Origin of the sequence: Brevundimonas sp., from assembly GCF_036402095.1 — a bacterium.
In the GTDB taxonomy this organism is placed as follows: domain Bacteria; phylum Pseudomonadota; class Alphaproteobacteria; order Caulobacterales; family Caulobacteraceae; genus Brevundimonas.
This window is the reverse complement of record NZ_DASWTO010000036.1, coordinates 1-44,044: the sequence shown is the minus strand read 5'-3', so window position 1 is coordinate 44,044 and position 44,044 is coordinate 1. Positions and strand designations below refer to the sequence as shown.

Here is a 44,044-nt window from a genome sequence, read left to right as displayed (position 1 = left end):
CGACCTGCATCGCAAATCCCCCGCCGAGCTGGCCGAGGCCTTCGAGGCCGAGGGCTGGGACGTCACCGACAGGCGCCGCAAGCCCCTGCGCCTGCTGCCCCTGTTCGCCCTGCCGCTGGCCCTCGCCGCGCGGGGCGTGGCGGGGGCCTTGCCGTTCGTCCCCGAGCCGGATCACCCGACGACGGACTGGGGCGCGAGCCTGAAGGCCGAGGCGGGGCGGTTCAGGAAGCGGTGAGGGCTGGAGCATTTGCCAGAGGCCAGCTTATTTCGCCTGCGCACATTCACACCGCTCGGCACCCCAGGCGAAGGGGCCAGGTCAGGCGCTACTAGGCAAGCTCATCCAGAGAACTTCCGCGATCTGCTTCGCTAGGAATGGGGGCACAGCGTTACCGACTTGGACGTACTGCTCGGTCCGATTGCCCAAGAAAAGATAATTGTCGGGGAACGTCTGAAGCCTCGCGGCTTCTCTGACGGTCAACGAGCGACACTGGCTCGGATCGGGATGAATGAAATAGTGACCGTCCTTCGAAATGTGGCTGGTGACGGTGGTTGATGGCTGATCCCATCGCTGTGTCCTGAAACGATCAGCAAACTTGCCGGATGCCCAGTTCGCGTGGGCAGGCGCCAAGGCACTTGGAAAATCCTCCGCCTTGGGCGCACGTCCACGCACGTTGGTAAAAATGGCGCTGAAGAAATATCGGCCGAGATCCTCGATCATGTGACCCCGCGTCGAATGATTGAGTGTGACTTCGAGGCGACTGTCACTCAACCAGTCGAGGAGCGGTTTAGGGCACTCCGCGGACACCGGCGCGGGGGCGGTCGACGACCGCGGAGGAATAGAGTTCAACGCCATGAAGTGGGCCCGCGCTTTCAAGGCGGCCGAAGCCACATCACCCATCTGAGGCATCTTCGCCAAGGCGGAGATGGCATCGTCCATCTGCTGGATGATGACATTGCGCCAGGTTGTGTCGCCGTCATCGACCTTGCTCAGACCGCTGCGGAGCGCAGGCAGCCCGGAGATCGCATTTCGGACAGACGCTGGCTCCCCTGCGAGAGAGGCATGTCGTTCCACAAGCGATCGCATCTGAACCGCAACGTCCCGCCGAAGGCCAATGACAATGACCCGGTGACGCGCTTGAGGAACGCCGAACTCCTCACTCCGAACAACGAAATCCCCATGACGAGTGGACGGTTTCAGCACGATCCGGCCTTCACGGTCCCGACCGATAGCGAACAGTTGGTATGAACCTTCGGATCCGTCCGCCGCTCGAAGATCGTCAAGCACTCGGTCGAATATGCGTCGACCATCAATGGACGACGACAGGATGCCCTTTACATTTTCCATCACGAACGCTGCTGGCCTAAGGCCGTGCAGGATCCGGATGTACTCACGATAGAGAAAGTGGCGACTGTCCTGCTCGGGAACATAGCCGTGAATGCCTTGGTTTCGGGAACGACCGACCAAGGAGTATGCTTGGCAGGGAGGGCCTCCGATAACGACCGTCGGACTTCCCTCTCGGACGAGCGAGGCGATGCGCCTGTCTAGAACTTCTGCTGCTTCCTCGGTACCGAGTTCAAGCTGGAGCGCTTCATCGAGAGCCGCCCTCCACTCCCTCTCGTGAGTCTTGGCCCAGTCGGGCAAGGATCGGCCGCCGTTGAGGGCGGCGTAATATTCGACGGGCAGTTCCTTGAACTGGCGGAGGAACGCCCTGAGCTGAAGCGTCTTGTGAGCGGACGCCTCCTTCTCCACCGAAAGGGCGACTTCAAAAGGATGATGACCGTCGGGATCGGAGAATGCCGAGAAGCCTTCAGCAAGGCCACCCGGTCCGGCGAACAGATCGACGACCTGGTACGTTGAAGGCATGCCCCTGGAATCTCGCTCCCAATTCACCCGCTATGTACCAGGGTCCATCGAAAGCTCCAGGGAAAAGGGCCGACATGGCTGATGTTGTTGACCGGGTAACCCGAGCCCGGATGATGTCGGGCATAAAGGGGACAAACACCCGCCCAGAGCTGGCGGTTCGCCGAGCTCTACATGCAGCCGGCTTCCGCTATCGACTGCACGCGGCAGAACTTCCCGGGCGACCGGATATCGTCCTTCCGAAGCACCGGGCCGTCATCCTGGTACATGGATGCTTCTGGCACCGCCACGCAGGATGCCGATTCACCACGACCCCAGCGACCCGGCCCGAGTTTTGGGCAGAGAAGTTTCAACGTAACATAGATCGGGATGCGCGAAACCGACACATGCTCAAGGCGGCCGGGTGGCGGATCGCAACTCTATGGGAGTGCGATCTCCGTCAATTGGAGCAGGACAAGGTCAAACTGCTGACCGAATGGATCCGCTCGGTCGAGCCGGAGTACGCATCTGACGATCCGAGCATGCCCAAAGCTTCTCGATCTCCGGCGGGTTAAATGAAGGCCAGCCGCTTCCGCCGCCACCTCCCGCTAGAGTCCCAGACAATACCCCGGAGTGAGGGCGACATCTTTCAAGGCAACTTCGACGTTCTGGTTCTTAGTTAATGCCTCGTGCACCGCTCTCATCTTCTGAGAACTCTCGAAGTCTCGGTCCACACGGAGTGGCTGGCCAGACGTTCGACCGCTTGGGCCACCGCAGCCCACTGCTCTTCGGACGGCACTTTTTCGATAAACGTCAAATCTTCCGCAGTGGGCACAACGCGGCTCGCGATAATTTTTCGGAGCAGCTTCGCGACGTAGAGCAGCGAACCCTGATACGACATGCGCCTAGCGCGCTCGGTTTGAGTGGCGGACGATGTGTCGTCGAGTCCGGCGTAAATTTTCTCGTATAACAAGTTGAGCGAACGCACGATGATTTGCCGCTCTCGAAGGCGTGCCGCTTGCATTTGAGAACCGCGGTATGGGTGAGCCGGTATTGAAATCCCCGTCGCAAAGCCAGCACTTCCCCCCGCTCCGGGTGAGGAGAGTGCTCTCGACGTCCGCGCGGTCAATCGCGTTCTGTTCGGCGATTGCGGAGCGCAGTCTGGCTGAAATTTTTATGGGCACCCAAGAACTCCCGATCCGCGTGTTGTCTGACTTGACCGAGGAACTGAGCGCCACCAACCAGCATCAGAGATGCACCTCTCCCCCTACGCCCTATCCCTCACCCGCATCGCTCCCCCCGTCCCCGTCTGCACGTCGAACCGGCCCGTCGCGCGGATCAGGTCCGAGAGCTTGGGGCAGCCGTAGCTGCGCTGGTCGAAGTCGGGGTAGGCGTTGCGGAGGCGGTTGGCGATGCCGCCGGCGTTGACCCAGCCGTCGCCGTCCTCGTCCATGTCGGCGATGACGCTGGCGATCAGGCGGGCGGCCTCGGACGGGGGGCGTTTGCCGGGGGCCGGGGCGGCGCCGGCCGGGCCTGCGTCGGAAGATGCGGCGGCGGCGGCCGGGGCGGAGCGGCGGCCGCGCGTGGGGGCGGCGGGGGCCTCGTCCTCCGGGGCCGCGGGGGCGCTGAGGTTCTCGGTGTAGATGAAACGGGTGCAGGCCTGGCGGAAGCTCTCGGGCGTCTTGCGCTCGCCGAAGCCGTAGACGTCGACGCCCTCTTCCCGGATGCGCGAGGCGAGGCGGGTGAAGTCGGCGTCGGAGGAGACGAGGCAGAAGCCGTCGAAGCGGCCCGAGTGGAGCAGGTCCATGGCGTCGATGACGAGGGCGATGTCGCCGGAGTTCTTGCCCTTGGTGTTGGCGAAATTCTGCTGCGGCTGGATGGCGAAGCGGGCGAGGACGCGGGTCCAGCCCTGGATCTGGGCGGAGGCGAAATCGCCGTAGATGCGCCGGGCGGAGGCCTCGCCCAAGGTGGCGATCTCGGTGAACAGGGCCTCGGCGATGCGCGGCGAGGCGTTCTCGGCGTCGATCAGCACGGCGAGGCGGGGGGCGCGGTCGGCGCCTTTGAAGATATCGGTCGCCATGGGGTCGGTGTTCTCCGGGTCGGGTCCGGTGTGGCGCGGCGGCGGGGGCGGGTCAACCGTAACCGGGGCCGGAGCGGAGCCATTAACGCCGCCGTTCGTTGTCCGGGCGACAGGAACAGCGATGGCCTTCGACAACCATTTTCTCGACCGTATGGAGCCCGCCGATCTGGAGGCGCTGCGTCCGCACCTGCGCCGCATGGAGGTGAGCGCCGGCCAGATCCTGATCGAGCAGGACACGGTGGCGGCCGAGGTGCATTTCCCCGCCGACGCCCAGCTGGCCAATCTGGTGCGGTTCTCCGACGGCTGGGCCATCGAGACGGCGGTGATCGGGCGCGAGGGGCTGTCGGGACTGGCCCCGTTCATGGCCGAGGTTCCCTGCGGCTGGGAGGTGGCGGCGCGGACCCCCGGCGCCGTGCACGCGCTGCCGGCCCGGGTGCTGCGCGACCGTTTCCGCGTCAGCGGGCCGCTGCTGAACCAGCTGCTGCGGCTGTCGTACGTCTACCAGATGCAGGCGGTGCAGCACGCGGCCTGCAATGCGGTGCACACGGTCCTGCCGCGGGTGGCGCGCTGGCTGCTGACGGCCTCGGACCTGACGCCGGGCGAGGACATCCGCTTCACCCAGGAGGAGCTGGCCGGGATGCTGGGGGCGCAGCGCACCACGGTCAACGAGGCGGCCAACCAGCTGAAGGACCGCGGCGCGATCCGCTACAGCCGGGGGGTGGTGCGGGTGCTGGACCGGCCGCTGCTCGAGCGGCTGGCGTGCGAATGCTACCGGATGGAGCGGGGGCGGATCGAGGACGCGGGGGTGATGCCCGAGGCGGGCTGATCAGGGGCGCGGGGCCACGATCTCCAGCCCGGCCCCGGGGGCCTCGCCCGGCGCGCCGACGACGACGTCGAGGCGGGCGTCCAGGGTCACCCCGGCGAGGGCGCGGTTGATCGGCGCCGGAATCGCCGCCTCGCCCGCCGCGGCGCGGACGTCGAGCAGGAAGCCTTCCTCGCCGTCGCTCCAGCGGGCCAGGGCCAGCCACGCCGCCTTGACCGCCGGCTCGGCCGCCAGCTCGCGCGACAGGGCCTCGACGAGGCCGGGCGGGGTCGAGGCGGGCCGGGCGACGTGGGTCGGGGCGCGGTCGCGCGGGGCCGGATTGGGCTGGCCGATCAGGGCGGCCATGGCGTCGGGCGACCAGCGCGCGCCATAGCCGTGGCCGGGGTTCAGCACCGCCGGGTTCTCGCGGATGGTCTGCAGCAGGACGCGGCCGTTGAAGGCCAGCGGCGTGGCCCCGGGCCCCATGACCTGCAGGGCCCGCTCGCGTGCGGTGAAGACGGCGGTGGCCGGGCGGCCGTCGGGCCCGGCGGCGGTGCGCAGGCGCAGAACGTCGGCGGCGGGCTCGCCCGCTCCGTCCTGGGCGGCCGGCACCACCCACAGCTCGGCGCCGGCCACCGCGGCCTCGAAGGCGGCGCGGTCGGCGGGCCCGCCGGACCCGGCGGCCATCAGCAGCCGCTCGAGGTCGTTGAGCGGCTGGAACGCGGGGCGGGCGGCGTCAGTCATGATCAATCCTCGTCCATCTTCAGGGCCGCGATGAAGGCCTCCTGCGGGATCTCCACCTTGCCGAACTGGCGCATGCGCTTCGTGCCGGCCTTCTGCTTCTCGAGCAGCTTCTTCTTGCGGGTGGCGTCGCCGCCGTAGCATTTCGAGGTGACGTCCTTGCGCAGGGCGCGGACGGTCTCGCGGGCGATGATCTTGCCGCCGATGGCGGCCTGGATGGGGATCTGGAAGAGGTGGGGCGGGATCAGCTCCTTCATCTTCTCGACCATGCCGCGGCCGCGGGTCTCGGCGCGGGCGCGGTGGACCAGCATGGAGAGGGCGTCGACCGGCTCGGCGTTGACGAGGATCGACATCTTGACCAGGTCGCCGGGCTTGTAGTCGGTCAGCTCGTAGTCGAAGGACGCATAGCCTTTCGAGATGGATTTCAGGCGGTCGTAGAAGTCGAAGACGACCTCGTTGAGCGGGAGCTCGTAGACGACGAGGGCGCGGGAGCCGACGTAGGACAGTTCGACCTGGGAGCCGCGGCGGTCCTGGCACAGCTTGATGACGCCGCCGAGGTATTCGTCGGGGGTCAGGATCGTCGCCTTGATCCACGGCTCGCTGATTTCCATGATCTGCATCACGTCGGGCAGGTCGGCCGGGTTGTGCAGGTCGATCTCGGAGCCGTCGCGCAGCTTGATCTTGTAGACCACCGAGGGGGCGGTCGCGATCAGGTCCAGATTGAACTCGCGGCTGAGGCGCTCCTGGATGATCTCGAGGTGGAGCAGGCCGAGGAAGCCGCAGCGGAAGCCGAAGCCGAGGGCGGCGCTGGACTCCATCTCGTAGGTGAAGCTGGCGTCGTTGAGGCGCAGGCGGCCGATGGCGGCGCGCAGGTCTTCGAAGTCGGCGGCGTCGACCGGGAAGAGGCCGCAGAAGACCACCGACTGGACTTCCTTGAAGCCCTTGAGCGGTTCGGCGGTGGGCTTCTTCTCGTCGGTGATGGTGTCGCCGACGGCGGCGTGGGCGACCTCCTTGATCTGGGCGGTGATGAAGCCGACCTCGCCCGGGCCGAGGCTTTCGACCGGGGTGTTCTTGGGCAGGAAGACGCCGACGCGATCGATCAGGTGGGTCGAGCCGTTCTGCATCATCTTGACCCGCTGGCCGGCGCGCAGCGTGCCGTCGAAGACGCGGACCAGCACGACGACGCCGAGGTAGGGGTCGTACCAGGCGTCGACCAGCAGGGCCTTGAGCGGGGCGTTGGGGTCGCCCTTCGGCGCGGGCAGGCGGGTGACGATGGCCTCCAGCACGTCCTCGATGCCGAGGCCGGACTTGGCGCTGCACAGCACGGCGTCGGAGGCGTCGATGCCGATGACGTCCTCGATCTGCTCGCGCACGCGGTCGGGCTCGGCGGCGGGCAGGTCGATCTTGTTGAGGACCGGGACGATCTCGTGGTTGTTATCGATCGCCTGGTAGACGTTGGCGAGGGTCTGGGCTTCCACGCCCTGGGAGGCGTCCACGACCAGCAGCGAGCCCTCGCAGGCGGCCAGGGAGCGGCTGACCTCATAGGCGAAGTCCACGTGCCCCGGGGTGTCCATCAGGTTGAGGACGTAGTCGAGCCCGTCCTTCGCCTTGTAGTGCAGGCGCACGGTCTGCGCTTTGATGGTGATGCCCCGCTCCTTCTCGATGTCCATATTATCAAGGACTTGAGCCGACATCTCGCGCGCCGTCAGCCCGCCGGTGTGCTGAATCAGCCGGTCCGACAGGGTCGACTTGCCGTGGTCGATGTGGGCGACCACGCTGAAATTGCGGATGCGTTCGATGGGAGGGGTCGTCATGGCCGCGCCGGTAGCACGGCGGGGCCGGATCGCCAACGCGGACGGCCGCCGCAGGCGCTCAGCCACCGGTTTTGTGGCGGATTACATCGGCGTAAGGGGGCGGATTGGCGTTTGAGAATAGCTCGCGGAGCGGCTATTCAACGGCCGATGACAAGGATCGCCACGACCGGCGGCCCTGCACAGGCGCGCGGCTCCCCTCCGCGCTGCATGGGGATCAGACGTGGCGAACATGATGCGGAACAGCCGGACCGGCGCGACGGTCCTGACCCTGGCCCTGACGCTGGCGCTCGCCGCCTGCGGCGGCGGCGGCGAGGAGGCGGCCAAGAAGGACGAGACCAAGGCGGGCGCCACCGGCGGCAGCAGCCTGACGGTGACGGTCGCGACGGCCACGCTGCAGAACCTGCCGCGCACGGTCACCGCCTCGGGCAGCGTCTCGGCCTGGGAAGAGGTGCCGGTGGGCGCCGAGACCGGCGGCCTGACCGCCACCGGCGTCTTCGTCGACGAGGGTCGCTACGTCCGTCAGGGCCAGCCGCTGGTCCAGCTCAACGACGCCCTGCTGCGGGCCCAGCTGCGCCAGCAGCAGGCCGGGGTGCAGACCGCCCAGGCCAATGCGGCGCGCGACGACGCGGCGCTGGCGCGGGCCCAGGAGCTTAAGGAGCGCGGCTTCCTGAGCCAGGCCGGGCTGGATACGGCCCTGGCCAACCAGCGGGCGTCGCAGGCCAATCTGGCGGCCGCCCAGGCGTCGCTGTCGGAGACCCGCACCCGTCTGGCCCAGGCCACCATCCGGGCGCCCGTGTCGGGTCTGGTGATCAGCCGCAGCGTCACCCGCGGCCAGATCGTCGGCGCCGGGACCGAGCTGTTCCGCATCGTCCGCGACGGCCGGCTGGAGCTCGACGCCCAGGTGCCGGAGACCGACCTGGCGCTGGTCCGCGCGGGCCAGAGCGCCGTGATCTCGTCCGACCAGATCGCCGGCGCCGCCGGCACGGTCCGCATCGTTACGCCGGAGGTCGACCCGCAGACCCGGCTGGGCGTGGCGCGCATCGCCCTGTCCGGCGGCGGCTTCCGGCCCGGCATGTTCGCCCGCGCCCGTATCGAGGTCGGGGCCCAGCCGGCCGTGACCGTGCCGACCGCGGCGGTGCTGTATCGCGAGAACCGCGCCGGCGGGTTCGTGATGGGCGGCGACGGGCGCGCCCGCTTCCGCCCCGTCACGGTCCTGTCGCGGGCCACCGACCGCACCGCCGTCAGCGGCATCGAGGCGGGGGTCCGCGTCGTGGTCGAAGGGGCCGGCTTCCTCGGCGACGGGGACCGCGTCACCGTTGCGGCCGCCCGCCCCGCCGCCGCGCCCGCCGCCCGGGCGCCCGCCGCCGCGGCGAAGAAATAGGCCGCGGCGATGAAGAACATCTCGTCCTGGTCGATCAAGAATCCGATCCCGATCATCCTCATGTTCGTGCTGCTGACGCTGGCGGGCGTCAACGGCTTCATGGGGATGCGGATCAACAACAACCCCGACATCGACTTCCCGCTGGTGCTGGTCGCCGCGGGCCGTCCGGGGGCCGCGCCGAGCGAGATGGAGGTCCAGGTCACGCGGCTGATCGAGGACTCCCTGTCGGGCCTGTCCGGCGTGCGCCACATCAATTCGCAGATCACCGACGGCTCGTCCGTGACGACGATCGAGTTCGAGCTGGGCACCGACACCGAGCGGGCCACCAACGACGTGCGCAACGCCATGAGCGGCCTGCGCGCCGACCTGCCGCAGGACATGCAGGAGCCCAGCGTCCAGCGCATCGACATCACCGGCGACGCCCTGATCACCTGGGTCGTGCGCTCGTCGACGATGACGCCGGAACAGCTGAGCTGGTTCATCGACAACGAGGTCAGCCGGTCGCTGCTGGCGATCAGCGGCGTCGGCGAGGTCAACCGGTCCGGCGGCGTCGACCGCGAGATCCGGGTCGAGCTCGATCCCGACCGCCTCGCCTCCTACGGGCTGACGGCGGCGTCGGTCAGCCAGGCCCTGACCTCGGTGAACAGCGACCTGCCCGGCGGACGGGTGACCATCTCGGGCGCCGAGCGCTCGATCCGCACCCTCGGTTCGGCGGGCTCGATCGAGGAGTTGCGCGAAACCCTGGTGCCGCTGGGCGGCGGGCGCGCCGTGCGCCTCGGCGATCTCGGCACGGTCGAGGATCACTGGAGCGAACCGCGCCGTCTGGCGCGCTACAACGGTCAGGAAGCGGTCACCTTCAACTTCCTGCGCTCGCGCACGGCCAGCGAGGTCAAGGTCGCCGAGCGCGACCGCGAACGCGTGGCCGAGATCGACGAGGCCCACCCCGAACTGACCATCGAACAGGTCACGGCCGGGGTCGAATACATCGAGGAGAGCTACATCGCCTCGCTGGAGGCGCTGCTGCTGGGCGCGGCCCTGGCGGTCGTGGTGGTGTTCATCTTCCTGCGCGACTGGCGGGCGACCTTCATCACCGCCATGGCCATGCCGCTGTCGCTGATACCGGCCTTCGCCATCCTCGGGCCGCTGAACCAGTCGCTGAACGTCGTCACCCTGCTGGCGCTGTCGCTGACGGTCGGCATCCTCGTCGACGACGCCATCGTCGAGATCGAGAACATCGTCCGGCACATGCGCAACGGCAAGTCGCCGTACAACGCCTCGATGGAGGCCGCCGACGAGATCGGCCTGGCGGTGGTCGCCACCACCGCGACCATCCTCGCGGTGTTCGCGCCGGTCGGCTTCATGCCCGGCATCATCGGCCAATTCTTCAAGGCCTTCGCCCTGGCCGCCTGCGTCTCGGTGGCCTTCTCGCTGGTCGTGGCGCGAACGCTGACGCCGCTGATGGCCGCCTATCTGCTGAAGCACACCAAACACGAGGACGCCGATCCGTTCTGGATGGGCGGCTATCTGAAGGCGCTGCGCTGGTCATTGGGCAACCGCTGGAAGGTGTTCGGCATCGGCACGGCGCTGTTCATCGGCTGCGGCTTCCTCGCCACCCAGGTGCCGTTCGAATTTTCCCCCTCGGGCGACGAATCCCGCGCCGCCTTCTCGGCCGAACTGCCGCCGGGCGCGACGCTGCGGCAGACCGACGCCATCGTCCAGCGCCTGACCCGCGACCTGCAGGCCCGGCCGGAGGTCACCTCGGTCTACGCCCAGATCGGCGGGCAGGAGGTCAACCAGGCCAACATCTACGCCGACATGGTCGACAAGGGCGAGCGGGCGCTGAGCCAGCAGGAATTCGCCCGCGAGATGGTCGACGGCTGGAAGCTGTCCGTTCCCGGCGCCCGCATCGGCGCCGGAACCGGCAACCAGGGCGGCGGGCCGTCGGACGGCACCAGCTACACCTTCGCCATCCTGAGCGACAATCCGGAGGCCCTGCAGGCCGCGGCGCGCAAGATCGAGGCGGAGATGCGGACCGTCCCGGGCCTGGCCAACGTCGTCAACACGGCCTCGATCGCCCGGCCGGAGATCCTCGTCACGCCGCGGCCGGACCAGGCCGCGCTGATGGGCGTCTCGACCCGCGACATCTCGCAGACCATCCGCGTGGCGACGCTCGGCGACATCGCGCAGAACCTGCCGAAATATAATCTCGGCGACCGGCAGGTGCCGATCCGGCTGCAGCTCACCTCCGACGCGCGCGAGGACCTGTCGGTGCTGGAGAACCTGCGCGTGCCGACCGAGACCGGCGGGGCGGTGCCGCTGAGCGCCGTGGCCGACATCCAGTTCGGCGCCGGGCCGTCGCAGGTGCTGCGCCAGGACCGGGCCCGCATCGCCTCGATCACGGCCGAGCTCGACGGAATCCGCTCGGGCGAGGCGGCCGCCGCGGTGCAGAAGCTGCCGTCGGTCAAGGACCTGCCGCCCGGCGTGCGCCAGGTGCCGGCCGGGGACGCCGAGTTCATCCAGGAGATGATCACCGGCTTCGCCATCGCCTTCGCCACCGGCGTGCTGCTGATGTATGCGGTGCTGGTGCTGCTGTTCCGCAGCTTCGCCTATCCGGTGACCATCATGGCCTCGCTGCCTCTGGCCATCGGCGGCGCCTTCGTGGCGCTGATGATCGGCGGCTCCAGCTTCTCGATCTCGTCGCTGATCGGGGTGCTGATGCTGATGGGCATCGCGGCCAAGAACTCCATCCTGCTGGTCGACTATATCGTCATGGCCGAGAAGGACGGGATGAAGCGGTTCGACGCCATCATGGACGCGGCCCACAAGCGGGCGCGGCCGATCCTGATGACCACCTTCGCCATGGGCGCCGGCATGATGCCGGTCGCGGTGGGCTGGGGCGCGGACGTCGAGTTCCGCCAGCCGATGGCCATCGCCGTGGTCGGGGGGCTGATCTCGTCGACCTTCCTGTCGCTGCTGTTCATTCCGCCGATCTTCACCATCGTCGACGACATCGCCGGCTTCTTCGCCCGGCGCATGAGCAAGGTGTTCGCCAGCCAGCGGCACGAGCCGAACCGGGGCGAGCCGGCCCCGGCCGAGTAGGCGAGCAGCCGGCCGGAACCGGCGCGACCGCGGCGGGCCGCCCCCGCCGGACCCGGTCGGCGGTTCCGGACGTGGCCGGTTGGGGAAGCGGCCGGTCTCCACAGGCGAGCGGGGCGACGACCGCGGCGGCCCCTTCAACCGGCCGCATCGGGCCGGGGTCCGGATGCAGTTCCGCGCCCATCACCCACATCCGCGCGAGGGTCCCGCCCCTCGGATGGCGGCGGCGTCCCGGGCGTGGACCGCGCCGACGTCGTAGCCGGGGAAGCGCCAGTCGCCGATCCGGCTCCGGTCGACCCCGGCCTGCGGAAGTCCCGCCGGCAGCAGGGCCGCGATCGCCGCCTGAGAAAGGATAATCCGCCCGGGTCCGGATCGGCGTCTTCCCCAAAACAAAACCGGCCGGGGTCGCCCCCGGCCGGCTCGGTCGTCCGCCTTGCGGCGAAGCGATCAGTACTTGAAGCGCAGGGTGGCGCCGTAGGTCCGCGGCGCGCCGAGGAAGGCGTCGTAGGTCTGCGAGTCCAGCGCCGGGTTGTAGTAGGTGCCGTTCGGCTGGACCGTGCTCTGGAAGGCGGAGCCCTGCAGGAAGGCGTTGTACGCCACCTGGATGTACTCCTCGTCGGTCAGGTTCTGGACCCAGAACTCGGCCGTCCAGCGCTCATCCGCGCTGCCCAGCAGGAAGCGGCCGTTCAGCGTGGTGAAGGCGTCCTGCTGCTTGAACGGCAGCAGGTCGGAGCCGGTGTTGTAGTCGCTCATGTATTTGCCGGCGAGGCTGAAGCCGACGCGCAGGTCGTCGCCGATGTTGCGGTCGAAGTTGATCGACAGCGTGCCCGACCATTCCGGCGCGAACGACGCCGTGGCGCCCGGCAGCAGCGACAGCTGCGGGAAGTTGCCCGGGTTGGCCAGGTCGGCGGCGGTGAAGTTGCCGTACTCGGCCTCGGTCCAGGTGACGCCGCCCTGGAAGCTCAGGCCCTCGATGGGCGAGAACCACAGGAAGTCGGCGTCGACGCCGCGCGAGGTCAGCTCGGGGATCGATTCCACGACGAAGGAGGTGCCGAGGAAGGTGTTGAGCTGGAAGTTCTCGAACCGCTGGTCGAAGTAGGTGGCGTTCAGCAGCAGGGTGCGGTCCAGCAGGGTCAGCTTGGCGCCCAGCTCGTAGCTGTCCACGACTTCCGAGGGGAACAGCAGCGAAGCGTTCGGCGTGATGCCGGTCTGCACGCGGTCCAGGTTGTAGCCGAAGCTCTTGTAGCCGCGGGCGTACGAGCCGTAGATCATGGCCTCGGGCGTGAACCGGAACGAGCCCTTGACCGTCCCCGACAGCTCGCCGTCGCTCTCGCTCTCGGAGATGGTGCGGCCGTTGTAGAAGGGGTTGGACCAGGGCAGGCACAGGCGGCCGAGGATCAGCGGGGTGTTGGCGGCGCCGATGGCCCCGGCGATGGCGGCCTGGTTGCCCAGACCGGCGGCGCAGGTGCCCGCCGCGGCGCCCGTGCCGTTGCTCTGCTCACCCTGCAGCCGCTTGTCGTCCATCGTGTAGCGGAGGCCGACGGTGATATCGAACTGATCGGTCAGCGAGTAGGTGTTGTTGGTGAAGACGGCGAACGATTCCGACCGCTGGGTGTAGACGTCCTCGAGCGACTGGCCGGCCGGGAAGGCCGGTCCGGTCGGAGCCAGGGGGCTGGGCGACGGCATGGCGCCGCCGGTGCCGAGGCAGCCCTGGATCTGGGGCGAGGTCGTGCCCGGGCGGGTGAAGCAGCCGATGATGTTCGGGCTGATCGGGATCAGCGGGTTGGCCGCGTTCAGGGCGGCGCTGAGCTGGAACGACAGCAGCGGGGCGTAGTCGGCGCCGATGTAGAAGCTGTCGGCGCGGTCGATGTCCTCGGTGGTGACGAACAGGCCGAACAGCCAGTCCAGACGGTCGGTCTGGCCGGCCAGGCGGAATTCCTGGGTCAGGTTCTCGACGCCGAAGCCGAAGTCGCCGTCCTGCAGGCGGTAGGCCACGTCGGCGCCGGTGAAGTCGGCGTCCTGACCGTTGACGAACTCCCAGTCACGCCACGAGGTGATCGAGGTCAGGGTCGCGCCGCCGAACAGCGACGGCATGTCGACGTTGGCCTCGATCGACCACCCCATGTCCTCGACGTCCTGGCCGGTCGAGCGGTTGGCGTAGGCCGTGCGCGAGAAGGGCAGCAGGCCGAAGCCGGCGGCCGGCGGGCGCTGGCCGGTGCCGGTCGAGAGCGCGTCGACGAAGGGATAGGTCGGACCGGTGCGGATCTGGGTGCCGACGCAGCAGTATTCGTCGCGCGACGAGTAGTCGGCGATGAAGCGGACCGAGGTGTTGTCGTTCGGCAGCCACAGCAGCTGGCCACGGACGGTGCCGAAGTCCTGGTTGTTGTCGTCGGTTTCCGGACGCGGGCCGTCGCCGACGTCGATGTCCATGAACCCGTCGCGCAGGCGGCGGCCGGCGTAGAGGCGGAAGGCCAGGGTGTCGGTGATCGGGCCGCTGACGGAGCCCGACACCGCCATGGCGCCGTAGTTGCCGACGGTGGCCTCGGCGTTGAAGGTCGGGGTGAAGGACGGCGCCTCGGTGATGATGTTGATGACGCCGGCCGAGGTGTTCTTGCCGAACAGCGTGCCTTGCGGGCCCTTCAGGACCTCGATGCGCTGCAGCTCGCCCAGGTCGCCGAAGCCGACCGAGTTGCGCGAGCGGTAGACGCCGTCGATGACGACGCCGACCGAGCTCTCGAGGCCGGGGTTGTCGCCGACCGTGCCGACGCCGCGGATGCGGGCGGTGGTCGAGGCTTCCGACGCCGTCGAGGTGACGGTCAGGCCCGGGGTCAGGACCTGCAGGTCCTTGATGTCGCGAACGCCGGCGTCCTGCAGCACTTCCTGCGACAGGCTGGTGACCACGATCGGCACGTCCTGGAGGTTCTGCTCGCGCTTCTGGGCGGTGACGATGATGTCGTCGACGGTGGTGGCCCGCTCCTGCCCGGTGTCCTGGGCGGCGGCGACCCCGGCGAAGCCGAAGGCGACGGCGCCGACGACGGCCGCGGACGCAGTGGTGCGAAGAAGGTTGGTAAGGCGCATGGTCGCTCCCCGACATGGGCCGGGGGCCCGCATGGAACGGGTTGCCGCGGCGTTTCCTGATCCCTGGCCCGCGCCCTTCTTGCGGAGCGCGGACACTCCAGCATTCGGGGTAATCCAAGCCGGACTCCGCCACAAGCATCCGGGGCCGGAGCGGCCTCATTTCGGCCGTGGCGCAAGCCAGACTGTGACGCAAAAGCGACAGAAACCGATGACGTTAGGTCAATATTCGCCCCGCCGACGTGAGTATCCGCGGCCGTGACGGCCAAATTCGTGCGCGCCGGCGAGGGCCGTGGACACATCCCGGTCAGGGCCTCCGGAGCGGGCCCGGGCCAGCCGATTTGCCTTCCCGCTGGCGCCGCGGCGCCGCTAGACTGGGACATCAGCACGTCCGCCGGGGATCCATGACCTTTCCGATCGAATTCGTCATCTTCGCTCTCACCCTCGCGGGCGTGGCCGTATTCCACCGGCGGGCGCTCGTCGTCACCTCGGCGGGCCTGATCGCGACCCTCGCCTACGAGGGACTGGTGACGACGTTTCCCGGCGGCGAGGGACTGGCGGGGCTGACCGGCCACTTCGCCCATGAATGGGTGATCCTCGCCAATCTGTTCCTGTTGCTGACCGGCTTCGAAACGCTGTCCAGCCACTTCGAGAAGAGCGGACTTCCCGATTTCGCGCCGCGAATTCTTCCCGACAACTGGACGGCGGGCTGGGTCCTGCTGGGGATCATCTTCCTGTCGTCGGCGGTGATCGACAACATCGCCGCGGCCGTGATCGGCGCGGTCGTGGCCCGCCACGTGTTCCAGGGCCGCGTCAGCATAGCCTATCTGGCGGCCATCGTCGGCTGCGCCAACGCCGGCGGGGCGGGCAGCGTCATCGGCGACACCACCACCACGATGATGTGGCTGGGCGGCGTGTCGCCGCTCCATGTGCTGGGCGCCTTCCTCGGGGCCGGCGTCGCTTTCACGATCATGGGATATTTCGCCTCGCGGGCGCAGGCCCGGTTTTCGCCGCCGCTGCTGCATTCTCCGCCGGACCTGAAGATCGACTGGACCCGGCTGGCGATCGTCGTCTTCGCGCTGGTCTCCCTCGTCACCGCCAATGTGGTCGTCAACAGCGTCTTCGCCGGCGTCGAGGAATCCGTTCCCGTGCTGGGCCTGGCGATGTGGGCCGCCCTGCTGGCGGCGGCCCTGTTCCGGCAGCCGGACTGGTCGGCGACCTGGCACGCCGCCAAGGGCGCCCTGTTCCTTGTGATGCTGGTGGCCACCGCCTCGCTGATGCCGCTGGAGGCCCTGCCGGAGCCGACCTGGGTCACCACCCTGGGGCTGGGATTCCTGTCGGCGGTGTTCGACAACATCCCGCTGACCGCCCTGGCCCTGCAGCAGGGGGGCTACGACTGGGCCATCCTGGCGTTCGCGGTCGGCTTCGGCGGCACCATGACATGGTTCGGCTCGTCGGCGGGGGTCGCGGTCTCGAACCTGTTCCCCGAGTCGCGCTCGCTGGTGCAGTGGGTGCGGCAGGCATGGTTCGTGCCCGTCGCCTACCTCGCCGGCTTCTTCGTCATGCTGGCCGTGTTCGGCTGGGTCGTGCAGCCGGGCGGAGGCGGCTAGGAACCCGCCGCCGCCGCCGCCGCGCGTCGGCGCCGGGTCGCCAGTCCGAGCGCGATCCAGCCCGCCGCCGCCGAGAGCGCGGAGCCGCCGATGACCCCCAGCCTGATCTGGATCTGCTCGGGGGAATCACTCGCTCCGGGGAAGGCCAGGACGCCGATGAACAGGCTGATGGTGAAGCCGACGCCGCAGAGGACGCTGACGCCGTAGACCTCGAGCCAGGTCGCGCCGGCGGGCTTGCGGCCGATCTTAAGCGTCGAGGCTAGCCAGGTGGCGCCGAACACCCCGGCCTGCTTGCCCAGGAACAGGCCCAGGGCCACGCCCAGCACAAGCGGCGCCATGACCATCTCCAGCGACAGGCCGGAGAAGGAGACGCCCGCCTTGGCGAAGGCGAACAGCGGCAGGACCAGCCAGGCCACATAGGGGTGCAGGTCGTGCATCGCCTCCTTGAGCGGGCTCTGGCCGTCGGCGCGGCGCTGGCCCACGGGCACGATGGCGGCGAAGGCGACTGCGGTGAGCGCCGTCGACAGGCCGGACAGCACGGTCAGATACCAGACCAGCCCGAAGCCCAGCACCCAGAACGGGGCGGCGATCCTCCGCCGCGCGAGGCCGGCGCCCACGGCGAGCAGGCCGGCGACCCAGAACAGCGGAGCCCAGTCGACGCCGCCCGAGAACAGCACCGCGATGAGGGCGATGGCGCCGAGGTCGTCGACGATGGCGAGCGTCAGCAGGAAGACCCGGAGCGAGGACGGCAGTCCCTTGGCCGCGACGCCGAAGATGGCCAGGGCGAAGGCGATGTCGGTGGCCAGCGGGATGGGCCAGCCTCCGAGCGGTCCGCCGGTGGCGCCCGCCACCATCAGATAGACGAGCGCCGGACCGATCATGCCCCCGAGCGCCGCCAGCACGGGGGTCGCCAGCTTGCGTGGATTTCTCAGATCGCCCTTCAGGATCTCGTATTTGATCTCCAGACCGATCACGAGGAAGAAGACCGCCATCAGGCCTTCCTTGATCCATTCGGTGATCGTCAGCTGCAGGACCAGCGGTCCGACCTGGAGCACGTGTTCGCTCTTCAGCCAGGCGAAATAGGTCCCGGCCCACGGCGAATTGGCCACGAGCAGGGCGGCCAGGACGGCGAAGCCCAGCGCCGCCCCCGACGCGGCTTCGGTCTTGAGAAAATCGAGCGTGATCTTGCGCGCCACGGCGGCCTCCGGATTGGAAAGGTCTGTCGTGGCGCCCGGTTATCGACAGGCGCCGGACCGGGTTCGCCGCAATGCGGGCGCCGGCCTGGCCCTGCCGCGCCGCGAACAGCGGGCGGGCCTGATCTCTGCCGGAGAGAATACGGCCCCTGCCCGGGGGTTCAATCCCCAGGCAAACGGAATCGGAACGGTTGCCCCCGATCGCGGCAGACCGCATCTGGCGTCCATGCCCGTTTCCCCAGCCTATCGCCCCGAGCCCCGCTTCTTCGATCTGGGAGAGGCCTATGGCGACGCGGTCCGCGCGGCCAACTTCCCGCAGACGACGCTGCGCTTCCGCAACGACCGGGCGGCGGCTTCGGTCGGGCTGGAAACGCTGACGGACGCGGAATGGATCGCCCGGTTCGGCCGGTTCGAGCCCCTGCCGGGCCAGCCGGGGCCAGTGGCCATGCGTTATCACGGGCACCAGTTCCGCACCTACAATCCCGATCTCGGCGACGGGCGCGGCTTCCTCGCGGCGCAGCTGCGGTCGGAGGACGGACGTCTGCTGGACCTCGGCACCAAGGGATCGGGTCAGACGCCATGGTCGCGGGGCGGCGACGGGCGGCTGACCCTCAAGGGCGGGGTGCGAGAGGTGCTGGCGGCGGAGATGCTGGAGGCGCTGGGGGTTCCGACCAGCCGCGCCTTCAGTCTGATCGAGACCGGCGAGGCGCTGGAGCGCGGCGACGAGCCCTCCCCCACCCGCTCCGCCGTGCTGGTGCGGCTGTCGCACAGCCATGTGCGCTTCGGAACGTTCCAGCGCGCCGCCTATATCGGGCGGCCGGACATGATCGAGGCGCTGGTCGAGCACGCGCGCGCGCTCTACCACCCGGCGGTGGCGGAGGGGGACGTTCCCGGCTTCCTGCGGGCGGTGGTCGAGGCTTCGGCGCGGCTGACGGCGCGGTGGATCGCGGCGGGCTTCGTGCATGGGGTGCTGAACACCGACAATCTCAATGTCACCGGCGAGAGCTTCGACTACGGTCCCTGGCGGTTCCTGCCGCATTACGAGCCCGGCTTCACAGCGGCCTATTTCGACCAGTTCGGACTCTACGCCTTCGCCCGTCAGCCGGAGGCGGTGTTCTGGGCGCTGACCCAGCTGGGCGGGGCGCTGAAGCTGGTCGCGGACGCGGAGCCGCTGACGGACGCGCTGAACGGCTTCGGCCCGGCCTATATCCACGAACTGCGCGCGGCGTTCCTGGCCCGGCTCGGCGTCGCCAGCCTCGGCGAGGCGGCGGACCAGAGGCTGCTGGATACGACGCTGGCGCTGTTGCGCGAGGGCGGCGAGGCGTTGCGCTGGGAGCCGCTGTTCTTCGACTGGTTCGGAGGTTTCGCCTCGTCGGCGCGGGCGCTGGGCGGGCCGCGCGGCAAACTGTACCAGGGCGAGGCCTTCGACGCCTTCCGCTTCGCCCTGTTCGAGCATGAGCCCGACCGGCCGGAGCGGCTGGAGCATCCGGTGTTCGCCGCGCCGGAACCGGAGGAGATGCTGATCGACGAGGTCGAGGCGATCTGGGCGGCCATCGACGCCGGCGACGACTGGGGGCCGTTCGAGGCCAAGGTCGCGCGGGTGAGGGCGGCGGGCGAGGCCCGGGGCCCGACCGACTGCTGACAGCAGGGTGGCGGCAGCATGGCGCCAGGAAGGATGGACCGGCCGCCTCCCCGCTGTCGCAGGACCGCTCCCCGTGACCCATCCAGATCAGCCCCTCCAGCGTAGCTGTCTTAAGCGTCCCGAAACCGACGCCGCATTACAGAGATTTATGAATACGGCCACGCTTTGGCCGTGGGGCGTTCGCAGAAGGCGGTCACGGATGGTTACGGTCTCGCTTCGCGTCCTTGCGGAACGGTTCGGGCGATCCGACATCGCCACTGTTGCCAATCAAAAGAGCGCTCCTCCCCGGGCGTCGCATAAAATGACCTCTCAGGTTCTCACCCCCGCCCGCTCGCGCCTCGCCGCGAGCTACCGCAATCTGACGCTCTGGACGCTGCAGGGCTGGCTGGCGATGTTCTTCATCGCCGCCGGCTACGCCAAGCTGAGCGAGCCGATGGCCAACCTTGTCGACCTGATGCGCTGGCCGGCGCTGGCCCCGGAAAACATGGTCCGCGGCCTCGGCCTCGCGGAGATCGCGCTCGCCGTCCTGTTGCTGGCGCCGCTGGTGTCGTGGAAGCACGGGCGCCCGCTGCTGGTCACCGCCGCCGCCGGCCTGCTGGCGCTGGAGACGATCATGCTGGCCGTGCACGCCGTCGGCCTCGAGGGCGGCCTGGCCCTGACCAACCTGATCCTGATCGCCATGACCGCGCCGGTGCTGTGGTGGCGGGCGCGGGAAGTGCGTTAGCCTTCGGGCACGCCGACCCACTGGCCGAAGGTGATCCAGAAGCCGTTCAGATCGCGGACGATGAACTCGCGCATGCCGTGGTAGGCCAGATGGAGATCCTGAATGATCTCGATGTCGGCCGGCATCCGCGCCCGCCAGTCCTCCAGGGCGTCAACGACGACGTATAGATCAACGTCCCGACGGTCATGCTCCGCGGGGCGGCCGCCGCAGTTCAGCATGACGGCGTTTTCACCGAGCGTCAGCCTGGCCCAGACCGTCTCGCAGCCGTCGGACGCAGTCTCCTCGACCTTGAAGCCAAGGCGGGCGTACCAGGCGGCCGTCGCGTCGATGTCGGGGACGTGGATCATGGGTGTGACGGTGGTCATGGCGTCCTCTGACCAAGAGAGCGCCTATCATGCCCACCCCGGGCGACCGCAGGCAAACCTTCCCTTTACGTGCACGTAAAGATCGGGTTATCTGGCGGCATGGCGACCGCCGACGATCATCGCACCTATTCGATCCGCCAGCTGTGCCGCGAGTTCGGGGCCACGGCGCGGGCGCTGCGCTTCTACGAGGACAAGGGCCTGCTGACGCCGGCGCGCAAGGGTCAGACGCGGGTCTATGACGCGCGCGACCGGGCCCGGCTGAAGCTGATCCTGCGGGGACGCCGCATCGGCTTCTCGCTGCAGGAGATCCAGGAGATGCTGGATCTCTACGATCACGACAATCACAACGCCCATCAGATGGCCGTCGCCCTGCGCCGCCACCGGGCGCAGATCGCCGCGCTGAAGCAGCAGCGCGAGGATCTCGACGCGGCCATCGAGACGGCCGAGGAAGCCTGCGCCGTGATGGAGCGCAAGCTGGCCGAACACCGGCCCGACCTGCTGCCCGGGGCCGAGGAATACGCCTCGCTGCTGCGCGAGCGCCTGAACCCCGACCATCACCACCAGCCCTTCAAAGCGAGAGCGTAACTCCATGGCCTACAAGGCGCCTGTCCGCGACCTGACGTTCATCCTGAACGAGGTGCTGGAGATCGACCGCTATTCGAACCAGCCCGGCTTTACCGACGTGTCGTCGGACCTGGTCGGCCAGATTCTCGAGGAAGGCGCGAAATTCGCCGAGGAGGTCATCGCCCCGCTGAACCGCGTCGGCGATCAGGAAGGCTGCCGGTGGGACAACGGCAAGGTCACCGGCCCGACCGGCTGGAAGGAGGCCTACAAGGCCATGGTCGAGGCCGGATGGCCCGCCCTGTCGGCCCTGCCCGAGCACGGGGGCCAGGGCATGCCGTCGGTGGTGGCCATGGCCTTCGGCCAGTTCACCGCCGCCGCCAGCGCCGCCTTCTCGATGTATCCGGGCCTGACCGCCGGCGCCTATTGGGGCCTGAACGCCAACGGCTCGGACGAGCAGAAGGCGATGTACCTGCCCAGGATGGCGACCGGCGAGTGGGGCGGGACGATGAACCTGACCGAGCCGCAGTGCGGCACGGACCTGGGCCTGATCCGGACCAAGGCCGTTCCGAACGGCGACGGCAGCTACAACATCACCGGCCAGAAGATCTGGATCTCGTCGGGCGAGCACGACTTCACCGACAACATCATCCATCTGGTGCTGGCCCGCATCGAGGGCGCGCCGGCGGGGATCAAGGGCATCAGCCTGTTCGTGGTGCCGAAATTCTTCGTCAACGAGGACGGGTCGCTGGGCGAGCGCAACGAAGGCGTCGGCTGCGCCGGCCTCGAGCACAAGATGGGCATCCACGGCAACGCCACCTGCGTCATGGCCTATGAGAACGCCAGGGGCTGGCTGGTCGGGACCGAGAACAAGGGCATGGCGGCGATGTTCGTCATGATGAACGAGGCCCGGCTCGGCACCGGCCTGCAGGGCCTGTCGATCGGCTCGGCGGCGTATCAGGCCGCGGTCGAGTTCGCGAAGGACCGCCTGCAGGGCCGCAGCCTGACCGGGCCGAAGAACCCGGACGGCCCGGCCGACTCGATCATGGTCCACCCGGACGTGCGGCGCATGCTGATGGAGGCCAGGGCCTTCGTCGAAGGCGGCCAGGCCTTCATCCTGTGGACCGCGCTGCAGGCCGACCTGCAGCACTCCGCCGACGAGGCCGAGGCCCAGAAGGCCCGCGACTACATGGGCCTGATCACCCCGGTGCTGAAGGCCTATCTGACCGACAAGGGCTTCCACGCCGCCTCGCTGGCCATGCAGGTGCACGGCGGCAGCGGCTACACCGAGCATTTCCCGGCCAGCCAGTATCTGCGCGATGCGCGGATCACCATGATCTACGAGGGCGCCAACGGCATCCAGGCGCTGGATCTGGTGGGCCGCAAGCTGCCGGCCAACGGCGGTCGGGCGATCATGACCTGGTTCGCCGAGATCGACGCCTTCACCGGCGAGCACGGGGCGAACGAGGCGGTGAAGCCGTTCATCGACGGCCTGACCGACGCCAAGAAGAAGCTGCAGGAGGCCACCATGTGGCTGATGCAGAACGGCATGCAGAACCCGGACAACGCCGGGGCTGCGTCGACCGACTATCTGCACATCTTCGGCCTGACGGCGCTGGCCTATGTCTGGGCGCAGATGGCGCTGGCGGCGCAGAAGCAGATCGACGCGGGTTCGACCGACCCGTTCTACGCCCACAAGCTGGCCACCGGCCGCTATTTCGTCGAGCGCATCCTGCCGGACGCGGGCGCGCACCTGGCCAAGGTGAAGTCGGGCGCCGAGGTGCTGATGGCCATGCCGGCTGAGGCGTTCTGAGCGTGAACGTCCTCAACGTCCCCGAACCGGCCTTCATGCAGGAAGAGGAGATCAGCCTCTTCTCGGACAGCGTCGGCAAATGGATCGACGAGCACGCGCCGCCGGAGGCCGTGCAGTCGTGGATCGCCAATTCGAGCGTCCCGCGCGAGCTGTGGACCGCCTCGGGCGAGGCCGGCCTGCTGGGCCTGTCGATGCCCGAGGAGGACGGCGGCATGGGCGGGGACTACCGGCACGAGGTGGTGCTGATGCGCCAGCTGGGCTGGAAGGGCGCGGACCACTTCGGCATCTCGCTGCACAATGCGATCGTGATGCCCTACATCTGGCACTACGGCACCGCCGAGCAGAAGGCGCGCTGGCTGCCGCGGCTGCAGTCGGGCGAACTGGTCGGGGCCATCGCCATGACCGAGCCGGGCGCCGGGTCCGACCTGCAGGGGGTCAAGACCACCGCCATCAAACAGGGCAACCAGTATGTGGTGAACGGGTCGAAGACCTTCATCACCAACGGCCAGCTGGCCAATTTCATCATCGTCGTGGCCAAGACCGACCCGTCAGAAGGGGCGAAGGGCACGTCGCTGATCGTGGTCGAGACCGACGGGGCCGAGGGCTTCGAGCGCGGCCGCAACCTGCACAAGATCGGCATGGAGGGGAACGACACCTCCGAGCTGTTCTTCAACGATGTGAAGGTCCCGGGCGAGAACATCATCGGCGGCGGCGAGGGCCAGGGCTTCATCCAGCTGATGCAGCAGCTGCCGCAGGAGCGGCTGAACATCGCGGTGCAGGGCGTGGCGGCGGCGGAGCGCGGGCTTCAGGAGACGCTGGCCTACGTCAAGGAGCGCAAGGCATTCGGCAAGCGGGTGATCGACTTCCAGAACACCCAGTTCAAGCTGGCCGAGGTGAAGACCAAGCTGACGGTCGCCAAGGTGTTCGTCGACCACTGCATGGGGCTGCATCTGCAGGGCAAGCTCGACGCCGCGACCGCCTCGATGGCCAAATACTGGGTCACCGACATCCAGGGCGAGGTCATCGACGAGATGCTGCAGCTGCACGGCGGCTACGGCTACATGAACGAATATCCGATCGCCCAGCTGTACAAGGACGCGCGGGTGCAACGCATCTACGGCGGGACCAACGAGATCATGAAGCTCTTGATCGCGCGGACGCTCTGACCCCACACAGGGGCATGATCCGCCTGCACGTTCCCCAGCCCCTGTCCGCCGGTTCGGCGGTCCTGCCGACGCTCGACCAGTCGCGCTATCTGACGCAGGTGATGCGGCTGAAGGCCGGCGACGCGCTGCTGGTGTTCAACGGCGTTGACGGGGAGTGGCACTGCATCATCGCCGAGGTGCTCAAGAAGGGCGTGGTGCTGCGGGCCGAGGAACAGGCGCGGGCGCAGACCACCGTGCCGGACGTGCATCTGCTGATCGCGGTGGTGAAGAAGGCGGCGCTGGAGTTCGCGGTCGAGAAGGCCACGGAGCTGGGCGCGGCGCGGATCGGGCTGGTGACCACGCGGCGGACGCAGGGCGACCGGGTGCGGATGGACCGGCTGGAGGCCATCGCGGTGGAGAGCGCGGAGCAGACGGGCCGGCTGGACGTCCCGCAGATCGATCTGCCGGTGAAGCTGGAGGCGCTGCTGGACGGCTGGGACGGATCGCGGCGGCTGATGTTCTGCGACGAGACCGGCGGGGCGCCGGCGATGGCGGCCCTGGCGGATGCGGGCGGGGAGTCGTGGGCTATCCTGATCGGACCGGAGGGCGGGTTCGCGCCGGAGGAAAGAGCGCGGCTGAGGGCCCTGCCCTTCACCACCGCGGTGTCTCTGGGGCCGCGGGTGCTGCGGGCCGACACGGCGGCGACGGCGGCGCTGACGCTGTGGCAGGCGGCGGTCGGAGACTGGGACCGCTAGCGGGGCGGACGGCTTCGGGGCAGGATGCGGAATGTTCAACGAACTGGCCCTGTCGACGGTGATGGCCCTGCTGGCCGTGAGCATCCACGGCTTCGGCCTGCTCAGCCTCGGCCGCGGTCTGGAGCTGTATGAAACCCGGGCGGGCCGGTCCTACGTGGAAGGGCCGCTGTGGCGCCATGCGTTGCTGACCATCGCGGTCGCCCTCGGCCTGTTCATGGTCCACGGGGTGGAGATCTGGATGTACGCCGCCCTCTACACCCTGATCGGGGCGGTGCCCGACCTGCGCGAGGCGGTGTATTTCTCCAGCATCAGCTACGGCTCGATCGGCTACGACGACTCGCTGATGGCGCCGCAGTGGCGACTGCTGGGGGCGATCGAGGGCGTGGCGGGGGCGATCCTGCTGGGATGGTCGGTCGCCTTCTTCGTCAGCGTCATGACGCCTTTCACCTCGCGCAGGAAACACGGCATGGTTCATCGCGACACACCTTGAGGAACAGCGTGTTTCGCCCCATCTAGCCGCGACACGAGGGGCTCAGAGATCCAGATGGCCGACGCCGCGCCGCTTACCCGCGAAGACCTGATCGGCGCCATGTCGAAGGGGTCCAAGCCGAAGGACCAGTGGCGCATCGGCGCCGAACACGAGAAGTTCGGCTTCGACAGGGCGACCCTGCGCCGCCCGGCCTACGAGGGCCCGAGCGGCATCAAGGCCATGCTGGAGGGGCTGACCCGGTTCGGCTGGCGGCAGGTGTACGAGGGCGACCACGTCATCGCCCTGGAGCGGGAGAACGCCGAGGGCTACACCGCCTCGATCTCGCTGGAGCCCGGCGGCCAGTTCGAACTGTCCGGCGCGCCGCTGAGAGACATCCACGACATCTGCAACGAGACCGGCCAGCACCTGATGGAGGTCAAGCAGGTCGCCGACCAGCTGAACCTCGGCTTCCTCGGGGCGGGGTTCGATCCGCTATGGCGGCGCGAGGACGTGCCGGTCATGCCCAAGGGCCGCTACGACATCATGCGGGCCTATATGCCCAAGCGGGGATCGCTGGGTCTCGACATGATGCTGCGCACCTGCACCATCCAGGCCAATCTCGACTTCGACGGCGAGGCCGACATGGTGGCCAAGTTCCGCACCTCGCTGGCCCTGCAGCCCATCGCCACGGCCCTGTTCGCCTGTTCGCCGTTCACCGAGGGGAGGCCCAACGGCTTCCTGTCGGCGCGGGCCAATGTCTGGACCGACACCGACCCGGACCGCACGGGGATGCTGGACTTCGTCTTCGCCGATGGTTTCGGCTTCGAGGCCTACGCCGACTACGCGCTGGACGTGCCGATGTATTTCGCCAAGCGCGACGGCCGCTATGTCGACCTGTCCGGCCAGTCGTTCCGGGCCTTCATGGACGGGAAGCTGGAGGCTCTTCCGGGAGACCGTGCGACGGCGAAGGACTGGGCCGACCACCTGACCACCCTGTTTCCGGAGGTGCGGCTGAAGTCGTATCTGGAGATGCGCGGCGCCGACGGCGGACCGTGGAGCCGCATCTGCGCCCTGCCGGCTCTGTGGGCCGGACTCCTGTACGATGCGCCGTCGCTGGCCGCGGCCTGGGACCTGGTCAAGGACTGGGACATCGCCGACCACGAACGCCTGCGCCGCGACGTCACCCGGCTGGGATTGAAGGCCGAGGTCGCCGGGCGATCGGTGCGCGACGTGGCCGTCGATCTCATCGACATCGCCCGGCACGGACTGAAGAACCGCGCCCGCTTCTCGGGCGGCATGGTCGACGAGCGCGGCTATCTGTCGGAGCTGGAAGACATCGCCGAGAGCGGGATCACCCCCGCCGATCGCCTGCTGGAGCTGTACCACGGCGACTGGCAGGGGGATGTGAGCCGGATCTACCGGGACTTCGCCTACTAGGTATTGGGGCGCGGAGCATTCCGCAAACGCTCGATAATGCTCTTTCCGAGCATTCGAAATTCAAGCGCCTCGCCCTCGGTCACCTCCGTGTCGGAATGCACGGCACGATTTCGTGCATCCCGCAGATAATCCAACACCGGACGGGTGCCGTGCGGAAGTCCAGCGGCCAATTCGAGGCCTCGGATCATCTCCGCGGGGCTATTCGCTGTCACGTCCCACGCGCGGGAAAGAGTTCTCAGCTCACGTTCTACCGCAGCCCATGTCTCGATAACGAGCGCTCGCGGTTGTGGATCTGCTGCTTCAAACGCCCTCCTGTCAGCAGCATCAAGAGGACGGGCAACAGTTATGCCGGCCTCAGCGGCTTGGCCCTTCGCTTTATCCAAACTGTCGGAAAAGGACATTTCGGCGTCGCCGTATCGAAAGGCCTTTATCCGTTCCAGAATTGCTGTGATCTGCTTTCTGAGAAGAAGCACGACAATGATCAGAGCCGCCGGCCAAGCGAAGCTCTTGAGGAGATCAACTGCGATTTTCGCCGCCTCGAGAGCTATCGCCGCAGCCGTCATCACCTAGCCCTCACTGAATGACCCCGAGCATAGACGATGGCCTTCGGACTGAAAACAACCTTAGCTTTACCCCAGGATTTGGTTCACCGCGCCGCCGCGTTGCACTGGGCCAGTTCGGGCCCGGTCAGGGCGACGCCGTCGCGCGCGTAGCGGCTGACCGGGCCGAAGCGGGCGACGAAGCGGCGGCATTCGCGCAGGGCGGGCTGCGAGGCGCCGGCGCCGCGGGCGAAACAGGCGCCGTCCGGGCCGCACGACCACGAGCGGCCGTCGAGAACCGCGCGGCGGGCCTCGCCGGGGGCGGCGAGGGTCGCGGCGGCGTCCACACGCGGCGCCGGCTGGGCGACGGCGAGCGTCGCCGAAATCAGGGTCATGAGAAGCATGGAAGCCTCCTTGGGGCTGGTCATTGCGGCCGGCTCGTGCAAAAGTGACCGACCGTGCACATATGAGTGACCGCTCGGTCACTTCGAGTCAACAGAAAAGTGGCCGACTGGTCACTTTATTGCGGAGCGCTTCATGCCGCCCAAAGGCGCCGCCACCCACGCCCGACTGATCGACGAGGCGATGACCCAGGTCACGGTGCGGGGCCTGGCCGCCGTCAGCCTGCAGGATGTCGCCAGCGCCGCGGGGCTGTCGAAGAGCGCGGTGCTGAAGCATTTCCAGTCCAAGGAGGCGCTGCAGGCCGAGGTGGTGGACGCAATGATCGAGCGCTTCACCGAGGCGGTGTGGCGGCCGGCGGAGCCGCTGCCGTCGGGCCGCGAACGGCTGGACCGCATCTTTCAGGGCGAGCTGGACTGGATCGACGGCGAGGACCGGCCAGGCGGCTGCCCGCTCAAGGCCGCGGCGATCGAGCTGGACGACCAGCCGGGTCCGTTGCGCGACACGCTGAAGGCCAGCCAGCAGCGCTGGGCCAAGGTGCTGAAGCGCGAGTTCCGGACGCTGAATCCGAACGCCGACGACGCCACGCTCGAAGTGCTGGTGTTCCAGTTCAAGGGCATCGTCCTGGCCTATGGCCATTCGCGGCGGCTGCTGGACGACGAGACGGCCCGGGGCCAGGCGACGGCGGCCTACCGGATGCTTGTGGCGTCGGCTTCGCAGTCCTAGGTCTCATCCGGCAGGGAGAGCACCATGACAGGCACCATCAGAGTCGGCGTCGGCGGCTGGACCTATGAGCCGTGGCGGGGCGTCTTCTATCCCGAAAAGTTGAGCCAGAAGAAGGAGCTGGAGTTCGCCTCGCGGGCGCTGACCTCGATCGAGATCAACGGCACCTACTATTCGACCTTCAAGCCGGACAGCTGGATGAAGTGGCGCGACGAGACGCCCGATGATTTCGTGTTCTCGGTCAAGGCCAGCCGCTACTGCACCAACCGCAAGGTGCTGTCCGACATGGGCGAGTCGATGGGGCGGTTCCTCGATCAGGGGCTGACGGCGCTGGGCGACAAGCTGGGCCCGGTCAACTGGCAGTTCATGGGGACCAAGAAGTTCGACCCCGTCGACTTCGAGGGCTTCCTGAAGCTGCTGCCGAAGGAGAAGGACGGGGTCCGGCTGCGGCATGCTCTGGAGGTGCGCAACGCCAGCTTCGACACGCCGCAGTTCTACGATCTGGCGGCGAAATACGGCGCCGCCATCGTCTACGCCGAGGACGACGAGGCGCCGGAGTGGCCGAAGATCGACCAGCCGACCGCCGACTTCACCTACGCCCGGCTGATGTCGAGCCGGGAGGACGAGCCGACCGGCATGACCTCCGAAGAGCTGGACCGCATCGCCGCCCGGACGCGCGAATGGGCGAAACGGGGCGACGTGTTCGCCTACTTCATCGCGGGAGCCAAGGTGCGCAATCCGGCGGCGGCCCAGGCGCTGATCGGAAAGCTGGGCCGATGACGGGCCGGGTGCACGGCAGCTGCCACTGCGGGGCGCAGCGGTTCGCCGCCCCGGCGCCCGGGACCGTGACGCACTGCAACTGCTCGAGCTGCACCAAACGGGGCACGCTGGCCGCCTACTATGCGCCGGGAGAGGTCGAGCTGACCCTGACCCCGGCGACCCTCGCCGCCTATCAGTGGGGCGACCGGATGATGACCTTTCACCACTGCACCGTCTGCGGCTGCGCCGTGTTCGCCGACTCGGACGCCTGGACGACCGACCAGGGCGAGGCGCGGCCGGCGCGCATCACCCTGAACGCGCGGCTGTTCGACGATTTCGATCTGGACGCGGTTCCGGTCCGCCACGTGGACGGGCGCAACGGCTGGTGATCTTGCGGGTTCGCCCATTCGTAGTCACCTGCTCCCGAACGCCCCTTCTCCCCGAGGATCGCCATGCCCATCGCCACCCGCGCCTTCGCCGCGACCGCCGCGGACGCCCCGCTGTCGCCGTACCGCTTCGACCGGCGCGATCCCGGACCGGACGACGTGGCCATCGAGATCAAATTCTGCGGCGTCTGCCACTCGGACCTGCACGTGGCGAAGAACGACCTGGGCGGCACCCGCTATCCGATCGTGCCCGGCCACGAAATCGCCGGGGTGGTGACCGCGGTCGGATCGAACGTGACGCGGTTCAGGGAAGGCGACCGGGTCGGCGTCGGCTGCATGGTCGACAGCTGCCGCACCTGCCCGGCCTGTCTCGAGGGCGAGGAGCAGTACTGCGTCCCCGGCATGATCCAGACCTACGGTTCGCCGGACCCGAAGGGCGCCGGGGTCGGCCAGGGCATGACCCAGGGCGGCTATTCCGACCGGATCACGGTCGACCAGGACTATGTGCTGCGCATCCCCGACAGCCTGCCGCTGGACGCCGCTGCGCCGCTTCTGTGCGCGGGGATCACCACCTGGTCGCCGCTCAAGCAGTGGGGGATCGGGCCGGGGTCGAAGGTGGCGGTGGTCGGGCTGGGCGGGCTGGGCCACATGGCCGTCAAGCTGGCCAACGCCTTGGGCGCGGAGGTGACGGTGCTGTCGACCTCCGATCGCAAGCGCGCGGACGCCGAGCGGATGGGCGCGAAGCATTTCCTGATCAACTCGGACAAGGCGGCGATGAAGGCCGCGGGCGAGACCTTCGACCTGATCATCAACACCGTCTCGGCCACGCACGAGATCGCCAGCCATGTGAACCTGCTGGCCCGCGACGGGACCATGGTCATGCTGGGCCTGACCACCGAGGGGCTGCCGGTCTACGCCATGCCCCTGCTGTGGCGGCGGCGGCGGATCGCCGGCTCGCTGATCGGGGGCATCCGCGAGACCCAGGAGATGCTGGATTTCTGCGCCGAACACGGCCTCGCCTGCGATATCGAGGTGATCGCGCCGGACCAGATCAACGAGGCCTATGCGCGCATGGAACGGTCGGATGTGCGCTACCGCTTCGTCATCGACATGAGCCGGTTCGACAAGGCGGCCTGACGGCGTCCTTTCCGCGCAACGGCTCGCAGGCTAAAGCGTATCCATAAGCAGGCGGCCCGGATGAGAGGCCGCCGCTTCAGGACAGGGAAACGGACATGGCACGAGTGGCTCTGGTCACGGGCGGCACCCGCGGCATCGGCAAGGCGATCGTTCAGCGCCTGAAGGAGGACGGCATGGCCGTCGCGGCCGGCTATTCCGGCAACGAGGACGCCGCGCGGGCCACCGCCCGGGAACTGGGCGTGATGGTCGTCAAGGGCAACGTCGGCTCGTTCGAGGATTGCCAGCGAGCGGTCGCCGAGGTCGAGGCGGAGCTCGGGCCGATCGACACCCTGGTCAACAACGCCGGCATCACGCGGGACGGCTTCTTCCACAAGATGAGCGCCGAGCAGTGGTCGGATGTGATCCGCGTCAACATGGACAGCGTGTTCAACATGACGCGCCAGGTCATCAACGGCATGCGTGACCGGGGCTTCGGCCGCATCGTCAACATCAGCTCCATCAACGGGCAGAAGGGTCAGATCGGCCAGACCAACTATTCCGCCGCCAAGGCCGGCATGATCGGCTTCACCAAGGCCCTGGCGCTGGAGAACGCGCGCAAGGGCGTGACCGTGAACTGCATCGCGCCGGGCTATATCGACACCGAGATGGTGGGGGCCATGGACGAAAAGGTGCTGGCCGGAATCGTCGCCCAGATCCCCGTCGGAAGGCTCGGAAAAGGCGAGGAAATCGCCGACATGGTGTCGTGGCTGGCGGGTGAACGTGCCGGATATGTCACAGGCTGCACCCTGTCGCTGAACGGCGGTCAGTATCTGGTCGGCTAGGGCCGGTCCGCCCAAAATCCGCCGCGCAGCGATTCCACGACAGACGACATGGACTTGACGGCGAGGGTCAGAACGGCGCGCAGGCCGCTTCCGACCGCGATGGCGATCGCCCTCGCGGCGGCGGTGCTGTCGCTGCTCTGGTTGGGCCCGCCAGCGGCGGCCCAGAACCGCGGCAACGCCCAGGCCGAGCAGAGCCAGACGCTGCGCGACCGGCGCCCCTCGAGCCCGGCCCTCCCGCCTGTGGGCCGCTATGTGGCCGAGTCCGGCGAGGGCTTCATCCTCGACCGGTCGGGCCGCCATCCGCTGCTGCGCTTCGACCGCCGCGACGAGACCTGGGTGCTGAGGCCGAGCGCCGCGCCGCGCGGCGACGTCATCTACCGCAACGACGCCGGCGACCAGGTGCTGCGGGTCACGCCCAGCGGCGGGATGACGGTCTACACCCCGCGCGCGCCCGGCGGCTCGCCCGCCTCCTACACCGGGGCCGGGCCGAGCCTGACGCCGCCGACGCTGGGCCCGCTGTTGCTGTTCCAGCTGATGGCCCAACGCAGCGCCCTGGTCAGCCAGGCGGTCGGCGGCCGGCTGGTGCAGGTCAATCTGGAAGGCGACCAGTCGGAATCCCTCTGCGTCGAGGCGATGATCGTCACCACCGAAGCCGTCATCCGCATCGCCCGCTCGCCGACGGCGCGTCAGTACCTCGACCATCTGCGCCTGATCAGCATCGTCGAGGGGCCGCGCGCGGGCGTGACCTATTCCCGCGGCGTGCTGACGGTCACGGTGAACCCCGCCGAGGGCATGGCCGGGCGTCCGTCCTCGGCCCGGGTGATCCGGGCCATCCTGCCCAGAACCTAGCCGGCGAACGCATCCTTGGCCGCACGCCGGGCCGCGAAGTCGGCGGCGTCGACGGCGCGCAGGAACGGATTGAAGGCTTTCTCCGCCCCGATCGTGGTCGGCACCGTCGCCTGCCCGCGCTCCCGCGCCGCCATGATCGCCGCCGCCCGGGCCGCCATCTGCGGACGATCGTCGAGGCTGAGGGCGAAGCGGGCGTTGGCCGCCGTGTACTCGTGGGCGCACCAGACGGTGGTCTCGTCCGGCCAGGCGGCCAGTTTCCGCAGGCTGTCCCACATCTGGTCCGGCGTTCCCTCGAACAGCCGTCCGCAGCCCAGAGCAAAGAGGGTGTCGCCGACGAAGGCGTGGCCGCCGGCGGGGTCGCGGTAGACGATGTGGCCGAGCGTGTGGCCGGGCGTGTCGGTCACCTCCAGCACCGTCTCCCCCAGGTTGACGACATCGCCGCCGCGCACGACGCGGTCGAGCGGTGCGGCCCGGCGGACCTCCTCCGGACCGATGATCTCGCAGCCCGTCGCCGCCTGAAGGGCCGCGTTGCCCTGGGTGTGGTCGGGGTGCCAGTGGGTGTTCAGGACCAGGTCCAGCCGGCCCCAGCCGGACTGATCAAGCGCAGCGAGGATGGCGCCGGCGTCGGGGGTGTCGATCGTGGCCACGGCGCCGGTGGCCGCGTCGCGCGCCAGGAAGCCGTAGTTGTCGGACAGGCAGGGGAACAGGCGAACGTCGAGGGTCATGCCGCATTCTAGCAGCGGCCCCTTCCCCGGCCTATGGTGACCGCATGCGGCGCAGCATCGAGGACCTACGGACCTTCTACGGCGAGCCGGCGGGCGCGCTGGCCCGGCGCCTGCTGGCGCGGCGGCTGGACGACGCCTGGGGCGAAGCGGCCGACTGCGACGTGCTGGGTCTCGGCTACGCCACGCCGTGGCTCGACGCCTTCGTCGGCGCCCGCCGCGTCGTCGCGGCCATGCCGGGCGGCCAGGGCGTGGAGCTGTGGCCTTCGGTCGGACGCAACCGCACCGTTCTGGTGGACGACCGGCGCCTGCCGTTCGCGGCGGGCAGCTTCGACCGCATCCTGCTGGTCCACGCCCTGGAGGAGGCGGAGGACGCGGCCAGCCTGCTGCTGGAAGCCGTGCGGGCGCTGTCGCCCGCCGGCCGCATCATCCTGATCGCCGCCGCGCGCGGGGGACTGTGGTCCCGGGTCGAGGCGACTCCCTTCGGACACGGGCGGCCGTTCACCCGGCGCCAGCTCGAGCGGCTGGTGCGCGACGCGGGACTGGAGCCCACCGCCTGGTCGCAGACCCTCTATGTGCCGCCGTGGTCGCCCCTGCTGCCCTTCGCCGACGGTTTCGAGCAGATCGGCCGCCGGGTGCTGCCCGGCGCGGCCGGCGTCATCCTGCTGGAGGCGACCCGCCAAGCCTATGCCCGGGTGCATCCGGGCGGGGCCGTCGCCACCGCGCCGGTGCTGGCGCCCGCCCTGCAGCCCCAGCCGGCGTCGCGCGGCCGCCGGGTTTCCGGCTGACCGGCCCGCCGCTTTGCACGCTTTGCACGCGGGGCGGCAGGCCCTAAAGGGCGGTCATGCAGAGACTGATCCTGATGCGGCACGCCGAGGCCGAGCGGGCCGCCGGTTCGGGGCGTGACCGCGACCGGGCCCTGTCGGCGCGGGGCTGCACGGACGCCGCCGCCATGGGCCGCGCCCTGGCCGCGCGGGGGCTGCGGCCGGACCTCGCGCTGGTCTCGCCCGCGGCGCGCACGCGCCAGACCTGGGACCTGCTGCACGACGCCTTCGGGGACGTGCAGATCCGCGACGACGAGGCGCTCTACAACGGCGGGGCGGACACCCTGCGCCGCCTTGTCGAGGGCGCCGAGGACGAGGCCGGCTGCCTCATGCTGGTGGCCCACAATCCGGGCGTCCACCTGCTGGCCGTCGAATACCTGATCGAGAGCGCCGCCTCGCCGTCCGTGCTCGACCGGATGGCGGGCGGCTTCCCCCCCGGTTCGGCGGCGATCTTCAGCGTCGACGTGGCGGGCCGCTGCGCGCTGGAGGGCTATCTGCAGCCGCGCGACCTGGCGCCGGAATGAGCGGGGTCGTCTACAAGCTGGCCGACGGGCGGGACTGGGACGCTGCCCGGCCCGCGCAGGCCTATCGGGGATCGGCGGTGGATCTCGCCGACGGCTACATCCACCTGTCGACCGGCGCCCAGCTGGCGGAGACCGCGCGCCGCCACTACGCCGGCCGCGCCGGCCTGGTGCTGGCGGCCGTGGACGCGGCGACGCTCGGGGAGGCGCTGCGATGGGAGGCCTCGCGCGGCGGCGATCTGTTTCCGCACCTCTACGGCCCCCTGCCCCTCGCGGCGATGACCGCCGAGCGCAGGCTGTCGGTGGGGGAGGACGGGGTGATGGTCTTCGAAGACGGAGCCGTCGGATGGGCCTGACCGACCTCGCCGCCGCCGCCCTGCGCAGCCTCGATCCGGAGACCGCGCACCGCCTCGCCATCCTCGCCCTGCGGGTCGCGCCCCTTCCGGCGCCGAGGGCGGACGATCCGGTGCTGGCCACGTCGTTCGCGGGACTGTCCCTGTCCAACCCGGTCGGGCTGGCGGCAGGCCTCGACAAGGACGGGGAAGCGTTGCGCGGACTGGCGCGGCTGGGCTTCGGCTTCGTCGAATGCGGCTCGGTCACTCCGCGCCCGCAGCCGGGCAATCCCAGGCCCAGGCTGTTCCGGCTGTCCGAGGACCGGGCGATCATCAACCGCATGGGATTCAACAACGCGGGGCTCGAGGCCTTCGCCGCCCGCCTCGCCCGCCGGCCTGCCGGCGCGGTGATCGGCGCCAATCTGGGGGCCAACAAGGACACCGAAGACAAGGCCGCGGACTATGTCGCCGGCCTGACGCGGCTCAGGGGCCTGGCCGACTACGTCGCCGTCAATGTGTCGTCGCCGAACACGCCCGGCCTGCGCGACCTGCAGGGGCGCGCGGCCCTGGACGATCTGCTCGGGCGCCTGGCCGAGGCGCGGGGCGACGATCCGACGCCGGTCTTTCTCAAGATCGCCCCCGACCTGACGCCGGCGGAGATCGGCCTGATCGTGGAGGCCGCGCTCGACCACCGTATCGACGCCCTGATCGTCTCGAACACCACCCTGGACCGGCCCCGGACCCTGAGATCGCCTTATCGGGATGAGGCCGGCGGCCTGTCGGGGGTCCCGCTCAGGGCCCGCGCGGCGGCGGCCCTGCGGGCGGCCGCCGAAGTCTCGGCAGGCCGTCTGCCGCTGATCGCCGTCGGGGGTATCGATTCGGGGGCCGAAGCCTACGCCCGGATTCGCGCGGGGGCGTCGGCGGTGCAGATCTACAGCGCCCTGGTGTTCGAGGGGCCGGGCCTTGTGGGACGCATCAAGCGGGACCTGGCCGCCCGGCTGCGGGCCGATGGATTTTCCACAGCCGGCGAGGCCGTGGGGACGGGGCGTTGACGGAGCGTTAGGGCCCGTTGCGCATGATGCTGAACGGGCGAATACGCCCGGTCCGGGGGAGCCGCATGGCGATCGCCAAAGCCGACATGCCTGCAGCCGCCCTCGACGCATCCTGGGCCGGCGCCATCCGCCAGCGGCGCCAGGCGCTGCTGCAGCGGCTGGGCATGGCCGCGGCCAGCGCCCTGGTGTTCAGCCCCCTTCTCGGCTGGACGCTGAGCGTCGGCTGGGTGCTCGGCTATTTCCTCGTCCAGCTGGTGGACCTGTGGGTCTTCGGGCCCGTGAACGCCGGCCGGGTGCACCGGCTGCGCGGCCTGCGCAATGTGGCGGGCGGCGCCCTGCTGACGATCAACGCCGGCTATTTCGGCAGCCTGGCCGTGCCGCTGTGGCTGGTGGGCGGGCCGATGGGCGGAATCTGCGCCGCGATGCTGCTGTCGGCCGGGGCCATCTATTCGATGATCAACGCCCCGCGGTCGATGCCGGTCTTCGTCCTGACGGTCACGCCGCAGTTCCTCTATCTCGCCTCGACGCCGTTCTTCATGGCGGCGTTCGGCGCGTCTCCAGCCTTCATCACCGCCGCCTCGATCGCCGTCGCCGTCTTCATCACCTACTGTCTTTCGACGTGGCAGCGCATGAACCAGGCCCGGGTCTCGGAGACCGCCGCCCGGATCGAGGCCGAGGAGAAGCGGGCCGACGCCGAGCGCATCATGGAAGGCCGCAGCGCCTTCCTCGCCACGGTGGGGCACGACCTGCGCACCCCGATCAGCGCCATCCTGACCGGCTCGGCCGAGCTGGAGCGCGGCGCCTCGGACAGTTCGGCGCGAGCCCAGGCCCGGCTGATCAGCGACGCCGGGCTGATGATGAAGGCCTTGCTCGACGACCTGCTGGACCACGCCAAGCTCGAGGCCGGCCACATGACGGTGGACGCGGTCGACTTCAATCTCCGCGACCTGCTCAACCAGACGGCCCGGCTGTGGCGCGGACCGGCGCGGGCGAAGGGCCTCAAGCTTCGGATCGAGGGCGCCGCCATGGTGCCGACGGCGGTGCGCGGCGACCCGATGCGGCTGCGCCAGGTGCTCAACAACCTGATCTCCAACGCCATGAAGTTCACGGCCGAGGGCGCCATCACCCTGCGGTTCCAGGCCTGGGCCGAGGACACCGGCGGCCATGCGGTGCTCATCGAGGTGTCCGACACCGGGCCCGGCATGTCGCGCGACCAGCTGGCCCGCCTGTTCACGCCCTTCGACCAGACCGCCGAGGGCGTCAGCGCCCGCCACGGGGGCACCGGCCTGGGGCTGGCCATCAGCCGTCAGCTGGCGGAACTGATGGGCGGCCGCCTGACAGCCCGCAGCGCGCCCGGACAGGGCGCCAGTTTCACCCTCGCGCTGCGGCTCGAGGCCGGCAAGGCGGTGGCCGAGGTGGCCCCGGCGCTGGATCAGGAGAGCCGCGACGCCGTCGCCCGCGCCCTGTCCACCCGGGTCTCGAGCCGGCCGTCCAGCCCCGCGTCGCCCCCGCCCCTGTCCCAGCCGCTGGCGGAGAGGCCCGCAGCCGGCGACAAGGATTCCGCCCCGCCGGTCTCCGTCCAGACGTCCGCTCCGACGGCCGCCGCCGGCGAGCCCGGGACGGACGAGGACGAAGGCCGCCCGATGCGGGTGCTGGTGGTCGACGACCACGACATCAACCGCCGCGCCATTCAGTTGATCCTCCAGCCCCTCGGCTGCGACATCGCCACGGCCGCCGACGGCATGGCCGCGCTGAAGATCTGCGAGACCTCCAGCTTCGACCTGATCTTCATGGATGTGCGGATGCCTGAGCTGGACGGGCGCGAGACGACCCGCCGCATTCGCGCCGGCGGCGGGCTCAACGCCCTTGTTCCGGTCATCGCGGTGACCGCCGACACGTCGCCGGAAGACATCGCCGCCTGCACCGACGCCGGGATGACCTATTTCGTGCCCAAGCCGATCACGCCGCCGATGCTGCTGGGGGCCATCACCCATGTGATGACCATGGGTCAGACGGAGGCCGGGGACGCCGAGGTCGTGACCGCCGCCGCCTGACCCCGCACCCGGGCGACCAGCCGGTCGGCGAAGTCCGGCGCCCTCATCTCGCACTCCCAGACGGTGATGACCCGCCAGCCTCCGGCCGCCAGCGCCGCGTCAGCCGCGGCGTCCCGCGCCCGGTTGCGCTCGATCTTGCCGCTCCAGTAGGCCGCGTTGGCCTTGGGCTTGCGGGCTCCGCGCGGGCAGTCGTGGCCGTGCCAGAAGCAGCCGTGCACGAACAGCGCCGTGCGCCGCCCCTTCATCACCAGGTCGGGCCGGCCGGGCAGACCGGCGCCGCCCAGCCGGTAGCCGATCCCCGCCGCCCGCAGGATGCGGCGCACCGCGAGTTCCGGCGCGGTGTCGCGGCCCTTCACCCGCCGCATCACGGCGCTGCGCTTCTCCGGGGTGAAGACGTCCGTCATGGCGTGAACCTGCCCTGAAAGGCCGAGCCGCCGCGCCGTGAGCGGTGGCGCCCTAAAGCTGCGTCAGCATGTGCTCCGCCGACGAGACCTTGAACTCGCCGGGCTGCTCCACGTTCAGCTGCTCGACCACGCCGTCCCTGACGATCATCGAATAGCGCTGCGAGCGCTCGCCCATGCCGTAGCCCTTGGCGTCCATCGACAGGCCGAGGGCGCGAGTGAAGTCGCCGTTGCCGTCGCCCAGCATGACGATCTCGTCCTTGCCGATGCCCTGGCTGTCGGCCCAGGCGCCCATGACGAAGGCGTCGTTGACCGACAGGCAGGCGACGGTGTCGACACCCTTGCCGGCCAGCTCCTCGCGGTGCTCCTTGAAGCCAGGCAGATGTTTCGCCGAACAGGTCGGAGTGAAGGCCCCGGGCACGGCGAACAGGGCCACGGTCTTGCCGGCGAAGATGTCGTCGGTGGACACCGGCTTCGGGCCGTCGTCGGTGGCGCGGGTCAGGGTGGCCGAAGGAATGCGGTCGCCGATCTGGACGGTCATGGCAGGCTCCGAAGCTGGGCGTGAAGGTCGAACTCCCGGTCCAGATAGGCGCTGCGACGCCCCGCGCCAACCTTTCAGCACGCCGGCGGCCTTGCACCGTCCGCGCGCGGGCCCATGATAGGAAGATGGACCAATTCCACTCCCTCGCCGGCCGGCTGCTCGTGGCCATGCCCGGGATCAGCGATCCCCGGTTCGAGCACGCCGTCATTCTCGTCTGCGCCCACCGCCCGGATCACGCGATGGGGCTGCGCCTCGACCGGCCGGCGCCGGGCGTGAACCTGAAGGCGGTCCTGACCAAGCTGGAGACCACGGCCCCGGACGGCGCCGCCGAGCGCGCTGTGCTGGTCGGGGGGCCGGTGGAGCGCGAGCGCGGCTTCGTGCTGCACACCGACGACTGGCTGGCCGAGGACGCCTCCCTGGCCTTCGGCGACGGCCTGGCGATGACCGGCACGCGCGAGGCGCTGGCGGCGATGGTCGACCCGGCCGGCGGCCCGCGGCGCTCGGTGCTGCTGCTCGGCTATGCGGGCTGGGGCGAGGGCCAGCTGGAGGATGAACTGGGCGAGAACGTCTGGCTCACCGCCGAGGCCGACGCCGATCTGATCTTCGACCCGGACTATGAGGGCAAGTGGGCCCGGGCGCTGGCCGGACTGGGCATCGACCCGGCGCAGCTGTCGGGGCAGAGCGGCCGGGCCTGAACCCTAGGCCGAGCGCGCCTTGAGCGGCGCGGTGCCGTCCGCGAGCGACTCGTTCAGATAGACCTCGGCTTCCTGGGCCGGCAGGGCCTGGGCGTAGCCGAAGCCCTGGCCGTAGTGGCACTGGGCGTCGAGCAGGAGCGCCGCCAGGCCGGCGTTCTCGACCCCCTCGGCGACGACCTCCAGCGACAGGTCGCGGCCGAGGTTGACCACCGACTTGACGATCTTCGCCGAGCCCTCGTCCTTGTCCATGGTCAGCACGAAATAGCGGTCGATCTTCAGCGTATCGAACGGCAGCTTGGCCAGCCAGGTCAGAGACGAGAAGCCGGTGCCGAAATCGTCCAGCGCCAGCGAGGCGCCGGCCGCGCGCAGCCGGGTCAGGGTGTCGGCGGCGCGCGAGGTGTCGCGCATGATGTCGCCCTCGGTGACCTCCAGCTTCAGCGCGCCGCGCGGCAGGCCGGCGTCGGCGATGATGCGGGCCACGTCCTCGACCAGATTGGCGCGCTCGATTTCGCCGACCGACAGGTTGACGCTGCAGAACAGCCTGCCCGCCGAGGGATGCCGCGCCAGCCATTCGGCCAGCTGCCGCGCCGACTGGCTCATCATCAGCAGGCCGAGGTCGTTCATCAGCCCCATTTCGTCGGCGAGACCGAGGAACTCGTCCGGGGGAACAAGGCCGCGCTGCGGGTGACGCCAGCGCGCCAGCGCCTCGAACCCGGCCACGGCGCCCGTCATCAGGTTCACGATCGGCTGGTAGAAGGGCTCGATCTCGCCGCGGACGAAGGCGTTGCGCAGGTCGGCCTCCAGCGCCAGCCGGGACAGGCTGTCGGACTCCAGGGCCCGCCCGTAGGCGGCCGCCCCGCCGCGGCCCGCGGTCTTGGCCTGTTCGACCGCCAGTTCGGCGCGTCGCAGCAGCTCGGCCGGATCGGAGGCGTCCGGGCCGCCTTCGGCCACCACGGCCCCGATCGAGACGGTGGGATAGATGTCGAAGCCGGCGACCCTCAGCGGCTGTTCCAGGGCCTCGCGCAGCCGTTCCGAGGCGGCCCCGGCGCCGCGCGGCACGATCACCGCAAACTCGTCCTCGCCGACGCGCGCGGGATTGGCTTCCTGCGGGAAGGCGCCGTTCAGGCGCGAGCCCAGCGCCGCGAGCACCAGGTCCGCGCGTTCATGGCCGAGCGCCTCGTTGAGGCGGCGCAGGCGATCGACGTCGGCCACGACCAGTTCGTAGTCGCCCGGCTGGGTCAGGGTCTCTCCGGCGCGGGTCAGGAAGGTGCGGCGGTCCAGCAGACCGGTCAGCTGATCCAGGTGCGAGGCGGCGAATTTGGTCTCGAGCGCCACCACCCCGGCGGCGCGCAGCCCGTCCTCGAGCCAGACGCCGCGCCACAGGCAGGTTTCGGACTCGCGCATGCGCAGGCGCACGGCGATCTCGGTTCCCTCAGCCTGCGGCTTGAGGATGCGCTCGGCCAGCGAGCGGTCCTGGGGCACGGCCACGGCGGTGAAGGCGGCGCCGGAGCACTCCGGCGCGAGCGGGCCGAGGCCCAGCGCCCGGGTGGCGCCGGTGAACCGCATCTGGTCGTCGGAGGGGGTCCAGATCCACAGCGCCGTGTCCGCGGCGGCCAGCGCCTCGATGGCGGTCGTCGCGTCCCAGGCCAGACTTCTGGAGCGAGTGTTCAAAACGCGTGACGATCCCGACAGGGCGGCGCCAAGGATCACCCGAGGTCGGCCGCGCGTCCAGCCCCGCCGTTGACGACGCCGAACAGCAGATGATCTGCCCATGCGCCGTTAATTTTGAGATAAGCCCGGGCCTGTCCCTCCAGCTCGAAGCCGGCCTTTTCCAGCACCCGGCGCGACGCCAGGTTGGTGGGCACGCAGGCGGCCTCGACCCGGTGCAGCTTCAGTTCGTCGAAGGCGTAGGCCACCACGGCCCGCACGGCCGCCGTGGCGTGGCCCCTTCCCGCGAACGGCTGGCCGATCCAGTAGCCCAGGGTGCCCGACTCGGCGACGCCGCGGCGGACGTTGGACAGGGTGATGGCGCCGACCAGCGCCTGGTTCGCGTCGGCGAAGATGAAGAACGGCCAGGCGTTGCCGGCGTCCATTTCGCGGGCGTAGATCGACAGGCGCCGCTTGAAGGCGGCCCGGGTCAGGTCGTCCTCGGGCCAGGTGGGCTCCCACGGCTGCAGATAGGCGTGGGACGACTGGCGCAGGGCGGCCCAGGCCTCGTAGTCCGCGCCGCGGGGCGCCCGCAGCGTCACGCCTTCGCCCTTCACGACCGGACCGGTCGCCTCGTTGATCCAGTCCAGCAGGGCCATGGTTCGAGAATAGCCGCCCGGGGATCAGGCGAAAAGGGCGTCACGGAAGGCCGGACCGGCGGCGGCGGCCGCCCTGGGCCCAAGCACAGCGGTGGCGGCCCGGCCGGCCGACAACGACGCCGCAGCCGCCGCCCGGACGTCGTCGACGCTCTGGGCCAGCATGCGGTCGGCCATGGTCTGGGAGGCGATGGGAGCGCCGAAGATCAGCACCTGGGCCGCCGCCCGGCCGGCGCGCGCCGCCGGGCTCTCGTCCGACATCCACAGGCCGGCGTTCATCACCGCCTTGGCCCGCGACAGCTCCGCCGCCGTCGGGCCGCTCTCCGCCAGCGCCTTCAACTCGGCCGCACAGACGCGGGCCAGCTCGACCGCCCTGTCGGCCGCAGCGCCGGCGTAGACGCCCAGCAGTCCCGCGTCCTCGTACGGCTCGTGATAGGCGTCGATGGCGTAGGCCAGCCCCCGCTCCTCGCGCGCGCTCTGGAACAGGCGCGAGGCCATGCCGCCGCCGAGGATCTCGGTCATCAGCCGCGCGGCCGCATAGGCGGGATCGGCGGCCGAGGGGGCGGGCAGCTGGAAGACGATGTTGGCCTGTTCGATACGGCGCGACAGGGCGGCGTGGCCGCCGGTGAAAAGCGGCGCGGGCGGGGCCTCGGCCGGCGTCGTCGTCTCCGTGCCGAACCAGCGCTCGGCCAGGGCCAGCAGCTCGGTCTCGTCGACGGCGCCCGAGACCGCCACCACCATACGGTCGGGCGAATAGAGCCGGGCGCGCCAGTCGCTGATCGAGGCCCGGGTGATCGGCTTCAGGCTGGCGACCGAGCCCAGGATCGGACGTCCGAGCGGCTGACCCTCGAAAGCGCGCGTCTGGGCCATCTCGAAGACGTGGTCGTCGGGCGTGTCGAAGGCCTCGGCGATTTCCTGGGCCACCACGTCCTTCTCGCGCTCGATCTCGTCCGGGTCGAGGGTCGGGCGGAACACCAGGTCAGACACGACCTGCATCGCCAGCGGCAGGGAGCCGTGCAGCGCCCGCACCTCGAAACTGGTGCGCTCATAGCCGGTCGAGGCGTTGAGCGACCCGCCCTCGGCCTCGATCCGCTCGACGATGTCGCGCGCGCCCATGTCGCCCGCGCCCTTGAACACGAGGTGCTCGAGGCAGTGGGACCATCCCGACGTCGCCTCGGTTTCCCATTTCGCGCCCCCGCGCACGGAGACGGTCAGGGCCAGGGTGCGCAGGCCGGGCATGGGATCGCAGACGACGCGGACGCCGTTGGACAGGGTGTGGAGCGTGGCGGTCAGGAGGGTCTCTCTTCCCGGGGTCGGGGGTTCAGCTTGCGCCGGAGCAGGGCGATGTAGACACCGGCCAGGGCCAGCGCCAGCCCGAACCATGTGATCGCATAGCCGAGGTGGTTGTTGGCGAAGGCCGCGGGAGGCGCGGACGGCTTCAGCGCCAGCCATTCAGGATTGGACGAGGTGATGGCGAACAGGGTCACGGGCGCAAGGCGGCCGTCGGCGTCCAGCGCGCGCGCCATGGCGGCGGCGTCGCGGGCGTAGAAGCGGCTCCCTTCGGGCGGCAGGGCCATCGGGCCCGGGCCGGACGGCGTACGGACCACGGCCTCAATCCGCAACGGCGTGACGTCGGCGGTCACCGGCGGCCGCGCCGAGATCACGTCGGCGACGAAGCCGCGGTCGACCAGGTAGACCTCCTCGCCGATCGGGCATGCCGAAATCAGACGGACGCCGGCCTGGCCCTCGTGGATGGTCTGCAGTTCGACGAACGGGGCGGTGCGCAGGCCAGGGCAGTCGACGATCACGCGCCGGAACTCGACGCTCCCGCCGCGAACGACGTCCTGCAGCGGAGCCGGCGGACGGGCGGCGGCGGCTTCGGCCCCGGCGATCAGTCCCCGCTTCCACTGCAGCCGCTGCACCTGCCAGGACCCGAGCGAGACCAGCAGGGCCAAGGACAGGGCCGAGGCGATGGTCAGGCCCCAGGGAAACCGGCCGCGGGTCGTCTCAGTGTTCATGGCGCGCCTGTCCCGCCCGGTTGCGCATCTGCAGGGCGATCATGACGCCCTTGCCGGGCCGCATCAGGCCCAGCGACAGGCCGGCCACCAGCGGCAGGGCCACGGCGACCATGGCCCACATCGGCGGGCTGTAGGCGAGTTGCACGAACAGGGCCCCGAACACCACCGGCGCGCCGGCGACCTGCATCACGAAGACGGCGGCGCCGTCGCCGGTGTTCAGGCGGGTGAAGTCGAAGCCGCAGACGGCGCACCGCTCCACCACCTTGAGGAAACCCGCGAACAGCGGGCCCTTGCCGCAGTTCGGGCAGCGGCAAAGCAGACCGGCGCGGATCGGGTCGATCCGCGCCGGTTGATGTTTCAGACCTGAGGGCCCTGCGGTCACCCGAAGGTGACGTAGACGAAGGCGAACAGGAACAGCCACACCA

43 protein-coding genes and 1 pseudogene are annotated in these 44,044 nt (G+C 69.6%); 26 read left to right on the top strand and 18 right to left on the bottom strand.

The genetic code is table 11. The annotated features are described in order from the left end of the window. Nucleotides 1-235: pseudogene (locus tag VGD32_RS02980) on the top strand (hypothetical protein); the annotation flags it as partial. Nucleotides 236-316: 81 nt separating this feature from the next. On the opposite strand, the gene VGD32_RS02975 reads toward VGD32_RS02980, so the two are convergent. Next, entirely contained in the window at nt 317-1,864 is a 1,548-nt protein-coding gene (locus tag VGD32_RS02975) for a DNA cytosine methyltransferase (protein WP_331030418.1), read from the bottom strand. Between VGD32_RS02975 and VGD32_RS02970 the strand changes: the two genes are divergently transcribed. Continuing rightward, nucleotides 1,795-2,415 (top strand): very short patch repair endonuclease, encoded by a 621-nt coding sequence (locus tag VGD32_RS02970; protein ID WP_331030417.1) that lies wholly within the window; start codon nt 1,795-1,797, stop codon nt 2,413-2,415. The genes VGD32_RS02975 and VGD32_RS02970 overlap by 70 nt on opposite strands. Before the next feature lie 125 nt (nt 2,416-2,540). On the opposite strand, the gene VGD32_RS02965 is transcribed toward VGD32_RS02970, so the two are convergent. Together VGD32_RS02965 and VGD32_RS02960 are read right to left on the bottom strand one after the other, a co-directional pair. Then, nucleotides 2,541-2,828, bottom strand: a complete 288-nt coding sequence (locus VGD32_RS02965) for a hypothetical protein (protein ID WP_331030416.1) — start codon at nt 2,826-2,828, stop codon at nt 2,541-2,543. A gap of 279 nt (nt 2,829-3,107) precedes the next feature. Continuing rightward, the gene (locus tag VGD32_RS02960; protein ID WP_331030415.1) at nt 3,108-3,920 is read right to left on the bottom strand and encodes an NYN domain-containing protein; all 813 of its coding nucleotides are present in this window, start codon (nt 3,918-3,920) and stop codon (nt 3,108-3,110) included. 121 nt (nt 3,921-4,041) lie between these two features. On the opposite strand from VGD32_RS02960, the gene VGD32_RS02955 reads away from it, so the two are divergent. Continuing rightward, entirely contained in the window at nt 4,042-4,746 is a 705-nt protein-coding gene (locus VGD32_RS02955) for a Crp/Fnr family transcriptional regulator (protein WP_331030414.1), read from the top strand. On the opposite strand, the gene VGD32_RS02950 is transcribed toward VGD32_RS02955, so the two are convergent. Continuing rightward, on the bottom strand, nt 4,747-5,466 hold the full coding sequence (locus VGD32_RS02950; RefSeq protein WP_331030413.1) for an enhanced serine sensitivity protein SseB C-terminal domain-containing protein: 720 nt from the start codon (nt 5,464-5,466) through the stop codon (nt 4,747-4,749). It abuts the gene before it with no gap. Between the two features lie 2 nt (nt 5,467-5,468). Further along, on the bottom strand, nt 5,469-7,277 hold the full coding sequence (lepA, locus tag VGD32_RS02945; protein ID WP_331030412.1) for a translation elongation factor 4: 1,809 nt from the start codon (nt 7,275-7,277) through the stop codon (nt 5,469-5,471). A gap of 229 nt (nt 7,278-7,506) precedes the next feature. Between lepA and VGD32_RS02940 the strand changes: the two genes are divergently transcribed. Beyond that, the gene (locus tag VGD32_RS02940; protein ID WP_331030419.1) at nt 7,507-8,658 is read left to right on the top strand and encodes an efflux RND transporter periplasmic adaptor subunit; all 1,152 of its coding nucleotides are present in this window, start codon (nt 7,507-7,509) and stop codon (nt 8,656-8,658) included. Between the two features lie 9 nt (nt 8,659-8,667). Continuing rightward, a complete protein-coding gene (locus tag VGD32_RS02935) occupies nt 8,668-11,757 on the top strand; it encodes an efflux RND transporter permease subunit (RefSeq protein WP_331030411.1) in 3,090 nt (1,029 codons plus the stop codon). Between the two features lie 444 nt (nt 11,758-12,201). On the opposite strand, the gene VGD32_RS02930 is transcribed toward VGD32_RS02935, so the two are convergent. Next, nucleotides 12,202-14,832 carry a TonB-dependent receptor gene (locus VGD32_RS02930; RefSeq protein WP_331030410.1) on the bottom strand — a complete coding sequence of 877 codons (2,631 nt, stop codon included), beginning with the start codon at nt 14,830-14,832 and terminating at the stop codon, nt 12,202-12,204. Nucleotides 14,833-15,233: 401 nt separating this feature from the next. On the opposite strand from VGD32_RS02930, the gene VGD32_RS02925 reads away from it, so the two are divergent. Then, nucleotides 15,234-16,439, top strand: coding sequence for a hypothetical protein (locus VGD32_RS02925; RefSeq protein WP_331030409.1), 1,206 nt, complete (start codon nt 15,234-15,236; stop codon nt 16,437-16,439). Here VGD32_RS02925 and nhaA read toward each other — a convergent pair. Further along, nucleotides 16,436-17,635 carry a Na+/H+ antiporter NhaA gene (nhaA, locus tag VGD32_RS02920; protein ID WP_331030408.1) on the bottom strand — a complete coding sequence of 400 codons (1,200 nt, stop codon included), beginning with the start codon at nt 17,633-17,635 and terminating at the stop codon, nt 16,436-16,438. The two genes, VGD32_RS02925 and nhaA, sit on opposite strands and share 4 nt — an antisense overlap. Nucleotides 17,636-17,858: 223 nt before the next feature. Here nhaA and VGD32_RS02915 point away from each other — a divergent pair, with 223 nt between their 5' ends. After that, on the top strand, nt 17,859-19,274 hold the full coding sequence (locus VGD32_RS02915) for a protein adenylyltransferase SelO (RefSeq protein WP_331030407.1): 1,416 nt from the start codon (nt 17,859-17,861) through the stop codon (nt 19,272-19,274). A 301-nt stretch (nt 19,275-19,575) separates the two neighbouring features. Further along, on the top strand, nt 19,576-19,998 hold the full coding sequence (locus tag VGD32_RS02910) for a DoxX family protein (protein WP_331030406.1): 423 nt from the start codon (nt 19,576-19,578) through the stop codon (nt 19,996-19,998). Here VGD32_RS02910 and VGD32_RS02905 read toward each other — a convergent pair. Next, the gene (locus tag VGD32_RS02905; protein WP_331030405.1) at nt 19,995-20,363 is read right to left on the bottom strand and encodes a VOC family protein; all 369 of its coding nucleotides are present in this window, start codon (nt 20,361-20,363) and stop codon (nt 19,995-19,997) included. The two genes, VGD32_RS02910 and VGD32_RS02905, sit on opposite strands and share 4 nt — an antisense overlap. Before the next feature lie 99 nt (nt 20,364-20,462). Here VGD32_RS02905 and VGD32_RS02900 point away from each other — a divergent pair, with 99 nt between their 5' ends. The 6 genes from VGD32_RS02900 to VGD32_RS02875 are packed head-to-tail and all read left to right on the top strand — an operon-like array spanning nt 20,463 to nt 26,543. Then, nucleotides 20,463-20,948 (top strand): MerR family DNA-binding transcriptional regulator, encoded by a 486-nt coding sequence (locus VGD32_RS02900; protein WP_331030404.1) that lies wholly within the window; start codon nt 20,463-20,465, stop codon nt 20,946-20,948. A gap of 4 nt (nt 20,949-20,952) precedes the next feature. Next, entirely contained in the window at nt 20,953-22,737 is a 1,785-nt protein-coding gene (locus VGD32_RS02895; RefSeq protein WP_331030403.1) for an acyl-CoA dehydrogenase C-terminal domain-containing protein, read from the top strand. Between the two features lie 2 nt (nt 22,738-22,739). Continuing rightward, on the top strand, nt 22,740-23,903 hold the full coding sequence (locus VGD32_RS02890) for an acyl-CoA dehydrogenase family protein (protein WP_331030402.1): 1,164 nt from the start codon (nt 22,740-22,742) through the stop codon (nt 23,901-23,903). Nucleotides 23,904-23,917: 14 nt separating this feature from the next. Continuing rightward, nucleotides 23,918-24,637 (top strand): 16S rRNA (uracil(1498)-N(3))-methyltransferase, encoded by a 720-nt coding sequence (locus VGD32_RS02885; protein WP_331030401.1) that lies wholly within the window; start codon nt 23,918-23,920, stop codon nt 24,635-24,637. Nucleotides 24,638-24,668: 31 nt separating this feature from the next. Next, entirely contained in the window at nt 24,669-25,127 is a 459-nt protein-coding gene (locus VGD32_RS02880; RefSeq protein WP_331030400.1) for an ion channel, read from the top strand. A gap of 54 nt (nt 25,128-25,181) precedes the next feature. After that, complete coding sequence (locus VGD32_RS02875; protein WP_331030399.1) at nt 25,182-26,543, top strand: glutamate--cysteine ligase; 1,362 nt, start codon at nt 25,182-25,184, stop codon at nt 26,541-26,543. Here VGD32_RS02875 and VGD32_RS02870 read toward each other — a convergent pair. Both VGD32_RS02870 and VGD32_RS02865 read right to left on the bottom strand, forming a co-directional pair. Then, nucleotides 26,540-27,106 carry a hypothetical protein gene (locus VGD32_RS02870; protein WP_331030398.1) on the bottom strand — a complete coding sequence of 189 codons (567 nt, stop codon included), beginning with the start codon at nt 27,104-27,106 and terminating at the stop codon, nt 26,540-26,542. The genes VGD32_RS02875 and VGD32_RS02870 overlap by 4 nt on opposite strands. Before the next feature lie 83 nt (nt 27,107-27,189). Continuing rightward, complete coding sequence (locus tag VGD32_RS02865) at nt 27,190-27,486, bottom strand: CC_3452 family protein (protein WP_331030397.1); 297 nt, start codon at nt 27,484-27,486, stop codon at nt 27,190-27,192. A 133-nt stretch (nt 27,487-27,619) separates the two neighbouring features. Here VGD32_RS02865 and VGD32_RS02860 point away from each other — a divergent pair, with 133 nt between their 5' ends. From VGD32_RS02860 to VGD32_RS02835, 6 genes are all read left to right on the top strand, one after another. Beyond that, entirely contained in the window at nt 27,620-28,207 is a 588-nt protein-coding gene (locus VGD32_RS02860) for a TetR/AcrR family transcriptional regulator (RefSeq protein WP_331030396.1), read from the top strand. Between the two features lie 24 nt (nt 28,208-28,231). Beyond that, a complete protein-coding gene (locus VGD32_RS02855; RefSeq protein WP_331030395.1) occupies nt 28,232-28,984 on the top strand; it encodes a DUF72 domain-containing protein in 753 nt (250 codons plus the stop codon). Further along, the gene (locus VGD32_RS02850) at nt 28,981-29,352 is read left to right on the top strand and encodes a GFA family protein (protein WP_331030394.1); all 372 of its coding nucleotides are present in this window, start codon (nt 28,981-28,983) and stop codon (nt 29,350-29,352) included. Before VGD32_RS02855 ends, VGD32_RS02850 begins: the two co-directional genes overlap by 4 nt. Before the next feature lie 63 nt (nt 29,353-29,415). Continuing rightward, complete coding sequence (locus VGD32_RS02845; protein WP_331030393.1) at nt 29,416-30,486, top strand: NAD(P)-dependent alcohol dehydrogenase; 1,071 nt, start codon at nt 29,416-29,418, stop codon at nt 30,484-30,486. Between the two features lie 95 nt (nt 30,487-30,581). After that, nucleotides 30,582-31,307, top strand: a complete 726-nt coding sequence (phbB, locus tag VGD32_RS02840; RefSeq protein ID WP_331030392.1) for an acetoacetyl-CoA reductase — start codon at nt 30,582-30,584, stop codon at nt 31,305-31,307. Between the two features lie 99 nt (nt 31,308-31,406). Beyond that, nucleotides 31,407-32,156, top strand: a complete 750-nt coding sequence (locus VGD32_RS02835) for a DUF4908 domain-containing protein (RefSeq protein WP_331030391.1) — start codon at nt 31,407-31,409, stop codon at nt 32,154-32,156. On the opposite strand, the gene gloB is transcribed toward VGD32_RS02835, so the two are convergent. After that, nucleotides 32,153-32,881, bottom strand: coding sequence for a hydroxyacylglutathione hydrolase (gene gloB, locus VGD32_RS02830; protein WP_331030390.1), 729 nt, complete (start codon nt 32,879-32,881; stop codon nt 32,153-32,155). The genes VGD32_RS02835 and gloB overlap by 4 nt on opposite strands. 44 nt (nt 32,882-32,925) lie before the next feature. On the opposite strand from gloB, the gene VGD32_RS02825 reads away from it, so the two are divergent. From VGD32_RS02825 to VGD32_RS02805, 5 genes are all read left to right on the top strand, one after another. Then, nucleotides 32,926-33,666 (top strand): class I SAM-dependent methyltransferase, encoded by a 741-nt coding sequence (locus VGD32_RS02825; protein WP_331030389.1) that lies wholly within the window; start codon nt 32,926-32,928, stop codon nt 33,664-33,666. Nucleotides 33,667-33,722: 56 nt separating this feature from the next. Next, nucleotides 33,723-34,226, top strand: a complete 504-nt coding sequence (locus VGD32_RS02820; RefSeq protein WP_331030388.1) for a SixA phosphatase family protein — start codon at nt 33,723-33,725, stop codon at nt 34,224-34,226. After that, on the top strand, nt 34,223-34,579 hold the full coding sequence (locus VGD32_RS02815) for a DUF952 domain-containing protein (RefSeq protein ID WP_331030387.1): 357 nt from the start codon (nt 34,223-34,225) through the stop codon (nt 34,577-34,579). The genes VGD32_RS02820 and VGD32_RS02815 overlap by 4 nt, the downstream gene beginning before the upstream one ends. After that, nucleotides 34,570-35,607 (top strand): quinone-dependent dihydroorotate dehydrogenase, encoded by a 1,038-nt coding sequence (locus VGD32_RS02810; protein WP_331030386.1) that lies wholly within the window; start codon nt 34,570-34,572, stop codon nt 35,605-35,607. Before VGD32_RS02815 ends, VGD32_RS02810 begins: the two co-directional genes overlap by 10 nt. A 65-nt stretch (nt 35,608-35,672) precedes the next feature. Continuing rightward, nucleotides 35,673-37,661 carry an ATP-binding protein gene (locus tag VGD32_RS02805; RefSeq protein WP_331030385.1) on the top strand — a complete coding sequence of 663 codons (1,989 nt, stop codon included), beginning with the start codon at nt 35,673-35,675 and terminating at the stop codon, nt 37,659-37,661. Here VGD32_RS02805 and VGD32_RS02800 read toward each other — a convergent pair. Next, complete coding sequence (locus VGD32_RS02800) at nt 37,616-38,065, bottom strand: very short patch repair endonuclease (protein ID WP_331030384.1); 450 nt, start codon at nt 38,063-38,065, stop codon at nt 37,616-37,618. The two genes, VGD32_RS02805 and VGD32_RS02800, sit on opposite strands and share 46 nt — an antisense overlap. A gap of 52 nt (nt 38,066-38,117) precedes the next feature. Beyond that, nucleotides 38,118-38,603 carry a peroxiredoxin gene (locus VGD32_RS02795; RefSeq protein ID WP_331030383.1) on the bottom strand — a complete coding sequence of 162 codons (486 nt, stop codon included), beginning with the start codon at nt 38,601-38,603 and terminating at the stop codon, nt 38,118-38,120. A gap of 125 nt (nt 38,604-38,728) precedes the next feature. Here VGD32_RS02795 and VGD32_RS02790 point away from each other — a divergent pair, with 125 nt between their 5' ends. Then, on the top strand, nt 38,729-39,298 hold the full coding sequence (locus tag VGD32_RS02790; RefSeq protein ID WP_331030382.1) for a YqgE/AlgH family protein: 570 nt from the start codon (nt 38,729-38,731) through the stop codon (nt 39,296-39,298). 3 nt (nt 39,299-39,301) lie between these two features. On the opposite strand, the gene VGD32_RS02785 is transcribed toward VGD32_RS02790, so the two are convergent. The 5 genes from VGD32_RS02785 to VGD32_RS02765 are packed head-to-tail and all read right to left on the bottom strand — an operon-like array spanning nt 39,302 to nt 44,001. Further along, nucleotides 39,302-40,969 (bottom strand): bifunctional diguanylate cyclase/phosphodiesterase, encoded by a 1,668-nt coding sequence (locus tag VGD32_RS02785; protein ID WP_331030381.1) that lies wholly within the window; start codon nt 40,967-40,969, stop codon nt 39,302-39,304. 35 nt (nt 40,970-41,004) lie between these two features. Continuing rightward, nucleotides 41,005-41,604, bottom strand: a complete 600-nt coding sequence (locus VGD32_RS02780; RefSeq protein ID WP_331030380.1) for a GNAT family protein — start codon at nt 41,602-41,604, stop codon at nt 41,005-41,007. Between the two features lie 24 nt (nt 41,605-41,628). Continuing rightward, nucleotides 41,629-42,840, bottom strand: coding sequence for a pitrilysin family protein (locus VGD32_RS02775; RefSeq protein WP_331030379.1), 1,212 nt, complete (start codon nt 42,838-42,840; stop codon nt 41,629-41,631). 50 nt (nt 42,841-42,890) lie between these two features. After that, nucleotides 42,891-43,619 (bottom strand): SURF1 family protein, encoded by a 729-nt coding sequence (locus tag VGD32_RS02770; RefSeq protein WP_331030378.1) that lies wholly within the window; start codon nt 43,617-43,619, stop codon nt 42,891-42,893. Next, entirely contained in the window at nt 43,609-44,001 is a 393-nt protein-coding gene (locus VGD32_RS02765) for a DUF983 domain-containing protein (protein WP_331030377.1), read from the bottom strand. Before VGD32_RS02765 ends, VGD32_RS02770 begins: the two co-directional genes overlap by 11 nt. Nucleotides 44,002-44,044 lie beyond the last annotated feature (43 nt).

What these genes read in the sequence shown, in the direction of transcription:
- VGD32_RS02970 (WP_331030417.1), top strand. Translation starts at nt 1,795, where the DNA reads ATGCCGAGAAGCCTTCAGCAAGGCCACCCGGTCCGGCGAACAGATCGA.
- VGD32_RS02975 (WP_331030418.1), bottom strand. Translation starts at nt 1,864, where the DNA reads ATGCCTTCAACGTACCAGGTCGTCGATCTGTTCGCCGGACCGGGTGGC.
- VGD32_RS02960 (WP_331030415.1), bottom strand. Translation starts at nt 3,920, where the DNA reads ATGGCGACCGATATCTTCAAAGGCGCCGACCGCGCCCCCCGCCTCGCC.
- VGD32_RS02955 (WP_331030414.1), top strand. Translation starts at nt 4,042, where the DNA reads ATGGCCTTCGACAACCATTTTCTCGACCGTATGGAGCCCGCCGATCTG.
- VGD32_RS02950 (WP_331030413.1), bottom strand. Translation starts at nt 5,466, where the DNA reads ATGACTGACGCCGCCCGCCCCGCGTTCCAGCCGCTCAACGACCTCGAG.
- lepA (WP_331030412.1), bottom strand. Translation starts at nt 7,277, where the DNA reads ATGACGACCCCTCCCATCGAACGCATCCGCAATTTCAGCGTGGTCGCC.
- VGD32_RS02940 (WP_331030419.1), top strand. Translation starts at nt 7,507, where the DNA reads ATGATGCGGAACAGCCGGACCGGCGCGACGGTCCTGACCCTGGCCCTG.
- VGD32_RS02935 (WP_331030411.1), top strand. Translation starts at nt 8,668, where the DNA reads ATGAAGAACATCTCGTCCTGGTCGATCAAGAATCCGATCCCGATCATC.
- VGD32_RS02930 (WP_331030410.1), bottom strand. Translation starts at nt 14,832, where the DNA reads ATGCGCCTTACCAACCTTCTTCGCACCACTGCGTCCGCGGCCGTCGTC.
- VGD32_RS02925 (WP_331030409.1), top strand. Translation starts at nt 15,234, where the DNA reads ATGACCTTTCCGATCGAATTCGTCATCTTCGCTCTCACCCTCGCGGGC.
- VGD32_RS02915 (WP_331030407.1), top strand. Translation starts at nt 17,859, where the DNA reads ATGCCCGTTTCCCCAGCCTATCGCCCCGAGCCCCGCTTCTTCGATCTG.
- VGD32_RS02910 (WP_331030406.1), top strand. Translation starts at nt 19,576, where the DNA reads ATGACCTCTCAGGTTCTCACCCCCGCCCGCTCGCGCCTCGCCGCGAGC.
- VGD32_RS02905 (WP_331030405.1), bottom strand. Translation starts at nt 20,363, where the DNA reads ATGACCACCGTCACACCCATGATCCACGTCCCCGACATCGACGCGACG.
- VGD32_RS02900 (WP_331030404.1), top strand. Translation starts at nt 20,463, where the DNA reads ATGGCGACCGCCGACGATCATCGCACCTATTCGATCCGCCAGCTGTGC.
- VGD32_RS02895 (WP_331030403.1), top strand. Translation starts at nt 20,953, where the DNA reads ATGGCCTACAAGGCGCCTGTCCGCGACCTGACGTTCATCCTGAACGAG.
- VGD32_RS02885 (WP_331030401.1), top strand. Translation starts at nt 23,918, where the DNA reads ATGATCCGCCTGCACGTTCCCCAGCCCCTGTCCGCCGGTTCGGCGGTC.
- VGD32_RS02880 (WP_331030400.1), top strand. Translation starts at nt 24,669, where the DNA reads ATGTTCAACGAACTGGCCCTGTCGACGGTGATGGCCCTGCTGGCCGTG.
- VGD32_RS02875 (WP_331030399.1), top strand. Translation starts at nt 25,182, where the DNA reads ATGGCCGACGCCGCGCCGCTTACCCGCGAAGACCTGATCGGCGCCATG.
- VGD32_RS02870 (WP_331030398.1), bottom strand. Translation starts at nt 27,106, where the DNA reads ATGACGGCTGCGGCGATAGCTCTCGAGGCGGCGAAAATCGCAGTTGAT.
- VGD32_RS02865 (WP_331030397.1), bottom strand. Translation starts at nt 27,486, where the DNA reads ATGCTTCTCATGACCCTGATTTCGGCGACGCTCGCCGTCGCCCAGCCG.
- VGD32_RS02860 (WP_331030396.1), top strand. Translation starts at nt 27,620, where the DNA reads ATGCCGCCCAAAGGCGCCGCCACCCACGCCCGACTGATCGACGAGGCG.
- VGD32_RS02855 (WP_331030395.1), top strand. Translation starts at nt 28,232, where the DNA reads ATGACAGGCACCATCAGAGTCGGCGTCGGCGGCTGGACCTATGAGCCG.
- VGD32_RS02850 (WP_331030394.1), top strand. Translation starts at nt 28,981, where the DNA reads ATGACGGGCCGGGTGCACGGCAGCTGCCACTGCGGGGCGCAGCGGTTC.
- VGD32_RS02845 (WP_331030393.1), top strand. Translation starts at nt 29,416, where the DNA reads ATGCCCATCGCCACCCGCGCCTTCGCCGCGACCGCCGCGGACGCCCCG.
- phbB (WP_331030392.1), top strand. Translation starts at nt 30,582, where the DNA reads ATGGCACGAGTGGCTCTGGTCACGGGCGGCACCCGCGGCATCGGCAAG.
- VGD32_RS02835 (WP_331030391.1), top strand. Translation starts at nt 31,407, where the DNA reads ATGGCGATCGCCCTCGCGGCGGCGGTGCTGTCGCTGCTCTGGTTGGGC.
- gloB (WP_331030390.1), bottom strand. Translation starts at nt 32,881, where the DNA reads ATGACCCTCGACGTTCGCCTGTTCCCCTGCCTGTCCGACAACTACGGC.
- VGD32_RS02825 (WP_331030389.1), top strand. Translation starts at nt 32,926, where the DNA reads ATGCGGCGCAGCATCGAGGACCTACGGACCTTCTACGGCGAGCCGGCG.
- VGD32_RS02820 (WP_331030388.1), top strand. Translation starts at nt 33,723, where the DNA reads ATGCAGAGACTGATCCTGATGCGGCACGCCGAGGCCGAGCGGGCCGCC.
- VGD32_RS02815 (WP_331030387.1), top strand. Translation starts at nt 34,223, where the DNA reads ATGAGCGGGGTCGTCTACAAGCTGGCCGACGGGCGGGACTGGGACGCT.
- VGD32_RS02810 (WP_331030386.1), top strand. Translation starts at nt 34,570, where the DNA reads ATGGGCCTGACCGACCTCGCCGCCGCCGCCCTGCGCAGCCTCGATCCG.
- VGD32_RS02805 (WP_331030385.1), top strand. Translation starts at nt 35,673, where the DNA reads ATGGCGATCGCCAAAGCCGACATGCCTGCAGCCGCCCTCGACGCATCC.
- VGD32_RS02800 (WP_331030384.1), bottom strand. Translation starts at nt 38,065, where the DNA reads ATGACGGACGTCTTCACCCCGGAGAAGCGCAGCGCCGTGATGCGGCGG.
- VGD32_RS02795 (WP_331030383.1), bottom strand. Translation starts at nt 38,603, where the DNA reads ATGACCGTCCAGATCGGCGACCGCATTCCTTCGGCCACCCTGACCCGC.
- VGD32_RS02790 (WP_331030382.1), top strand. Translation starts at nt 38,729, where the DNA reads ATGGACCAATTCCACTCCCTCGCCGGCCGGCTGCTCGTGGCCATGCCC.
- VGD32_RS02780 (WP_331030380.1), bottom strand. Translation starts at nt 41,604, where the DNA reads ATGGCCCTGCTGGACTGGATCAACGAGGCGACCGGTCCGGTCGTGAAG.
- VGD32_RS02775 (WP_331030379.1), bottom strand. Translation starts at nt 42,840, where the DNA reads ATGCCCGGCCTGCGCACCCTGGCCCTGACCGTCTCCGTGCGCGGGGGC.
- VGD32_RS02770 (WP_331030378.1), bottom strand. Translation starts at nt 43,619, where the DNA reads ATGAACACTGAGACGACCCGCGGCCGGTTTCCCTGGGGCCTGACCATC.